Origin of the sequence: Pseudomonas entomophila, from assembly GCF_029193575.1 — a bacterium.
GTDB classification, from domain to species: domain Bacteria; phylum Pseudomonadota; class Gammaproteobacteria; order Pseudomonadales; family Pseudomonadaceae; genus Aquipseudomonas; species Aquipseudomonas entomophila_G.
Genome location: NZ_JARGCS010000026.1, coordinates 1 through 48,044, shown reverse-complemented (window position 1 = coordinate 48,044; position 48,044 = coordinate 1). Strand labels below are relative to the sequence as shown.

Annotated in this window: 35 protein-coding genes, 2 tRNA genes and 3 rRNA genes; 24 read left to right on the top strand and 16 right to left on the bottom strand. The window is 65.5% G+C overall.

Annotation, left to right across the window (positions count from 1 at the left end; all coding sequences use genetic code 11):
* Window positions 1-87 precede the first annotated feature (87 nt).
* From P0Y43_RS12795 to P0Y43_RS12745, 11 genes are all read left to right on the top strand, one after another.
* Window positions 88-1,624, top strand: a 16S ribosomal RNA gene (locus P0Y43_RS12795).
* A gap of 77 nt (window positions 1,625-1,701) precedes the next feature.
* Window positions 1,702-1,778, top strand: a tRNA-Ile gene (locus tag P0Y43_RS12790).
* Window positions 1,779-1,784: 6 nt separating this feature from the next.
* Window positions 1,785-1,860 (top strand) — tRNA-Ala (locus P0Y43_RS12785).
* 237 nt (window positions 1,861-2,097) lie between these two features.
* Window positions 2,098-4,989 (top strand): 23S ribosomal RNA (locus P0Y43_RS12780).
* Between the two features lie 136 nt (window positions 4,990-5,125).
* Window positions 5,126-5,241, top strand: a 5S ribosomal RNA gene (gene rrf, locus P0Y43_RS12775).
* The 16S, 23S and 5S rRNA genes sit together here with 2 tRNA genes alongside, the layout of an rRNA operon.
* A gap of 157 nt (window positions 5,242-5,398) precedes the next feature.
* Window positions 5,399-8,881, top strand: a complete 3,483-nt coding sequence (gene recC, locus P0Y43_RS12770; protein ID WP_275637631.1) for an exodeoxyribonuclease V subunit gamma — start codon at window positions 5,399-5,401, stop codon at window positions 8,879-8,881.
* Window positions 8,878-12,555 (top strand): exodeoxyribonuclease V subunit beta, encoded by a 3,678-nt coding sequence (gene recB / locus P0Y43_RS12765; protein ID WP_275637630.1) that lies wholly within the window; start codon window positions 8,878-8,880, stop codon window positions 12,553-12,555. The genes recC and recB overlap by 4 nt, the downstream gene beginning before the upstream one ends.
* A complete protein-coding gene (recD, locus tag P0Y43_RS12760; RefSeq protein ID WP_275637629.1) occupies window positions 12,552-14,627 on the top strand; it encodes an exodeoxyribonuclease V subunit alpha in 2,076 nt (691 codons plus the stop codon). The genes recB and recD overlap by 4 nt, the downstream gene beginning before the upstream one ends.
* Before the next feature lie 107 nt (window positions 14,628-14,734).
* Window positions 14,735-15,280 carry a YfiR family protein gene (locus tag P0Y43_RS12755; protein ID WP_430540246.1) on the top strand — a complete coding sequence of 182 codons (546 nt, stop codon included), beginning with the start codon at window positions 14,735-14,737 and terminating at the stop codon, window positions 15,278-15,280.
* Window positions 15,277-16,548 (top strand): diguanylate cyclase domain-containing protein, encoded by a 1,272-nt coding sequence (locus P0Y43_RS12750; protein ID WP_275637627.1) that lies wholly within the window; start codon window positions 15,277-15,279, stop codon window positions 16,546-16,548. The genes P0Y43_RS12755 and P0Y43_RS12750 overlap by 4 nt, the downstream gene beginning before the upstream one ends.
* A gap of 3 nt (window positions 16,549-16,551) precedes the next feature.
* The gene (locus P0Y43_RS12745; RefSeq protein ID WP_275637626.1) at window positions 16,552-17,046 is read left to right on the top strand and encodes an OmpA family protein; all 495 of its coding nucleotides are present in this window, start codon (window positions 16,552-16,554) and stop codon (window positions 17,044-17,046) included.
* 37 nt (window positions 17,047-17,083) lie between these two features.
* On the opposite strand, the gene P0Y43_RS12740 is transcribed toward P0Y43_RS12745, so the two are convergent.
* Window positions 17,084-18,034 carry a LysR family transcriptional regulator gene (locus tag P0Y43_RS12740; RefSeq protein ID WP_275637625.1) on the bottom strand — a complete coding sequence of 317 codons (951 nt, stop codon included), beginning with the start codon at window positions 18,032-18,034 and terminating at the stop codon, window positions 17,084-17,086.
* Window positions 18,035-18,158: 124 nt separating this feature from the next.
* Between P0Y43_RS12740 and P0Y43_RS12735 the strand changes: the two genes are divergently transcribed.
* The gene (locus P0Y43_RS12735) at window positions 18,159-19,685 is read left to right on the top strand and encodes a CoA-acylating methylmalonate-semialdehyde dehydrogenase (RefSeq protein ID WP_275637624.1); all 1,527 of its coding nucleotides are present in this window, start codon (window positions 18,159-18,161) and stop codon (window positions 19,683-19,685) included.
* Between the two features lie 10 nt (window positions 19,686-19,695).
* Window positions 19,696-20,586, top strand: coding sequence for a 3-hydroxyisobutyrate dehydrogenase (gene mmsB, locus P0Y43_RS12730; RefSeq protein WP_275637623.1), 891 nt, complete (start codon window positions 19,696-19,698; stop codon window positions 20,584-20,586).
* Between the two features lie 159 nt (window positions 20,587-20,745).
* Here mmsB and P0Y43_RS12725 read toward each other — a convergent pair whose 3' ends face one another.
* The 8 genes from P0Y43_RS12725 to P0Y43_RS12690 all read right to left on the bottom strand — a co-directional run bounded on the left by P0Y43_RS12725 (window position 20,746) and on the right by P0Y43_RS12690 (window position 28,104).
* The gene (locus P0Y43_RS12725; protein WP_063542660.1) at window positions 20,746-21,090 is read right to left on the bottom strand and encodes a cupin domain-containing protein; all 345 of its coding nucleotides are present in this window, start codon (window positions 21,088-21,090) and stop codon (window positions 20,746-20,748) included.
* 118 nt (window positions 21,091-21,208) lie between these two features.
* The gene (locus tag P0Y43_RS12720; protein WP_275637622.1) at window positions 21,209-22,141 is read right to left on the bottom strand and encodes a phosphatidate cytidylyltransferase; all 933 of its coding nucleotides are present in this window, start codon (window positions 22,139-22,141) and stop codon (window positions 21,209-21,211) included.
* A gap of 1 nt (window position 22,142) precedes the next feature.
* On the bottom strand, window positions 22,143-22,766 hold the full coding sequence (locus tag P0Y43_RS12715; RefSeq protein WP_275637621.1) for a lysophospholipid acyltransferase family protein: 624 nt from the start codon (window positions 22,764-22,766) through the stop codon (window positions 22,143-22,145).
* Window positions 22,767-22,775: 9 nt separating this feature from the next.
* The gene (locus P0Y43_RS12710; protein WP_275637620.1) at window positions 22,776-23,198 is read right to left on the bottom strand and encodes a hypothetical protein; all 423 of its coding nucleotides are present in this window, start codon (window positions 23,196-23,198) and stop codon (window positions 22,776-22,778) included.
* Window positions 23,195-24,532, bottom strand: a complete 1,338-nt coding sequence (locus P0Y43_RS12705) for a phosphatase PAP2/dual specificity phosphatase family protein (RefSeq protein ID WP_275637619.1) — start codon at window positions 24,530-24,532, stop codon at window positions 23,195-23,197. Before P0Y43_RS12705 ends, P0Y43_RS12710 begins: the two co-directional genes overlap by 4 nt.
* On the bottom strand, window positions 24,532-26,286 hold the full coding sequence (locus P0Y43_RS12700) for a bifunctional alpha/beta hydrolase/class I SAM-dependent methyltransferase (RefSeq protein ID WP_275637618.1): 1,755 nt from the start codon (window positions 26,284-26,286) through the stop codon (window positions 24,532-24,534). The genes P0Y43_RS12705 and P0Y43_RS12700 overlap by 1 nt, the downstream gene beginning before the upstream one ends.
* A 30-nt stretch (window positions 26,287-26,316) precedes the next feature.
* Window positions 26,317-26,922, bottom strand: a complete 606-nt coding sequence (locus tag P0Y43_RS12695) for a CDP-alcohol phosphatidyltransferase family protein (RefSeq protein ID WP_275637617.1) — start codon at window positions 26,920-26,922, stop codon at window positions 26,317-26,319.
* 210 nt (window positions 26,923-27,132) lie between these two features.
* Window positions 27,133-28,104, bottom strand: a complete 972-nt coding sequence (locus tag P0Y43_RS12690; RefSeq protein WP_275637616.1) for an XdhC family protein — start codon at window positions 28,102-28,104, stop codon at window positions 27,133-27,135.
* A 75-nt stretch (window positions 28,105-28,179) separates the two neighbouring features.
* Between P0Y43_RS12690 and P0Y43_RS12685 the strand changes: the two genes are divergently transcribed.
* Window positions 28,180-28,818: a TetR/AcrR family transcriptional regulator gene (locus P0Y43_RS12685; protein ID WP_275637615.1), complete on the top strand. Its 639-nt coding sequence runs from the start codon at window positions 28,180-28,182 to the stop codon at window positions 28,816-28,818.
* A gap of 3 nt (window positions 28,819-28,821) precedes the next feature.
* Here P0Y43_RS12685 and P0Y43_RS12680 read toward each other — a convergent pair whose 3' ends face one another.
* The 4 genes from P0Y43_RS12680 to P0Y43_RS12665 form a co-directional block, all read right to left on the bottom strand.
* Window positions 28,822-32,379 (bottom strand): molybdopterin cofactor-binding domain-containing protein, encoded by a 3,558-nt coding sequence (locus P0Y43_RS12680; protein ID WP_275637614.1) that lies wholly within the window; start codon window positions 32,377-32,379, stop codon window positions 28,822-28,824.
* Between the two features lie 15 nt (window positions 32,380-32,394).
* Window positions 32,395-32,862, bottom strand: coding sequence for a (2Fe-2S)-binding protein (locus tag P0Y43_RS12675; protein WP_275637613.1), 468 nt, complete (start codon window positions 32,860-32,862; stop codon window positions 32,395-32,397).
* 259 nt (window positions 32,863-33,121) lie between these two features.
* Complete coding sequence (locus P0Y43_RS12670) at window positions 33,122-33,592, bottom strand: MarR family winged helix-turn-helix transcriptional regulator (protein ID WP_275637612.1); 471 nt, start codon at window positions 33,590-33,592, stop codon at window positions 33,122-33,124.
* Between the two features lie 84 nt (window positions 33,593-33,676).
* Window positions 33,677-34,729, bottom strand: a complete 1,053-nt coding sequence (locus P0Y43_RS12665; RefSeq protein ID WP_275637611.1) for a 2,5-dihydroxypyridine 5,6-dioxygenase — start codon at window positions 34,727-34,729, stop codon at window positions 33,677-33,679.
* 308 nt (window positions 34,730-35,037) lie between these two features.
* Between P0Y43_RS12665 and P0Y43_RS12660 the strand changes: the two genes are divergently transcribed.
* The 6 genes from P0Y43_RS12660 to P0Y43_RS12635 all read left to right on the top strand — a co-directional run bounded on the left by P0Y43_RS12660 (window position 35,038) and on the right by P0Y43_RS12635 (window position 41,375).
* Window positions 35,038-36,186, top strand: coding sequence for an FAD-dependent monooxygenase (locus tag P0Y43_RS12660; protein WP_275637610.1), 1,149 nt, complete (start codon window positions 35,038-35,040; stop codon window positions 36,184-36,186).
* Complete coding sequence (gene nicD / locus P0Y43_RS12655) at window positions 36,183-36,989, top strand: N-formylmaleamate deformylase (RefSeq protein WP_275637609.1); 807 nt, start codon at window positions 36,183-36,185, stop codon at window positions 36,987-36,989. Before P0Y43_RS12660 ends, nicD begins: the two co-directional genes overlap by 4 nt.
* Window positions 36,990-37,002: 13 nt before the next feature.
* On the top strand, window positions 37,003-37,755 hold the full coding sequence (locus P0Y43_RS12650; protein ID WP_275637608.1) for a maleate cis-trans isomerase family protein: 753 nt from the start codon (window positions 37,003-37,005) through the stop codon (window positions 37,753-37,755).
* 14 nt (window positions 37,756-37,769) lie between these two features.
* Complete coding sequence (locus tag P0Y43_RS12645) at window positions 37,770-38,411, top strand: N-carbamoylsarcosine amidohydrolase (protein ID WP_275637607.1); 642 nt, start codon at window positions 37,770-37,772, stop codon at window positions 38,409-38,411.
* 216 nt (window positions 38,412-38,627) lie between these two features.
* On the top strand, window positions 38,628-39,941 hold the full coding sequence (locus tag P0Y43_RS12640) for an MFS transporter (RefSeq protein WP_275637606.1): 1,314 nt from the start codon (window positions 38,628-38,630) through the stop codon (window positions 39,939-39,941).
* Window positions 39,942-40,082: 141 nt separating this feature from the next.
* Window positions 40,083-41,375 carry an OprD family porin gene (locus P0Y43_RS12635; RefSeq protein WP_275637605.1) on the top strand — a complete coding sequence of 431 codons (1,293 nt, stop codon included), beginning with the start codon at window positions 40,083-40,085 and terminating at the stop codon, window positions 41,373-41,375.
* A 76-nt stretch (window positions 41,376-41,451) separates the two neighbouring features.
* Here P0Y43_RS12635 and P0Y43_RS12630 read toward each other — a convergent pair whose 3' ends face one another.
* Window positions 41,452-42,342 carry a LysR family transcriptional regulator gene (locus P0Y43_RS12630; protein ID WP_275637604.1) on the bottom strand — a complete coding sequence of 297 codons (891 nt, stop codon included), beginning with the start codon at window positions 42,340-42,342 and terminating at the stop codon, window positions 41,452-41,454.
* 77 nt (window positions 42,343-42,419) lie between these two features.
* On the opposite strand from P0Y43_RS12630, the gene P0Y43_RS12625 reads away from it, so the two are divergent.
* Window positions 42,420-43,184: a sulfite exporter TauE/SafE family protein gene (locus tag P0Y43_RS12625; protein WP_275637603.1), complete on the top strand. Its 765-nt coding sequence runs from the start codon at window positions 42,420-42,422 to the stop codon at window positions 43,182-43,184.
* On the opposite strand, the gene P0Y43_RS12620 is transcribed toward P0Y43_RS12625, so the two are convergent.
* Complete coding sequence (locus tag P0Y43_RS12620) at window positions 43,174-43,488, bottom strand: putative quinol monooxygenase (protein ID WP_275637602.1); 315 nt, start codon at window positions 43,486-43,488, stop codon at window positions 43,174-43,176. The genes P0Y43_RS12625 and P0Y43_RS12620 overlap by 11 nt on opposite strands.
* A 198-nt stretch (window positions 43,489-43,686) precedes the next feature.
* Between P0Y43_RS12620 and P0Y43_RS12615 the strand changes: the two genes are divergently transcribed.
* The 3 genes from P0Y43_RS12615 to ggt all read left to right on the top strand — a co-directional run bounded on the left by P0Y43_RS12615 (window position 43,687) and on the right by ggt (window position 47,016).
* Window positions 43,687-44,277: an NAD(P)H-dependent oxidoreductase gene (locus tag P0Y43_RS12615; RefSeq protein WP_275637601.1), complete on the top strand. Its 591-nt coding sequence runs from the start codon at window positions 43,687-43,689 to the stop codon at window positions 44,275-44,277.
* A 67-nt stretch (window positions 44,278-44,344) separates the two neighbouring features.
* Window positions 44,345-45,241, top strand: coding sequence for a LysR family transcriptional regulator (locus tag P0Y43_RS12610; RefSeq protein ID WP_275637600.1), 897 nt, complete (start codon window positions 44,345-44,347; stop codon window positions 45,239-45,241).
* Window positions 45,242-45,348: 107 nt separating this feature from the next.
* On the top strand, window positions 45,349-47,016 hold the full coding sequence (gene ggt, locus P0Y43_RS12605) for a gamma-glutamyltransferase (RefSeq protein WP_275637599.1): 1,668 nt from the start codon (window positions 45,349-45,351) through the stop codon (window positions 47,014-47,016).
* Between the two features lie 71 nt (window positions 47,017-47,087).
* Here the strand turns inward: ggt and P0Y43_RS12600 are convergent.
* Window positions 47,088-48,044: methyl-accepting chemotaxis protein (locus tag P0Y43_RS12600; protein WP_275637598.1), on the bottom strand; the 957-nt coding region annotated here is incomplete at its 5' end.

Sequence of the window (48,044 nt, the reverse complement as noted above, 5' to 3'; positions counted from 1 at the left end):
GCATCACAAGTGGCCATGCGAGAAATCACATAGTCATTTGAGATTGCTGAGCCAAGTTTAGGGTTTCTTAAAAACCCAAGCAGTATTGAACTGAAGAGTTTGATCATGGCTCAGATTGAACGCTGGCGGCAGGCCTAACACATGCAAGTCGAGCGGATGACGGGAGCTTGCTCCTGGATTCAGCGGCGGACGGGTGAGTAATGCCTAGGAATCTGCCTGGTAGTGGGGGACAACGTTTCGAAAGGAACGCTAATACCGCATACGTCCTACGGGAGAAAGCAGGGGACCTTCGGGCCTTGCGCTATCAGATGAGCCTAGGTCGGATTAGCTAGTTGGTGAGGTAATGGCTCACCAAGGCGACGATCCGTAACTGGTCTGAGAGGATGATCAGTCACACTGGAACTGAGACACGGTCCAGACTCCTACGGGAGGCAGCAGTGGGGAATATTGGACAATGGGCGAAAGCCTGATCCAGCCATGCCGCGTGTGTGAAGAAGGTCTTCGGATTGTAAAGCACTTTAAGTTGGGAGGAAGGGTTGTACGTTAATACCGTGCAATTTTGACGTTACCGACAGAATAAGCACCGGCTAACTCTGTGCCAGCAGCCGCGGTAATACAGAGGGTGCAAGCGTTAATCGGAATTACTGGGCGTAAAGCGCGCGTAGGTGGTTCGTTAAGTTGGATGTGAAAGCCCCGGGCTCAACCTGGGAACTGCATCCAAAACTGGCGAGCTAGAGTATGGTAGAGGGTGGTGGAATTTCCTGTGTAGCGGTGAAATGCGTAGATATAGGAAGGAACACCAGTGGCGAAGGCGACCACCTGGACTGATACTGACACTGAGGTGCGAAAGCGTGGGGAGCAAACAGGATTAGATACCCTGGTAGTCCACGCCGTAAACGATGTCAACTAGCCGTTGGAATCCTTGAGATTTTAGTGGCGCAGCTAACGCATTAAGTTGACCGCCTGGGGAGTACGGCCGCAAGGTTAAAACTCAAATGAATTGACGGGGGCCCGCACAAGCGGTGGAGCATGTGGTTTAATTCGAAGCAACGCGAAGAACCTTACCAGGCCTTGACATGCAGAGAACTTTCCAGAGATGGATTGGTGCCTTCGGGAACTCTGACACAGGTGCTGCATGGCTGTCGTCAGCTCGTGTCGTGAGATGTTGGGTTAAGTCCCGTAACGAGCGCAACCCTTGTCCTTAGTTACCAGCACGTAATGGTGGGCACTCTAAGGAGACTGCCGGTGACAAACCGGAGGAAGGTGGGGATGACGTCAAGTCATCATGGCCCTTACGGCCTGGGCTACACACGTGCTACAATGGTCGGTACAGAGGGTTGCCAAGCCGCGAGGTGGAGCTAATCTCACAAAACCGATCGTAGTCCGGATCGCAGTCTGCAACTCGACTGCGTGAAGTCGGAATCGCTAGTAATCGCGAATCAGAATGTCGCGGTGAATACGTTCCCGGGCCTTGTACACACCGCCCGTCACACCATGGGAGTGGGTTGCACCAGAAGTAGCTAGTCTAACCTTCGGGGGGACGGTTACCACGGTGTGATTCATGACTGGGGTGAAGTCGTAACAAGGTAGCCGTAGGGGAACCTGCGGCTGGATCACCTCCTTAATCGAAGACATCAGCCTGCTGATGAGCTCCCACACGAATTGCTTGATTCATTGTCGAAGACGATCAAGACCCTATATAGGTCTGTAGCTCAGTTGGTTAGAGCGCACCCCTGATAAGGGTGAGGTCGGCAGTTCAAATCTGCCCAGACCTACCAATATGCGGGGCCATAGCTCAGCTGGGAGAGCGCCTGCCTTGCACGCAGGAGGTCAGCGGTTCGATCCCGCTTGGCTCCACCACTTTCTGCGGTACCTTGATCAGAACCTAGAAATGAGCATTCGCTGTTGAATGTTGATTTCTGGCTTTTGTCAGATCGTTCTTTAAAAATTCGGATATGTGATAGATAGACTGATGGCCAGTTTCACTGCTGGTTAATCAGGCTAAGGTAAAATTTGTGAGTTCTGCGCGAGAGCGCAACATGCGAATTTTCGGCGAATGTCGTCTTCACAGTATAACCAGATTGCTTGGGGTTATATGGTCAAGTGAAGAAGCGCATACGGTGGATGCCTTGGCAGTCAGAGGCGATGAAAGACGTGGTAGCCTGCGATAAGCTTTGGGGAGTCGGCAAACAGACTGTGATCCAGAGATCTCTGAATGGGGGAACCCACCTAGGATAACCTAGGTATCTTGTACTGAATACATAGGTGCAAGAGGCGAACCAGGGGAACTGAAACATCTAAGTACCCTGAGGAAAAGAAATCAACCGAGATTCCCTTAGTAGTGGCGAGCGAACGGGGACCAGCCCTTAAGCTGGTTTGAGATTAGTGGAACGCTCTGGAAAGTGCGGCCATAGTGGGTGATAGCCCCGTACACGAAAATCTCTTGCCAGTGAAATCGAGTAGGACGGAGCACGAGAAACTTTGTCTGAACATGGGGGGACCATCCTCCAAGGCTAAATACTACTGACTGACCGATAGTGAACCAGTACCGTGAGGGAAAGGCGAAAAGAACCCCGGAGAGGGGAGTGAAATAGAACCTGAAACCGTATGCGTACAAGCAGTGGGAGCCTACTTTGTTAGGTGACTGCGTACCTTTTGTATAATGGGTCAGCGACTTATATTCAGTGGCGAGCTTAACCGAATAGGGGAGGCGTAGCGAAAGCGAGTCTTAATAGGGCGTTTAGTCGCTGGGTATAGACCCGAAACCGGGCGATCTATCCATGGGCAGGTTGAAGGTTAGGTAACACTGACTGGAGGACCGAACCGACTACCGTTGAAAAGTTAGCGGATGACCTGTGGATCGGAGTGAAAGGCTAATCAAGCTCGGAGATAGCTGGTTCTCCTCGAAAGCTATTTAGGTAGCGCCTCATGTATCACTGCTGGGGGTAGAGCACTGTTTCGGCTAGGGGGTCATCCCGACTTACCAAACCGATGCAAACTCCGAATACCAGCAAGTGCCGAGCATGGGAGACACACGGCGGGTGCTAACGTCCGTCGTGAAAAGGGAAACAACCCAGACCGTCAGCTAAGGTCCCAAAGTCATGGTTAAGTGGGAAACGATGTGGGAAGGCTTAGACAGCTAGGAGGTTGGCTTAGAAGCAGCCACCCTTTAAAGAAAGCGTAATAGCTCACTAGTCGAGTCGGCCTGCGCGGAAGATGTAACGGGGCTCAAACCATGCACCGAAGCTACGGGTATCACCTTTGGTGATGCGGTAGAGGAGCGTTCTGTAAGCCTGTGAAGGTGAGTTGAGAAGCTTGCTGGAGGTATCAGAAGTGCGAATGCTGACATGAGTAACGACAATGCGAGTGAAAAACTCGCACGCCGAAAGACCAAGGTTTCCTGCGCAACGTTAATCGACGCAGGGTTAGTCGGTCCCTAAGGCGAGGCTGAAAAGCGTAGTCGATGGAAAACAGGTTAATATTCCTGTACTTCCGGTTATTGCGATGGAGGGACGGAGAAGGCTAGGCCAGCTTGGCGTTGGTTGTCCAAGTTTAAGGTGGTAGGCTGAAATCTTAGGCAAATCCGGGATTTCAAGGCCGAGAGCTGATGACGAGTTGCCTTTAGGCGACGAAGTGGTTGATGCCATGCTTCCAAGAAAAGCTCCTAAGCTTCAGATAACCGGGAACCGTACCCCAAACCGACACAGGTGGTCGGGTAGAGAATACCAAGGCGCTTGAGAGAACTCGGGTGAAGGAACTAGGCAAAATGGCACCGTAACTTCGGGAGAAGGTGCGCCGGCGAGGGTGAAGGACTTGCTCCGTAAGCTCATGCCGGTCGAAGATACCAGGCCGCTGCGACTGTTTATTAAAAACACAGCACTCTGCAAACACGAAAGTGGACGTATAGGGTGTGACGCCTGCCCGGTGCCGGAAGGTTAATTGATGGGGTTAGCGCAAGCGAAGCTCTTGATCGAAGCCCCGGTAAACGGCGGCCGTAACTATAACGGTCCTAAGGTAGCGAAATTCCTTGTCGGGTAAGTTCCGACCTGCACGAATGGCGTAACGATGGCGGCGCTGTCTCCACCCGAGACTCAGTGAAATTGAAATCGCTGTGAAGATGCAGTGTATCCGCGGCTAGACGGAAAGACCCCGTGAACCTTTACTATAGCTTTGCACTGGACTTTGAGCTTGCTTGTGTAGGATAGGTGGGAGGCTTTGAAGTGGGGACGCCAGTTCTCATGGAGCCATCCTTGAAATACCACCCTGGCAACCTTGAGGTTCTAACTCAGGTCCGTGATCCGGATCGAGGACAGTGTATGGTGGGTAGTTTGACTGGGGCGGTCTCCTCCCAAAGAGTAACGGAGGAGTACGAAGGTGCGCTCAGACCGGTCGGAAATCGGTCGTAGAGTATAAAGGCAAAAGCGCGCTTGACTGCGAGACAGACACGTCGAGCAGGTACGAAAGTAGGTCTTAGTGATCCGGTGGTTCTGTATGGAAGGGCCATCGCTCAACGGATAAAAGGTACTCCGGGGATAACAGGCTGATACCGCCCAAGAGTTCATATCGACGGCGGTGTTTGGCACCTCGATGTCGGCTCATCACATCCTGGGGCTGAAGCCGGTCCCAAGGGTATGGCTGTTCGCCATTTAAAGTGGTACGCGAGCTGGGTTTAGAACGTCGTGAGACAGTTCGGTCCCTATCTGCCGTGGACGTTTGAGATTTGAGAGGGGCTGCTCCTAGTACGAGAGGACCGGAGTGGACGAACCTCTGGTGTTCCGGTTGTCACGCCAGTGGCATTGCCGGGTAGCTATGTTCGGAAGAGATAACCGCTGAAAGCATCTAAGCGGGAAACTTGCCTCAAGATGAGATCTCACTGGGATCTTGAATCCCCTGAAGGGCCGTCGAAGACTACGACGTTGATAGGTTGGGTGTGTAAGCGCTGTGAGGCGTTGAGCTAACCAATACTAATTGCCCGTGAGGCTTGACCATATAACACCCAAGCAATTTGAGCGTCAGACGCCGAATTGTGGTGGTGAAGACGAAAGAGCCGAAGATTCGCAAGACCACAAATTCACATATCCGAATTCGCTGGGCTGTCCAACAGGACATTCTGGCAACAGAATTTCTTGACGACCATAGAGCATTGGAACCACCTGATCCCATCCCGAACTCAGCAGTGAAACGATGCATCGCCGATGGTAGTGTGGGGTTTCCCCATGTGAGAGTAGGTCATCGTCAAGATTCATTTCGCAAAACCCCTATCTGCGCGAGCAGGTAGGGGTTTTGTCTTTGCGCGTGGGAAAAGAATTGCCGCCATGCCGTTCAACGCTGGCAGCCAATACCCGTGATATGGTTCCCCATCAGAACCCCTCGCCTTTCAGACTTCCAGAGCGCGTCCATGGCCTATACCACCTCACTGCATCCCGGCTTCATGATCGTTCATGGCAACCGCCTGGATGACTTGCGTAGCCTGGTGGTGAGCTGGATGCGGCGTTACCCCCTGGCACCGCTCGAAAACGAAATTGCCCTGGTCCAAAGCAACGGCATCGCCCAGTGGCTCAAACTGGCCCTCGCCGAAGACCCGGCGGACGACGACCAGGGGGGCTGCGGCATTGCCGCCGCCATCGAGGTACAGCTGCCCGGCAGCTTCATGTGGCAGCTCTACCGTCGCGTATTGGGCCGCGACGAGATTCCCGAAGTCTCGCTGCTGGACAAAGCGCCCCTGACTTGGCGCCTGATGCGCCTGCTCCCCGAGCTGATCGAACGCCCGCACTTCGACCCCCTCAAACGCTTCCTCACCGATGACAGTGACCTGCGCAAGCGTTACCAGCTCGCTGAGCGCCTGGCTGACCTGTTCGACCAATACCAGGTCTACCGCGCTGATTGGCTCAAGGCCTGGGCTGCCGGTGAGCACGTGCTCAACAGCGCGCGCGGCGAGCGTAAGCCACTGGCTGCCGGCAATCGCTGGCAGGCCGAACTGTGGAGAGCGTTGCTCGACGATGTCGGCGAGGCGGGGATGGCGCAAAGTCGTGCCGGTGTGCACCAGCGGTTCGTCGAGCGCATCAATGCCTTGGAGCAGTCGCCACCCGGGTTGCCTTCGCGGGTCATCGTGTTCGGTATTTCGTCCCTGCCGGCCCAAGCCTTGGAGGCTTTGGCCGGTCTCGCCCGCTTCAGCCAGGTGCTGCTGTGCGTGCACAACCCCTGCCGTCACCACTGGGCCGACATCGTTGCCGACAAAGACTTGCTTCGCCACCAATACAAGCGCCAGCAGCGCAAACAAGGCATGCCCCTGCAATTGGACGACGCGTCGCTGCACCAGCATGCACATCCATTGCTGGCTGCCTGGGGCAAGCAAGGCCGCGACTACATCAACCTGCTCGACAGCTACGATGATCCCAATAGCTACAGCGGTGTCTTCAGCGATGGTCGCATCGACTATTTCAATGCCGAAGCCCCCACCTGTCTGCTCAACCAGTTGCAAGACGACATCCTCGAACTGCGCCCCTTGGCCGAAACCCGCGAGCAATGGCCGCTCGTCGACCCCGCCAAGGACCGTTCGGTACGCTTCCACGTCGCCCACAGCCCGCAGCGCGAAGTGGAAATCCTCCACGACCAACTGCTTGCCCGCTTCAGCGCCGACCCGACCTTGCGCCCGCGCGACGTCATCGTCATGCTCCCAGCCATCGACGACTACGCCCCGCACATCCGCGCCGTGTTCGGCCAACTGGACCGCCACGACCCGCGCTACATTCCCTTCACCCTGACCGACCAAGGCCAGCGTGGCCGCGACCCGCTGCTGATCGCCCTGGAACACCTGCTCAAGCTCCCCGACAGCCGTTTTGCCGTGAGCGAAGTGCTCGACCTGCTCGATGTTCCCGCCGTGCGGGCCCGCTTCGGCATCCAGGAAAGCGACCTACCGACCCTGCATCGCTGGATCGAGGGCGCCGGCATCCGCTGGGGGCTGAGCGGCGAGCAACGGGCCAGCCTCGGCTTGCCCGAAGGCCTTGAGCAGAACAGTTGGCGCTTTGGCCTGCGGCGCATGCTGTTGGGCTACGCCGTCGGCGTGGGAGAGGGCTATGACGACATCGAGCCCTACGACGAGATCGGTGGCCTCGATGCCGCGCTGATCGGCCCGCTGGTGGCCCTGCTCGACGCCCTCGACGTCGCCTGCCAGACCCTCTCGCAAGCGGCCAGCGCCAGCCAATGGGGCGAGCGCCTGCACGCGCTGCTGCAGGTGTTCTTCCTCGCCGAGGACGAGCATGACGAACTGCTCCTGGTGCAATTGCAGGACCTGCGCGACACCTGGCTGGAGACCTGCGAGGCCGTCGGCCTGCACGACCTGCTGCCGCTCACCGTGGTTCGCGAGGCGTGGTTGTCGGGCCTCGATCAAGGCAAGCTGTCGCAACGTTTCCTGGCGGGTTCGGTGAATTTCTGCACGCTGATGCCGATGCGCGCCATTCCGTTCCGCGTCGTGTGCCTGCTGGGCATGAACGACGGCGACTACCCGCGCGCCCAACCACCACTGGACTTCGACCTGATGGCCAGTGACTATCGCCCGGGCGACCGCTCACGCCGCGAGGACGACCGCTACCTGCTGCTCGAAGCGCTACTCTCGGCGCGTGACCAGCTGTACATCAGCTGGGTTGGACGCAGCATTCGCGACAATAGCGAACGCCCCGCGTCAGTGCTGATTGGTCAGTTGCGCGACCACCTGGCGGCCGGCTGGAAGCTCCACGGCGCCTGTGACGGCCAGCGTGACGATGCCGGCCAACAATTGCTGCATGCCCTGACCCAGGAGCACCCGCTGCAACCGTTCAGCCAGCGCTATTTCCAGAAGGGCAGCCCACTGTTCAGCTATGCCCATGAATGGCAGGTGCTGCACCAGCCCACCGAAGCGCCGTCGGCGACCCACGATAGGTTGCCGCCCTACGACAGCGACGAGCCCTTGAGCCTGACGCAATTGCAGGACTTCCTCCGTCACCCGGTCAGGCACTTCTTCAGCCAGCGTCTGAAAGTGTTCTTCGAGGCACTGGAGGCTCCTACGCCGGACGAAGAACCCTTCGTCCTCGACGCCCTTCAACGCTATAGCCTGAGCGAAAGCCTGCTCACCGCGGCACTGGCCGACCCGGACAACGCCGAACAGGCCCTGCGCACCCAGGCCCGCCGCCTCCAGGCATGCGGTTTGCTGCCGCTGGCCGGGTTCGGCGAAAGCCTGCAGGTCGAGTTGATCCAGCCGCTGCCCGACTTGCTGCAGCGTCATTGCCAACTGTTGCAGCGCTGGCCTCACGTGGTCGAAGGCGCCTTGCCGATCCACTTCGAACGTGGCCCGCTGCGCCTGGAGGGCTGGCTCGGGCGTGTCTATCAAGGCACCGAAGAGGGCCTGCTGAGTATCACCACCGTGCCCAACAGCCTTGGCGCCGGGCGTAACAGCCTCAAGTGGCACCGGCTGATCCCTGCCTGGGTGATGCACCTGGCGGCTTGCGCTGCCGGTTACCCCCTGCACACCGCGCTGGTGGCCAGCGACCTGAGCCTGTTGCTCGACCCTTTGCCCCAGGCGCAGGCCGGCGACTTGCTCGGCGACTTGCTGGTGGCACGCCAGGCGGCGATGAACGCTCCCTTGCCCGTTGCCACCAAGACGGCTTTTGCGTGGTTGGCCCAGACCGATCCCGACAAAGCCCAGGTTGCCGCCCTGCGCGCCTACGAAGGCGATGGCCAGAACAGCTTCGGCGAGCGCAGCGAGAGCCTGGCCCTGGCCCGGCAGTTCCCCGACTACGCCGCCCTTACCGCTGACGAAACCTTCGAAGGCTGGTGTGAAACCCTGTACCGTCCCCTGTTCGCAGCCGCCTGGCAGACCCAGGGCAACCCGGAGAGTGCCGCATGACCCAGGCCCGCCCCTTGGCGCTGAGCTTTCCCCTGCACGGCAGCCAACTGATCGAAGCCAGCGCCGGCACCGGCAAGACCTTCACCATCTCGGCCCTGTACCTGCGCCTGATCCTCGGCCACGGCGGCGAGCAAGCCTTCGCCCGTGAGCTGCTGCCGCCGCAGATCCTCGTGGTGACCTTCACCGATGCCGCCACCAAGGAGCTGCGCGAGCGCATACGCGCACGCCTGGCCGAGGCCGCGCGCTTCTTCCGTGGCGAGCTGGACGCCGCCGACCCGCTGCTGCACCAGTTGCGCGACGACTACCCGCAGGAATACTGGCCACGCTGCGCCAGCCGCTTGGAAATCGCCGTGCAGTGGATGGACGAAGCCGCCGTGTCGACCATCCACGGTTGGTGCCAGCGCATGCTGCGCGAGCACGCTTTCGACAGTGGCAGCCTGTTCACCCAGAGCCTGGAAACCGACCACAGTGAGCTGCTCGGCCAGGTCATGCGCGATTACTGGCGACGCTTCTGCTACGGCATGCACGGCGAGGCCCTGGCCTGGGTGCGCGGCCACTGGGTCAGCCCGGCGGCCTTGCTGCCGCGGATCCGGCCATTGTTCGGCCGCGTCAGCGTCGAGCAGGAGCGGCCGGAGCCACAGGTGCTGATCGAGGCCGCCCTGCACGCGCGCGGCGAGCAGTTGCGCGAGCTCAAGGCGCCCTGGGCGCGATGGGCCGATGAACTGCAAGACATCTGCCGCGCCGCGGTGGCCGGCAAGCAGGCCGACGGGCGCAAGCTCCAGGCGCGCTTCTTCGACCCCTGGTTCGACAAGCTGCGGGCCTGGGCCGGCGACGATCAATTGGTCGAGCTCGACTTGGGCACCGGCTTCACCCGTCTGACCCCCGACGGCATGGCCGAAGCGTGGAAGACCGGCGAGCCGCCTGAACACCCGGCCTTGCAGGCGATGGAGCGCCTGCGCGAGCAGTTGCAAACCCTCGCTGGCCCCGACGCGCAGGTGCTGGAGCATGCCGCCGCCTGGGTGTCGGCGCGCTTCGAGGTGGAAAAGCGCCGACGCGCCGAGATGGGCTTCGACGACATGCTCCTGCGCCTGGAGCACGCCCTGTCGAGCGAGGCCGGCGAACGCCTGGCCGGGTTGATCCGCGAGCAGTTCCCGGTGGCGCTGATCGACGAATTCCAGGACACCGACCCGGTGCAGTACGGCATCTTCGAGCGCATCTACCGGATCACCGAGAACAACCCGGACACCGGCCTGTTCATGATCGGCGACCCGAAGCAAGCGATCTACGCCTTCCGCGGCGCCGACATCTTCACCTACCTCGCCGCCCGCCGCGCCACCGCCGGGCGCCTGCACAGCCTGGACACCAACTACCGCTCCAGCCAGGCCATGGTCGCGGCGGTCAACCGGGTGTTCCTGCAAGCCGAGGCGCGCAGCGAGGGCCGTGGCGCCTTCCTGTTCCGTGAAAGTGGCGACAACCCCTTGCCATTCGTCGAGGTTCGCGCCAAGGGCCGTGGCGAACAGTTGCTGATCGACGGCCAGCCGGGCGCGGCCTTGCACTGCTGGCAGTTGCAGAGTGAGGAGCCGGTATCCGGTGCGGTGTACCGCCAGCAATTGGCTGCCAGCTGTGCCAGCCATATCGTCGCCGTGCTCAACGGCGGCCAGCAGGGCGTCACCGGCTTCAGTGCCAGCGACGGCAGCCTGCGGCCCTGCCTGCCCTCGGACATCGCCATCCTCGTGCGCGACGGCCGCGAGGCGCAGTTGGTGCGTGCCGAACTGGCTGCTCGCGACGTGCGCAGCGTCTACCTGTCGGACAAGGACTCGGTGTTCGCCGCCCAGGAAGCCCATGACCTGCTGGCTTGGCTCAAGGCCTGTGCCGAGCCGGATTCCGAACGCCTGCTCAAGGCCGCCCTGGCCAGCCTGACCCTCGACTTGCCGCTGCTCGAACTGGAGCGTTTGAACCAGGACGAGCGGGTCTGGGAGGCCTGGGTCATGCGTTTTCGCCTGTACCGCGACACCTGGCAGCGTCAAGGCGTGCTGCCGATGCTGCGGCGCCTGCTGCACGACTTCCAGTTGCCGCGGACCTTGATCGGCCGCAGCGACGGCGAGCGTGTGCTGACCAACCTGCTGCACCTGGCCGAGTTGCTGCAACAGGCCGCTGGCGAGCTGGATGGCGAGCAGGCGCTGATCCGCCACCTGGCCGAGCACCTGGCCAATTCCGGGCAGGCCGGCGAGGAGCAGATCCTGCGCCTGGAAAGCGACGAGCAGTTGGTCAAGGTGGTGACCATCCACAAGTCCAAGGGCCTGGAATACCCGCTGGTGTACCTGCCGTTCATCTGCACCAGCAAGCCGGTCGACGGCCAGCGCCTACCGCTGGCCTGGCACGATGCCGACGGCCATGCCCACCTGACGCTCACACCCACCGACGAACAGATCGCCCGCGCCGACGACGAGCGCCTGGCCGAAGACCTGCGCCTGCTCTACGTCGCCCTGACCCGCGCCCAGTACGCTTGCTGGCTCGGCATCGCCGACCTCAAGCGCGGCAACCAGAAGACCTCGCAGTTGCACCGCTCGGCGTTGGGTTACCTGCTGGGCGGCGGTATGCCACTGGCGGCTTCAGGGCAACTGGCGGATTGGTTGCAGGCACTGCGCGACGGGCGCACGGACATCGCCTGGCTGCCGGTCCCTGAAGCTGACGAGCAGCACTATCGCGCGCCCCGCGACGGTGCCGAGCTGCTGCCCGCGCGCAAGCCCCGGCGTGCCGCGGCGGAGCAGTGGTGGATCGCCTCCTACAGCGCCCTGCGCGTCGGCGACCAGGGCTTTGGCGCCGACAGCTCACAGGCCCAGCAACTGCTCGACGACGAAAGTATCGATGCCCAGTCGTTGCGCGAAGTGCCGGCCGAAGGCGGGGATATCCATCGCTTCCCCCGTGGCCCCAACCCCGGCACCTTCCTTCACGGGTTGCTCGAATGGGCCGGCCGTGAAGGCTTCGCCGAGGTTGGCGCCAACCCCGCGCTGATCGAGCGCACCGTTGGCCAGCGTTGCAACCGCCGCGGCTGGACCGGCTGGATCCCGGCTCTCAGCCAATGGCTGCAACGACTGCTGAGCCAGCCGATGGCCTGGGCCACCGAAGGGCCGGTCCTGAGCCTGGGGCAATTGCAGCAGTACCAGATCGAAATGGAGTTCTGGTTCGCCAGCCACCAGGTCGACGTGCTGCGCCTCGATCAGTTGGTCAGCCGCCATACCCACGGCGGCGCGGCGCGCCCGGCGGCGCTGGCGACCCAGCTCAACGGCATGTTCAAGGGCTTCATCGACCTGGCGTTCGAACTGGATGGGCGTTACTACGTGGCCGACTACAAATCCAACTGGCTCGGCCCCGACGCGCAGGCCTACAGCGCCCTGGCCATGGAGCAGGCGATCCTCGAACACCGCTACGACCTGCAGTACGTGCTCTACCTGCTGGCCCTGCACCGTCAACTGCGCGCGCGCTTGCCGGACTACGATTACGACCGCCATATCGGCGGTGCCCTGTTCATCTTCCTGCGTGGTGTCGGCGGCGCTGGCCACGGGCTGCACTTCGCCCGGCCGCCGCGCGCGCTGATCGAGCAGCTCGACGCGCTGTTCAGCGGCGCCGTGGCGCCCGAGCAGCAGGACCTGTTTGCCGGAGCCGCGCCATGAGCCGACGCCTCGACGACCTCTTGCCCATCCCTTTGCAGGCCGAGCACCTGGCTGCCTTGGCGCCGCTGCGCGACAGCCACGACCTGCTGGTGCTGCTCGACCGCTGGGTCGAGCGCGGCTGGTTGCGCGCCCTGGACCGCGCCTTCGTGGGCTTTCTCGAAGAGCGCGCGCCGGGCAGCGCCCCGCTGCTGCTACTGGCGGCGGCGTTGGCCAGCCACCAGCTCGGCCACGGCCACGTCTGCCTGGACCTGGCGCAGACCCTGGCCGAGCCGGACTTCGCCCTGTCGCTGCCGCCGGAGGGCGATGCCCTGGCCGGCCCGTTGCTGCTGCCCTCGCAGTTGCTCGCCAGCCTGGACCTGGACACCTGGCGCGAACGCATCGCCGCCAGCGCCCTGGTGGCGCTTGGCAACACCGCCGGGCACGCCGACCGACCGTTGGTGCTCAGCGGCCTGCGCCTGTATTTGCGGCGCTACTGGAGCTACGAGCGGCGTATCGACGCCACCCTGCACCAGCGCCTGAGCGTTGCCGAGGCGATGCCCGTCGACTTGCCCGCTCGCCTGGCGCAGCTGTTCGCCAGTGGCGCGCCGCAAGGGCAGGTGGACTGGCAGAAGCTTGCCTGCGCGCTGGCCACCCGCGCCGCGTTCAGCATCATCACCGGCGGCCCCGGCACCGGCAAGACCACCACGGTGGTGCGCCTGCTGGCCCTGTTGCAGGCGCCCGCGGTGGAGCAGGGCCGTCCCCTGCGCATTCGCCTGGCGGCGCCGACCGGCAAGGCCGCGGCGCGGCTGACCGAATCCATCGGCCAGCAGGTCGAGCAGTTGCACGTCAGCCACGAGGTGCGCGGGCAGATCCCCACCGAGGTCAGCACCGTGCACCGCCTGTTGGGCAGCCGCCCCGGCTCGCGGCACTTCCGCCACCATGCGGGCAACCCGTTGCCGCTGGACGTGCTGGTGGTCGACGAAGCCTCGATGATCGACCTGGCAATGATGGCCAACCTGCTCGATGCCCTGCCGCCCCGCGCCCGTCTGGTGCTGCTCGGTGATAAGGACCAACTGGCCTCGGTGGAGGCCGGTGCGGTGCTCGGCGACCTGTGTCGCGATGCCGAGGAGGGCCGCTATGCCCCCGCCACCCAAGCCTGGCTGGAGCAGGTCGGCGGGCAGTCGCTAGACGGCCGTGGCCTCACCCCGGGCGACGAAAGCCAGCACCCGTTGGCGCAGCAGGTGGTGATGTTGCGTCACTCCCGGCGCTTCGGCGAAGGCAGTGGCATCGGCCAGTTGGCCCGGCTGGTCAACCGCCAGCAGGCCGAGCAGGCCCGCGCGCTGTTGAGCCTGCCGCCCGAGGATGTGTTCGGCCTCGCCTTGCGTGGCGAGCACGACCGCGCTTTCGACCGCCTGCTGCTGGATGGCCTGAACCGTGGCGAGCAAGGCCCGCAAGGCTACCGCAGCTATCTGCGCTGTATCGGACGGCAACGCCCAGCCCCCGGCACACTGGCCGACGACCCGCGCTGGGAACAGTGGGCCGCCGAGGTGCTGCGCAGCTTCGAGGACTTCCAGCTGCTGTGCGCGGTGCGCAAGGGGCCTTGGGGCGTCGAGGGCCTGAACGAGCGGGTGGCGCGGGTGTTGAGCAGCGCCGGGCTGATCGACAGCCAGCAACCCTGGTACGAAGGCCGCCCTGTGCTGGTGACGCGCAACGACTACGGCCTTGGCCTGATGAACGGTGATATCGGCATCGCCCTGCGTTTGCCCGACGAACACGGCGAGCCCCTGCTGCGAGTGGCTTTCCCCCGCAACGACGGGGCGGGCGGGGTACGTTTCGTCCTGCCTAGCCGTCTAAACGAAGTGGAAACAGTGTTCGCCATGACCGTGCACAAGTCTCAGGGGTCGGAGTTCAGCCACACCGCCCTGGTGTTGCCCGACACCCTCAACCCGGTGCTGACCAAGGAGTTGGTGTACACCGGCATCACCCGCGCCAAGCATTGTTTCAGCTTGGTCGAGCCGCGCGCTGGGGTGTTCGAGGAAGCGGTCGGGCGCAGGGTGCGACGGATTTCTGGCCTTATGCTGGAACATCACTGATGAACGTCAATGCCTTGGCTATGCGGCCTTATGCTATCGTTGCGGAATATCTGAACGTAAGTTGAGAGATTTCCCACATGATGGTGGCTGTCTCGCCTACGCGGCGAATGACAGGCCGCGTGCCTTCCCTGTGGCTCGCCGCCCTGTTGCTATTCGCCGCACATGCTTGGGCGGACGTCCCCCCGCGTGCGCCCCAGGCCCAGCAGCGGGCCAAGGCCGTGACCCAGGTCGTGCTCGGCATCTTCAGTTACGCACGCTGGCCGGCGGCCCCGGCACCCCTGCGTTTGTGCGTGGTGGGCCCCACCGAATACGCCGATGACCTGATCAAGGGCGAAGTGCAGAACACGGGCCAGCCGATGCAGGTGCGCCGCCTGCTGGCCGGTGACACCCAGGTGGTTGGCAGCTGTGATGCGGTGTATATCGGCAAACTCGAACCTGGCGAGCGCGACCGCTTGTTCCAGGCACTCAACGGCCACCCGGTGCTGAGCATCAGCGAGGCCGATGACCCGTGCACGGTCGGTAGCCTGTTCTGCCTGCGCGTGGGCGACGAACAGGTGACCTTCGATGTCAACCTCGACTCGGTCGCGCGCAGTGGCGTGCGCATCCACCCCAGTGTGCTGCAGCTATCGCGGCGCAGGGCAGGGCAGCCATGAAACTCAGTGGCAAGCGTGTGGTGCGCCCGACGCTGCGCAGTGTGCTCGGCAGCGGGCACCTGAGCGTGGCGTTGCTGGCGGTGGGGTTGGTGGGCATCTCGTTGACCCTGCTCGGTGTGCTGGCCTTGCGTGTTTACGCCAACCAGAACCTGCACCTGATCGCCCGCTCCATCACCTATACCGTCGAAGCCGCGGTGGTGTTCGACGACAGCCAGGCGGCCAACGAAGCCCTGGCGTTGATCGCCGCCACCGAAGAGGTGGCCGACGCCAAGGTGCTCGACAACGACGGTGACTTGCTGGCGCACTGGCAGCGCAGCGACAGCGGCATGCTGGCGCCGCTGGAGGCGCGGCTGGCCAGCCTGTTGCTGGATGAGCCGGTGAACCTGCCGATCCTCCATCAGCAGCGCAAGGTCGGGCACATCGAGCTGGTCGGCCAAGGTGACAGCCTGCTGCGCTTCCTGCTCAGCGGCCTGGCCGGCATCCTGTTCTGCAGCCTGCTCAGCGCGGTAATGGCGATCTACCTGTCACGGCAGCTGTTCGGCGATATCGTTCGCCCACTGCGCAGCCTCGCCAGTGTTGCCCACGCTGCCCGTCGCGAGCGCAGTTTCGACCGGCGCGTGCCCGAGGCGCGGATCGCCGAGCTGAACGAGCTGGGCAATGACTTCAACGCCTTGCTCGATGAGCTGGAGGTCTGGCAAAGCCATCTGCAGAGCGAGAACGAGACCCTGGCCCACCAGGCCAGCCACGACAGCCTCACCGGCCTGCCCAACCGGGCGTTCTTCGAGGGCCGGCTCAACCGCAGCCTGCGCAATGCCGCGCGCCAGCAGGACCATCTGGCGCTGCTGTTCCTCGACAGCGACCACTTCAAGCAGATCAACGACAACCTTGGGCACGCCGTCGGCGACGAGGTGTTGATCAGCGTCGCCAGCCGCGTGCGCGCCCAGTTGCGCGAGCACGACCTGGTCGCCCGCCTGGGCGGCGACGAGTTCGCCGTGCTGCTCACCCCGCTGCATTCGCGCGAGGACGCCCAGCGCATCGCCGAGAAAATCGTCGCCAGCATGAAGCTGCCGGTCACCTTGGACGATGGCAACAGCATCAGCACCTCGCTGAGCGTGGGCATCGCCTATTACCCCGACGATGGCCAGGATTCGGCCACGTTGCTCAATGCCGCCGACGCGGCGATGTACCAGGCCAAGCGCAAGCGCCGTGGCCATTGGCAAACGGCGCAGACGGAACGCTGCGCCACGGATATGAAAAACAGGAGCTGAACCGTGACCCACCTATTCCCCCGCTGGCCCGTGCTGGCGTTATTGCTGGCCCTGCTTGGCCTGGGCGGCTGCCAGAGTGTGCCGCCCCAAGGCCTGAGCGCCGAACAGATCGCCGTGCTCAAGCGCGAAGGCTTCGCGCCGAGCGAGGAGGGCTGGGCGTTCGATTTGTCTGGCAAGGTGCTGTTTGGCAGCGACGTCGATAGCCTGAATGGCGAGAGCCAGGCGATCGTCGAGCGCATTGGCAAGGCGTTGCTTTCGGTGAGTATCGAGCATGTGCGGGTAGACGGGCATACCGATGCGTCGGGCAAGAATGCCTACAACCAGCAGCTGTCGGAACGCCGGGCGCAGAGTGTGGCGAAGGTGCTGATCGGCATCGGTATGTTGCCCGGGAATATCCACACCCGGGGGCTGGGCAGCAGCCAGCCGGTGGCGGACAACAAGTCCATCGCGGGGCGCACCGAGAACCGCCGGGTGTCGATCGTGGTGGCGTCGAGCTGATCCGAGGGCCCCGCGATAGGGCCGCACAGCGGCCCCCTCAGTCCCCTGAAAAACGCATGTTCCGGGTATCCCCCATCAACAAGGGCGCATTCGCCTCGGTCACCTCGCGGATGTAATCCCACAACAGGGTAATCCGCTTCAACTTGCGCAGATCCTCCCGGCAGTACATCCAGAACTGTCGCGTCACCTCCACCTCCCCCGGCAGCACCTGCACCAGCCGCTCATCCTGCGCCGCCAGGAAGCACGGCAGGATCGCCAGCCCACGCCCCTGCAACGCCGCCGTGTACTGGGCGATCACGCTGGTGCTGCGCAGGTGCGCGCTGGCGTTGGGGATCAGGTTGGCCAGGTACAGCAGCTCGGAACTGAACGCCAGGTCGTCCACATAGCTAATGAACGGGTGGCGCACCAAATCAGCGACCGCGCGGATCGGCTCGTGGTTGTCGAGGTACGCCTGGGTCGCATATAGCCGCAAGCGGTAGTCGCACAGCTTGCAGCACACGTAGGGCCCATGCTCCGGGCGCTCCAGGGCGATGACGATGTCCGCCTCGCGCTTGGACAGGCTGATGAAGTGTGGCAGCGGCAGGATGTCCACCGAGATCGCCGGGTAGGCGTCGACGAAATGGCTCAGTTGCGGGGTCACGAAGAAGCTGCCGAAGCCCTCGGTGCAGCCCATGCGCACATGCCCCGACAATGCCACGCCCGAGCCCGAGACTTGCTCGCAGGCCATGTGCAGGGTGCTTTCGATCGACTCGGCATAACCCAGCAAGCGCTGGCCCTCGGCGGTGAGGACGAAGCCGTTGGTCCGGGACTTTTCGAACAACAAGGTGCCCAGCGCGCCCTCCAGCGAGGTGATGCGCCGCGACACCGTGGTGTAGTCCACCGCCAGGCGCTTGGCGGCGCTACTGGCCTTGCGGGTGCGGGCGACTTCGAGGAAGAACTTCAGGTCATCCCAGTTCAGCGCGCCCAGGGAAGGCAGGTCTTTTTGCATGTTGATCCGGTTTTTTTGTGCGTTCTTGTTGGATGTTTGCATATCTATACTCGAAGAAAGCCCCCTGGCGCCACTTCCCGGCGCCGCGAATCGCGTCCCGACAATAATTCCAAGGAGAGCGCAGATGAACGCACCCCACACCCCCGACCAGGCCAAGGTCGAGCAGGTCAAGCTGCTGATCGACGGCCAGTGGGTCGAGTCCAAGAGCACCGAGTGGCGCGACATCGTCAACCCGGCCACCCAGCAGGTGCTGGCGCGGGTGCCGTTCGCCACCGCCGAGGAAGTGAACGCCGCCGTGGCCGCCGCCGAGCGCGCCTTCAAGACCTGGCGCGACACCCCGATCGGCGCACGCATGCGCATCATGCTCAAGTTGCAGGCGCTGATCCGCGAGCACTCCAAGCGCATCGCCCAGACCCTCAGCGCTGAGCAGGGCAAGACCCTCGCCGACGCCGAGGGCGACATCTTCCGCGGCCTGGAAGTGGTCGAGCACGCCGCCTCCATCGGCACCCTGCAGATGGGCGAGTTTGCCGAGAACGTCGCCGGTGGCGTCGACACCTACACCCTGCGCCAGCCGATCGGCGTGTGCGCTGGCATCACCCCGTTCAACTTCCCGGCGATGATCCCGTTGTGGATGTTCCCGATGGCCATCGTCTGCGGCAACACCTTCGTCTTGAAGCCGTCCGAGCAAGACCCGCTGTCGACCATGATGCTGGTCGAGCTGGCGCTGGAGGCCGGGGTGCCGGCGGGTGTGCTGAACGTGGTGCACGGCGGCAAGCAGGTGGTCGATGGCATCTGCACCCACCCGGACATCAAGGCGATTTCCTTCGTCGGCTCCACCGAGGTCGGCACCCACGTCTACAACCTGGGCAGCCAGCACGGCAAGCGCGTGCAGTCGATGATGGGCGCGAAGAACCACGCCGTGGTGCTGCCCGACGCCAACCGCACGCAGACCGTCAACGCCCTGGTCGGCGCTGCCTTCGGCGCGGCCGGCCAACGCTGCATGGCCACCTCGGTGGCGGTGCTGGTGGGCAAGGCCCGCGAGTGGCTGCCAGACATCAAGGAAGCGGCCAGCAAGCTCAAGGTCAACGCCGGCAGCGAGCCGGGCACCGACGTCGGCCCGGTGGTGTCCAAGCGCGCCAAGGAACGCGTACTGGGGCTGATCGAAAGCGGCATCCGCGAAGGCGCCAAGCTGGAGCTGGACGGGCGTGACGTCAAGGTGCCGGGCTACGAGCAAGGCAACTTCGTCGGCCCGACCCTGTTCTCTGGCGTGACCACCGACATGCAGGTGTACACCCAGGAAATCTTCGGCCCGGTGCTGGTGACCCTGGAAGTCGACACCCTCGACGAGGCCATCGCCCTGGTCAACGCCAACCCGTTCGGCAACGGCACCGGCCTGTTCACCCAGAGCGGCGCGGCGGCGCGCAAGTTCCAGAGCGAGATCGACATCGGCCAGGTCGGCATCAACATCCCGATCCCGGTGCCGGTGCCGTTCTTCAGCTTCACCGGGTCGCGCGGCTCCAAGCTTGGCGACCTCGGCCCGTACGGCAAGCAAGTGGTGCAGTTCTACACTCAGACCAAGACCGTCACCGCCCGCTGGTTCGACGACGACAGCGTCAACGACGGTGTGAACACCACCATCAGCCTGCGCTAAGGAGACCGCCATGCGCATCGCATTCATCGGCCTGGGCAACATGGGCGCGCCCATGGCCCGCAACCTGATCAAGGCCGGTCACCCGCTGAACCTGTTCGACCTGAACCAGACCGTGCTGGCCGAGCTCGCCGAACTGGGCGGGCAGGTCAGCCGCTCGCCCCGCGACGCGGCGGCCAACAGCGAGCTGGTGATCACCATGCTGCCGGCTGCGGCCCACGTTCGCAGCGTCTATTTGAACGAGGAAGACGGCGTGCTGGCGGGCATCCGCCCCGGCACCCCGACCGTGGATTGCAGCACCATCGACCCGCAGACCGCCCGTGAGGTGTCCAAGGCCGCTGCGGCCAAGGGCGTCGACATGGGCGATGCGCCGGTGTCCGGTGGCACCGGCGGCGCGGCGGCGGGCACCCTGACCTTCATGGTCGGTGCCAGCACTGAACTGTTCGCGACCTTGAAGCCGGTGCTCGAACAGATGGGCCGCAACATCGTGCACTGCGGTGAAGTGGGCACGGGGCAGATCGCCAAGATCTGCAACAACCTGCTGCTGGGCATCTCGATGATCGGCGTGTCCGAGGCCATGGCGTTGGGCAACGCGCTGGGCATCGACACCAAGGTGCTGGCAGGCATCATCAACAGTTCCACCGGCCGTTGCTGGAGCTCGGATACGTACAACCCGTGGCCGGGCATCATCGAGACCGCCCCGGCCTCGCGTGGCTACACCGGCGGCTTCGGCGCCGAACTGATGCTCAAGGACCTGGGCCTGGCCACCGAGGCGGCGCGCCAGGCGCACCAGCCGGTGATCCTCGGCGCGGTGGCGCAGCAGCTGTACCAGGCGATGAGCCTGCGCGGTGAGGGGGGCAAGGATTTCTCGGCGATCGTCGAGGGGTACCGCAAGAAGGATTGAAGCGCGATGGGCTTGATCGCGGGCCGGGAGGCCCTCCCCCTGTAACTGCGCACCTGGGGGAGGGTGACCCGGACCCGCGATTTTTTTTGCACGCGGATTGGCCGCCCTCTGTGTGAGCGGGCCAGCCCGCTCAGGTTCAGCGTCGGCTTCAAGAGTCGGTCAGGCGAAGACGAAATACTTGCGAACGGTCTCGACCACTTCCCAGGTCCCCTTCATCCCCGGTTCGATCACGAATACATCACCGCCCTTCAGGTGCTTGGGCTCCTCGCCTTCCGGGGTGATGATGCAGTAGCCCTCGAGGAAGTGGCAGAACTCCCACTTTTCGTAATTGACCTCGAACTTGCCCGGCGTGCAGATCCAGGTGCCCATGATCTTGCTGCCGTCGGCCGACAGGTAGGCGTTGAGGTTGACCGTGTGCGGGTCGCCGCCGATGCGCTTCCACTTGGTCGCGTCGACCACCGGGGTGGGGCAGGTCTCGCGCAGGACGGTGATGAAATCTGACATGGCAGGGCTCCAGGTGATTGGCTGTTTGACCTGCCACCTTAGGGGTTGCGCCGGCGAGGGAGTTGCCTGGGCTCGACGTTCATCTGCCTGGACGCGCTATGGGGGGCTGTCGCGGGGCTCAGGCCCACCAGTACCGCACGAAATGGAAAAACACCGGTGCGGCGAAGCACACCGAATCCATGCGGTCGAGCATGCCACCATGCCCTTCGATCATATGCCCCCAATCCTTCACCCCCCGGTCGCGCTTGATCGCCGACATCACCAGCCCGCCGAAGAAGCCCATGGCGTTGACCGTCAGGGCCATCAGCGCGGCCTGCCAGAAGGTGAACGGCGTGATCCAGCACAGCAGCGCGCCGACCAGCGTCGCCAACGCCACGCCGCCGGCCAGGCCCTCGACGGTCTTCGACGGCGACAGGTTGGGCGCCACCTTGCGCTTGCCGAACAGCTTGCCGCACACGTACTGCAACACGTCGCTGATCTGCACCACCAGGATCAACCAGGCGATCAACAGCAGGTTGCGGCCCTCGTAGCCGGGAATGTCCAAGGTCATCAGCGCCGGCACCGACGACAGGCAGTACACCGCGATCATCAGCCCCCACTGCACCTTCGAGGCACGTTCGAGGAAGCGCGTGGTGTCGCCGCCGAAGCTGGCGAGAATGGGCAGGAACAGGAACAGGTACACCGGGATGAAGATGCTGAACAGCCCGTACCAATCCATGGCGATCAGCAGGTACTGCACCGGCAACGCCACATAGAACGCCGCCACCAGCGCCGGGTAGTCGCTGCGCCGGGTCGGGGTCAGGGTCATGAACTCGCGCAGGGCGTAGAACGACACGCCGTAGAACAGCACGATCACCCCGTACTTGCCGAACACGAAGGCGATGCCGATCACCAGCACCATCACCCACCAGGCGTTGATGCGCGCGTTGAGGTTGTCGATGACCGCGTGCGGCGCGGGGCCGGCACGCCATTTCAGCAGGCGGCCGACGATGCTGGCGAACAGCAGCAGGGCGCCGATGCCGGCGAACAGGGAAAAGGTGTTGTCGTCCATCTCAGGCATCCTTCGGGGCCAGGTTGAGCAAGGCCTGGCGGGCCCGCTCGAGAAACGCTTGCTTGCTTTCGTCGATGTCCAGGTGCAGTGGCTCGCCGAAGCTCAGGGTGCACAGCAGCGGCAGTGGCAGGGCGCGGCCCTTGGGCATGACCCGGTTGAGGTTGGCGATCCACACCGGCACCAGCTCGATGCCGGGCTGCGCGGTGGCCAGGTGAAACAGGCCGCTCTTGAACGGCAGCAGCGGCTCGTCGCCGAGGTTGCGCGTGCCTTCCGGGAAGAAGATCAGCGAGTCGCCACCGGCCAGGGCCTCGAACACCGGTTGCAGCGGGTTGTCGCCCGGTTCGCTGCGCTGACGGTCGATGAGGATGCCGTTGAACACTTGGCGGATGACGAAGCTGCGCAGGCCGGGCTTGTCCCAGTAGTCGGCGCCGGCCACCGGGCGCGTGCAGCGGCGCAGCGGCTCGGGCAGCGCGGCCCAGAGCAGCACGAAGTCGCCGTGGCTGCTGTGGTTGGCGAAGTACAGGCGCTGCACCGGCTGCGGCGTGCAGCCGAGCCAGAGGGCGCGGGCGCCGGTGATCAGGCGCGCGGCGGAGGTGATGGCGAAGGCGGTCAGGGCGGCGAGCATGGCATGCGGTTATCCGGTGAAGGGCAGTGTGATCAGGGTAGCCAGCGCCAGGGCCATTTGCAGGGCCAGGCACACGGCTTGGCGGCGCAGCAGGGCGAGCGCGGCGCGGCCACGGCTGGGCCAGTCGCGTGGGTCGCTGGGCTGGGGCTTGAGGCGCAGCTCGAACAGGGCGCGGTCCAGGGTTTGGGCATCGGCGCCGCTGGCGGCGAGGTGGGCGAACAGCTCGGCGTCCAGGGCCACGCGGATGGCCCAGTATTTGTGCGCCAGGCCCAGGGTCACCAGCAGCAGGCACAGGGCGCTGGCCAGCGGGTGCAGCGGCAGGCCGAGCAGGGGGGCCAGGCCGTAGGCCAGGGCCAGCAGGGCGATGCCGTCGGACAGGCGCTCCAGCTGGCGCCCACGGGCGAGCAGGCTGGCGATCAGGTGCAGGGTCATGGGGCGGGTCTCAGTCGTGCCAGGGCCAGGCGGTGGGCGGGCTGCAGGACCACGCCAGGGCGCGCCTGGCGGATGCGGGCCTCGGCTTCGTCGATGTTGGCGCAGCGGCCGCTCAGGACCAGCCAGGCGGCCACGGCGCTGGCGCTGCGCGAGTAGCCGAGGGCACAGCAGACCAGCACGGGGCCTTGGGGGTGCAACTGTTCGATGGTTTTGGCGGCCTGGTGCAGCAGGTCGGGGGCGGGTGGGATCAGGTCCAGGGTGGGGAGGTTATGGTAAGTGGTGGGGTTGAGGGCCCTATCGCGGGCTTGCCCCGCGATAGGGCAGGCACAGGGAAGCTCCGCGCTCAGGTCCACCACAGAGGCAAATGCCACCGCCTCCCCTGGGCCGGGAATACGCCCCAGGTACACCCCGTCGCACACCTCGTCCGCCTGCGGGTGCCGTCGCGTCCACCAGCGCGAATTGAGCCACGCCCCCACCAGGTAAGGTGCCAACAGCCAGGTCGCGGCAGTGGACAATCGCCCCTCGGCCCGCTTCTGGAAGCCGCCCGCGCCAAACAACGCGTAGTTCAACGCCACCATCAGCAGCGACACGCCCGGCCACAGCAACCACAGCCAGCCACCCCGCAGGTTGAACGCCAGCAGCGCGCACAGCGTCGCCCCCAGGCCATAGCGCAACGCCAACCGCCAGCGCTTGGCCTCCTGCGGCAACCGCGCCCGCCGCCACGGCAGCTCACCCTCGCCGGGCCACAGCCACACGCACAGCAACCCGGCCAGCGCCCCGGTCGGCAGGTCGATGAAATGGTGCTGCCAGGTGGTCAGCACCGAAAGCCCGATCAACGCCATCCAGCCATGCATCGCCCAGCGCCACGGCCCTGGCCGGGTATGCCGGGCGAACATCGTCCAGATCACCACCAGCAGCGCGATATGCAGAGACGGCGCCTGGTTGAACGGCTTGTCGAAGCCCATCAGCACATCGAACAGCCAGCCGAACAGCCCGTCCAGCTCCGGCCGCTCGAAGGTGAAGCGCAAGGGCCAGAGCAGGAAGCAGGCCACGCTGATGACCTGCGCGGTCAGCAGCGCCAGGGCGTGGCGGTCCATCTCGCGACGGGTTCGCGGTAGCAGGAACGACAGGCCGTAGAGCAGGTCGATCGACCAGTACGGAATGATCGTCCACGGCCACAGCGGCACGTGGCGTTCCCAGGCGAACACCAGGCTGCCGACGTCCGTGCGGGTGGCGGTGTAGCCATTGGCCAGGCCGTAGCTGAGGAAGAACAACGGGCCCAGCAGCAACAGCCACAGCACGCCACGGCGGATCAGCCCCGCTTCGCGCGTCATCAACGCACCCGCTGCGCCAGGCTGACGCTGAAGATGCCCCATTCGTCGATGCGCTGGGCGACCTTGCGAAAGCCCGCCGCCTCCACCAACTGGTCCATCTCGGCCTGGCTGCGGCGGCGCATCACCCAGGCCTGGCCAGCGCGGTGGCTGGTCAGCGCGCGGGCGATCATCTCCAGCTGCGGGTGCCAGGGCTGGCCGGTGTAGACCAGGTAGCCGCCGTCCTCCACCGCGTCGGCAAGGCCCGCCAGGGAGTTGCCCACCAAGGTGTTGCTGGCGAACAGCTCATACAGGCCGGACACCACCGCCAGGGTCGGGCGCGGGTCGAGGCTGGCCAGGCTCTGGCGGTCGAAGGCATCGCCCTGGACGAAGCGGGCGATTTCGCCCAGGCCCTTCTTGGCGATCAGCGCGCTGCCCTGCTGAACGTTCAACTCGCTGTAGTCGCGCAGCAGGATCGAGTCCGGCAGGTTGTCCTGCTCTTGCAGGGCTTCGAGGATGTAGCGGCCATGGCCGGCGGCGATGTCGACGATGTGCACCGGCTTGTGCTGCTCGCGCAGGCGGGTGATGGCCAGGCGCAGCAGTTCCTCGACGTGCAGCTTGCGTTGGCGAATGCCGCGCCAGCCGATGGCGTCGAGGTAGTTGCGGTCGATCAGCGCGCCCAGCTTGCCTTTGCCGGTGGCCTGGTTGCGGTAGACGTAGTCCAGGGTGCTGCCGGAGTCGAAGCCGGTGTCGAAGCCCAGCTTCACGCCTTCCGAAAGGCCCTGGCCCAGGCGCAGGCTGGCGCGGGTGGCGCGCCAATACAGGTCGCGTGGCGAATGGCGTGGCAACGGCGCGGCCAGGCTCTCGGCCTCGGCGCAGCTGGCGCCGGTGAGGTCGGCGTCGAGCAGCGAGGGCCGTGCGGCGGGCATGTCGAAGCAGTGCTCGACGAAGCGCCGGATGCGCGCCAGGGCATGGGCGCGGTCGCGCTCGCCGAGGGTGTCGTGGAAGAAACCGGGGAGCACGTGCATTTCCTTGCGCGTGCTGCCCAGGCGCTCGAAGAAGCGTTCCTGTGGCGCGCGTTCGACCACGAAATCCGACCCCGAGACCAGCAATTGGGTCGGCACCTGGATCGCCTGGGCGTCGGCCACCACGCGCTCGGCGGCGTCGTACAGGCCCAGCAGCATGGTCACCGAGATCGGCCGGCTGATCAGCGGGTCGGCGGTGTACGACATCACCCGTTCCGGGTCGTGGGTGAGCAGGCGCGGCTTGACGTAGCTGTTGACGAAGAAGTTGCCGCGCAGGGCCTTGAGCAGCTTCAGGCCGGGGCGGGCGAAGGGCACGTAGAGCTTGACCTTGAAGGCTGGCGAGGCGAGCACCAGGCAGCGCACTTTCGGCGCGTAGTCGTGGGCCCAGGTGGCCACCAGCACGGCGCCGACGCTTTGCGCCAGCACCACCATGTCGGGCTCGTCGATGCCGTGCCGGGCCTGGATATGCTCGATGAAGGTCTGGATGTCGCGCACGCTGGTGGCGAAACCCGGGCTGTCGCCGCGCGCGCCCGGCGACTGGCCGTGGCCGCGGGCGTCCCAGGCGAAGAAGTCGTAGCCGGGCAGGTCCAGCTCGTCGGCCAGGTGGGCCATGCGCCCGCCGTGCTCATGGCCACGGTGGAACATCACCACGGCCCGGCGCGGTTGGTGCTCGTTGCGCGTGGCGGGCCAGTGGCGGTAGTGCAGCTCGACACCGTCGTGGGTCGAGAAGTGCAGCGATTGCGCTTGGCGCATGGGATAAGTCCTTGTCCTGCGGCGATAGGGTCAGCGGGTTTCGGCCAGCCCCTGGCGTACCCGGTTGTAGAGGGTATAGAGCGAGAGCAGCAGGATGACCAGCAACAGGCCGTCGATCCATGTCGAATTCAGCAGCCCGAACGCCACGCCGGTGCCCAGCACGCCGAAGGCGAAGGCCCGGTCGCTCTTGCCCATGGGGCCGTCGTAGCGCCGCGAGGCGCCGGCCAGCGGCCCCATCACGCCGGCGTACTCGCTGACGATCGAGGCCAGCACCACCAGCACCACCAGCGTCGGGGAAACCCCCGGCAGCAGGGCGAAGGGCAGGTACAGGGCGGCATCGGCGATCACGTCGCTCAGTTCGTTGAGGTAGGCGCCGAGTGTCGATTGCTGGCCGAATTCCCGGGCGAGCATGCCGTCGACGGCGTTGAGCGCCATGCGCAGGAGCATCCACAGCGGCACCAGGATGAACAGCCAGGCCACGTGGCTGAGCCCGGCCAGCAGCAGGCCCAGCAGTACCGAGACCAGCGCGGCGGCGACGGTGACCTGGTTGGCGGTGACGCCACGCTCGTACAGGCGCTGGACGGCGGGGCGCAGCAGGGCCTGGAAGCGGGGTTTGAGCTGGTAGATCGATGGCACGTGGAACAACTCCCTGTTGTGGTGCGGCGTGGTTGGGATTGTGGGGAAAGAGCGCCCTGGGCGGCAAGCGGGGTGGCGTGTGGTGGTTCACATCTGTGGGTGGTTGGGGCTGCTGTGCAGCTCATCGCGGGGCAGGCCCGCTTCCACAAGGATCGCGCAGTGCCCTGTGTGGGCTTGCCCCGCGAAAGGCCGGGAGGGCCGACACACCACTCACAGCGCATGCCGCGCCTTCCCCCGATACACCCGCAGCACGTCCGCCATCACCGCCAGGGCAATCTCCGCCGGCGACTTGCTGCCCAGGTCCAGCCCGATGGGCATGTGCAGCCGTTCGATCTGTTCCTCCGATAGCCCACCAATGCGCCGCAGTCGCTCGGCGCGGCGGGCGGAGGTGGTGCTCGAGCCCATCGCGCCGATGTAGAAGGCCGGTGTATTGACCGCCTCCAGCAACGCCAGGTCGTCGATCTTCGGGTCGTGGGTCAGCGCCACCACTGCCGTCGCGGCGTGGCAGCCTCCGGCGGCGATGAACATCGACGGCAGCACGCGGTGCATCTGCACGCCGGCCAGCCTGACGTGCGCCATCTCCTCGCGCGGGTCGCAGGCGATCACTTCGCAGCCCAGCGTGCGGGCGATGTCGGCGCAGGCCTCGGCCACCGGTGACAACCCGGCCAGCACCAGGCGCAGGGCCGGGCCGATGTCGATGTGCACCGCGTCTTGTTGCTGGCACACGCGGGCGCTGCCCTGTGGGCTGGCGGCGTCCAGGCGCAAGGCGCCGTCCGCCAGGGCGACCCGCCGGGTTACCCGCTGCTGGCCATGCAAGGCGCCCCGCAATGCCTCGAGGTGCGCCAGCCAGGCATCGCTCGGCGCGCGATGCTCAACCAACACCACCAGCACACCGCCACAGGGCAGGCGCAGGCGGCGGCTGTGTTCCTGCCCATCCCCGTAGCGCACCACCTGCGCCGCCGCGCTGAACTCGCCACGCCCGAGGCTTTCCAGGAATTCTTCTTCGACACAGCCCCCGGAGAGCGAGCCGACATAGCCCTCGCCACCCCGGCTGACCAGCATCGCCCCCGGCGAGCGCGGCGCCGAGCCATAGGTGGACAGCACCGTGCACAGCCAGAGGGCGTGCCCGGCCCGGGCCCACTCCAGCGCCTTGTCGATGACTTGCAGATCCAGGTGCCGCATCTTCGCTACCTCGCTCCAATCACGTCGCAAACGCGCCTGCGCTGTGGCAGTGTTGCGCTATCAGGGGGAACCACCATGCAGACTCGCAAAACCGGCGTTCGCGCCCAGCAGGCCGACCGCACCCGGGACAGCATCCTCAAGGCCGCGGTGAAGATCTTCAGCAAGCACGGCTTCAGCGGCGGGCGCGTCGAGCAGATCTCCAAGCTGGCCAAGTCCAACGACCGGATGATCTATTACTACTTCGGCAGCAAGGAAAAGCTGTTCATCAGCGTGCTGGAGCACATCTACGCTAGCTTCAACCAGGCCGAGGGCAAGCTGCGCCTGGACCTTGCCGACCCCGAGGCGGCACTGCGCCAGTTGGTCGCCTTCATCTGGGACTACTACGTGCGCCACCCCGAGTTCGTCACCATCCTCGCCACCGAGAACCTGCACCAGGGCCTGCACGCGCGAAAGTCGCTGAACCTGCAAGCGCTGTCGGGCGAGGCGGTCGGCGTGCTGCGGCCGATCATCGAGGCGGGCCAGGCCCAGGGCCTGTTCCGCGAAGACATCGACATCAAGCACGCGTACCTGATGATCGCCTCGCTCTGCTACTTCTATAACTCCAACCGCTACACCTTGAGTTCGTTCCTCGCCGAAGACCTGGGCGACCCGCGCGCCAAGGACGAGTGGCTGCGTTTCATCAGCGACCTCGCCCTGCGCGGCCTGCGCCGCTGAGGGTCAATGGCTGCCGGGGTTGGCGCGCACCTGCGCGCTCTTGGCCTGCAGCCCCTGCCAGGCCGGCTTGTCGGCGGCGAAGCGCTGGCGCAGGTAGGCGGCCAGGTCCGCCACCTGGCGGTCCGAGAGGCTGTCCTTGAAGCCGGGCATGTAGCCAAGATCACGGGTCGCCGGCGTCGGGATGCCGTGCAACACCACGCGCAGCAGGTTGTCTGGCAGGTCGCTGTGGACGTTGCTGTTGACCGCCATCGACGGGCTCACGCCGAACAGCTTCGGCCCCAGGCCATCGGCGTGGCAGGCCTGGCACGCGCCCTTGAACACCCGCTCGCCATTGCTGATCGACAATTGCGTATCCACCGGGGCGGATGCCTTGGCCGCCACCGCCTGCGGCTCGCCATCGAGCGACGTCAGGTAGTGGGCGATGGCGCGCACGTCGCTTTCCGGCAGGGTGGCCAGCTCGCTGACCACCGGCCCCATGGGGCCGGCAGCGACGCCGTGCTTGTCGGAGAAACCGGTGCGCAGGTAGGTGAACAGCTCGCTTTCGCTCCAGGGTGTCGACGACTTGCCCAGGGCGTTGAGCGCGGGTGCTTCCCAACCGTCGACCATGCCACCGGCCAGGTAGCTTTTGCCGGCCTTCTCGGCGCCCATCAGGTTGCGCGGCGAGTGGCAGGCGGTGCAGTGGCCGAGGCCATCGACCAGGTAGGCGCCACGGTTCCACTGCGCGCTGCGCTGCGGGTCGGGTTGGTATTCGCCGCGCTTGAGAAACAGCGCGTTCCAGCCGGCCATCAACGGGCGCTGGTTGAACGGGAGGCTCATCTGGTTGGCGGGCGCTGCCTGGCGCACCGGGGTTTGCGACATCAGGTAGGCGTACAGCGCCTGCATGTCGCCGTCGTTGATGTTGCGAAACGAGGTGTAGGGAAACGCCGGGTACAGATGTCGGCCGTCGCGGCTGATGCCTTCGCGCATGGCACGCTCGAAGGCGGCGAACGACCAGCGGCCGATGCCGGTTTCCGGGTCGGGGGTGATGTTGGTGCTGTACAGCGTGCCGAACGGGGTTTCCATCGCCAGCCCTCCGGCGTTGACCTTGCCGCCAGCCACTGTGTGGCACACCGCGCAGTCGCCCGCGGCAGCCACCTGGCGCCCGCGTTCGAGCATCGCCGCCGACCAGCTGCCAGCGCCAGGCGGTGTCACCGGGGCGATCTCGGCGCGCCAGGGCAAGGCCGTGGCGAGCATGCCCAGCGCGGCGCCGAACAGGCCGGCGAGCGAGCCGAACCACCATTTCGAACGCTTGGCCTTGGCCGCCTCGGGGGGCGGCGCGTCGCTGCCTGAAGCGTTGCCGCCCAAGGCTTCGCGCACCCGCTCGGCGGTGATCGGCAACTCGCGGAAGCGGATGCCGGTGGCATCGAAGATCGCATTGGCGATGGCCGCCGCGCTCGGCACCGAGGCCGACTCGCCGCTGCCCATGGGCGGTTCGTGCTGGCGCGGGAGCATCAGCACGTCGATGTCCGGCACCTCGGGGAAGGTGAGGATCGGGTAGCCGCCCCATTCCTTGCTGGCGACCGCCGACTCCTCGAAGCTCACCTGCTCCTTGAGCACGCGGCTGGTGGACTGGATCACGTTGCCGTGGATCTGGTGGCGCACGCCCTCGGGGTTGATCATCATCCCCGCGTCATGGCCGATCACCACGCGGGTCACCGCCACCTCGCCGGTGCGCCGATCCACCGCCACGTCGGCGACCCAGGCCGCCCAGGCGGCACCGAAACCGGGGAACTTGCTGTGGATGTAGCGCGCATAGGCAAAGCCCCGGCCGCGCAGCACGTCGCCTTCGACGGGCGTTTGCATCGGCACGCTGTGCGCTTGCCAGCCAGCGCGCTCGGCGGTGGCCTTCACCAGGTCGATGGCGCGAGGGTCGGAGAGGTGCTTGAGGCGGTACTCCACCGGGTCGACCCCGGCGGCGAAGGCCAGCTCGTCGATGTACGACTCGTGCGCGAAGCTGTTGGGCAGGGCCGATACACCGCGCATCCACGAGGCCCGCACCAGTGGGGTCATGTCGTTGATGGTGACGCGCATGTGCGCGTAGTCGTATGGCGGGATCGAGGTGCGGTCGCCCATCTCGAACAGCGCCGGCACCGGCTCCACCGCGCCGGTCAGCAGCAGCGCCAGGGTCGGCGCACCGTTGGACGGGTAGCTGGTCTGGAAGTCGTAGGCGGCGACGGTGCCGTCGGCGTTGAGGCCGCCGTCGATCTCCATCAGTTGCGCGGTGCCCTTGGGCTCCCACACGTGCTCCTGCTCGCGGGTCAATTGCACCCGCACTGGGCGGCGGACCGCGCGCGACAGCAGCAGCGCATCGGCGCACACGTCGTCGGCGCAGTTGCGGCCATAGCAGCCGGCGGCTTCCATGCGGATGATCTCGATGCGCTCTTCCGGGCATTCGATCAGCCAGGCGAGGTCTGCGCGCAGCAAGTGTGGGTTCTGCGTGCCGGACCAGATGCGGATCTGCCCGTCGGTGTAGTCGGCCAGCGCGCACGACGGGCCGATCGAGCCGTGCAACTGGTATGGCCACAGGTAGCTGCGGCTCAGGCGCTGGCTGGCGTTGGCGATACCGCCGTCGACGTCGCCCTGGTCCAGCACGGTGCGCTGGATGCGCGGGTTGTCGCGGATCGCCTGGGCCACGTCGGTGAGGTCGGGGAGCTTGCCGGTCCAGGGCTTCCAGCTGACCTTCAGCTCATGGGCGGCGCGGATCGCCTGCTCCTCGCGCTGGGCGACCACGCCGACGAAGTCGCGGATCACCACCACCGCGACCACCCCGGGCAGGTGGGCGATGGAGGTCTCGTCGACCGCCAGCAGGCTGTTGCCGACGAACTCGCCGCTGTCGTGGCCGGCGTAGGGCGGGCGGATCACCCGGCCGTGGAGCATGTCAGGCAGGCGCATGTCGTGGACGTAGGTGAGTTCGCCGGTGGCCTTGCCGGGGATGTCCACCCGCGCGGCGCTGCGGCCCACCAGGCGGTAGTCGTCGATGGCCTTGAGCGGGGCATCGCCGGAGATGCGCAATTGATGGCGTTGGCCGCGCAGCAGCTCGGCGAAGGGCAGGGCGCGGCCGTCGCGGGCGAGCACCACGCCTTCTTCCATGCGCAGGTCATCGCTGCCCAGGCGCTGCGCGGCCTGTTGCAGGAGAAAGCGGCGCGCCTCGGCGGCAGCGTTGCGCAGCGGCACGGCGGAGATCTGCAAGGTGGCGCTGGCGATGGTGGCGCCCTGGTTCGGGGCGCGCTCGGTGTCGCCCAGCACCATGTGCACCTGGTCCATGCGCAGGTCCAGTTCCTCGGCGACGATCTGCGCCAGCGAGGTGCGGATGCCGGTGCCCAGGTCGACGTGGCCGTTGAAGGCGTAGACTTGGCCGTCGTCGCTGATGGCCAGGAACAGGGCCAGTTCCTTGTCCTTCACCACCGGGGTGACGCCCTTGGCCACTGGGCCGGAGGGTGGGGTGATGTCGTCGACGACGAGCAGCACGCCGGTCTTGGCCAGCAACTGGTCGCGGGTGGGAAGCTGCTGAGAGTGATTCATGCGTGTCTCCGTGACTCAGGCCGGGCGGCCGGCGGCGCGGCGCACCGCGCGCAGGATTTCGACGTGGGTGCCGCAGCGGCAGAGGTTGCCGGACAGTTCGTTGCGGATCTGTTCGTCGGTGGGGTTGGGGATGCGCTCGAGCAAGGCCGTGGCGGTCATGATCATGCCGTTCATGCAGTAGCCGCACTGCGCCGCCTGTTCGTCGATGAAGGCTTGTTGCACCGGGTGCGGCGCGGCCTTGCTGCCGAGGCCTTCGAGGGTGGTGACCTCACGACCTACGGCGCCCGCCAGCGGGATCACGCACGAGCGTGCGGCGACACCGTCGATGAGTACCGTGCAGGCGCCGCATTCACCCAGGCCGCAGCCGTATTTCGGGCCGTTCAGGCACAGGTCGTTGCGCAGCACCAGTAACAGGGGGGTATCGGGTTCGGCGTCGACCGTGACGGTCTGACCGTTTATCCGCAGGGCGATGTCTTCTTGCATGGCTCGCTCATCTCTGGGGCGCTACCAAAGGACTCAAACGGTGCGCTTTTTCGGTAAGTGCTCACTACATGAAATGAGTAGGCAAGAAGCAGGCCAGGCAGGTTTCAGAGGGTGTGGAGGGTGGGGCTGACCTCATCACGGGGCAAGCCCGCCCCCACAGGTGCCCCGCTGTTCTCGAACGCAGCGATTAACCTGTGGGAGCGGGCTCGCCCCGCGATAGGGCCGTCAGCGACGGTGAGGGTTCTGCAGAACGGCGCGATCAGCCCGCCGCCTCTTCGCTGTCGATCATCTTGCGCAGCAGGAACAGGATCGCCACCCGTTCCCCGGCATTCAGGCTGCCCATGCTCAACTCACTGATCTGCCGCGCGCAGGGAATCATCGTATCCAGCAACGCGCTGCCCTCGGCGGTGAGCTCGACGATCACCTTGCGCCGGTCGTCCGGGTCCGGTGACAACTGGATCAATCCCCGCGCCTTCAAGCGCTCGACGATGCCGCGAATGGTCGCCTGGTCCACCGCCGTGGCCTTGATCAACTCCGCTTGCGAGCTGGGCCCGTGGTCGCGCAAGGCGCACAGGGTGACGAACTGGATCGAGGTGAGCTGCGGGTCGCAGGCCTGCTGTTGGAAGATCGCCGTGTGCCGCTGGTACGCCTTGCGCAGCAGGTGGCCGATCTGTTCTGTGACCTCGTAGGGCGTGGTGTCGAGCGGGGCGGCGGTGGGTTTTCTAGGCATGGAATGGCTTGGGCTGTGTGGGTTGGGCTGGCCGGCCCCCGGTAACGGAGCGCCGGGCCAGTATAACCAAGCCATCGCAAGGGGCTAGCGGGCTTTCGAGGCCTCGGGGGCGACCACGTCGCCGGCCAGCACCACGGCCTGGTCGTCGAGGTAGATGTCGCAGTTGCGCAGGGGGATGTCCAGGTGGCACGGGGTCTTGCGCTTGCCGCCGACCTCGGTGTTGGGGCCGGTGGAGAACAGGAAGTTGCCGTAGAACGCGCGGGCATCCATGCACATGCCGTCGTTGCGGTCATGCAGGCCCATGGCCGTCCACTGCGCTCGCGGCTGCAGGCCCCAGCCGATGTGGGAGATGCCGTACACCTCGGGGTCGTTGAAGTACTTCAGGTAGTCGCGCAGGTACTCGGCCTCGAAGCCCCCGTGGATGCCGGTGATGAAGCCTTTCTCGATCTCCAGGGTGATGCGCTCGCGGCAGTAGCTCTTGAACGGCAGCAGGATATCGCCCACGTCCAGCACCAGCGTGCCTTCGGCGCTGTCCTCGTTCGGCCAGGTGAACAGGAAGCCGCTGGGCCAGTGGTCCCAGCGCCCCGGCTCGTCGGCGTAACCGTACTCGGTGACCGCCGGGTACTGGCCGAGCGGGGCGTGGAAGTCGCTGCCGGCCTTGGAGCGCACGTGCAGGCTGCGGGCCTGTTTGAGCAGCACTTCGGCGGCCTGCACGCGGCGCTTGTCTTCCTCGGTCGGCAGCATGCGCGCCAGCACTTCCGGGGGCTCCACGGCCAGCAGGATGCGCGTGCCGGTCTTGAGGATCTGCTCCTGCTCGGGGGAGTGCAGCAGCATCATGGTGTCGACGATCAGGTCGGCGGCTTCCAAGGCGCGCTGTGCGGCGAGGTTGCCGGTCAGTGCGGTGTCGCCGCAGTAGGCGGTCATGTCGTTGCCCATGGCGCGGGGGTGGTTGAACGACGGCAGCTCCACGGCATAGACCTTGGCCTTCAGGCGCTGCGCGGCCTCCATCGCGGCGTTGACCGTGCGCGGGTCGGAATAGTGGCTCTTGAGCACGGCCACGCTCTGGGTCTCGTCCACGCGCGACAGCGTGAGCACGTGTTCGAACATCTGGGTCAGTTCTGCGTTGCTAACCGGCATCGGTCTCTCCTGGGCGCTGCACCAGGGTGGTGCCTTGCGCGTCATATCGGTGCGAAATAATAGTGTGTACACCCTATTTGCAAAATAAAAGCGCATCCCGTCGATAAGCGCAAGCGGCATGTAAAAGCGTTACCTATTCACACAATATCCAATGAATACGGTAACAATATGCCGTTCATCGACTTCAATCGGTCGTTTGAAAATATCTTGCCCAGGGCTCTTCACTTTAAAAAAATACAGCGTATACACTCTAAATCGTCGAGCGGGACCACCGCTTGCGATCCGTCAGAACAAGAGGAGACATACCCATGCGGGGTAGGCAGAAAATCGCGATCGTCGGTGCAGGGTTGGGTGGCGCGGCCGCCGCGACGTTGTTGCAACAGGCAGGCTTCGACGTCGAAGTCTTCGAGCAGGCTCCGGCGTTCGACCGACTGGGCGCGGGCATCCACATCGGCCCGAACGTGATGAAGATCTTCCGGCGCATGGGCCTTGAGCAGAAGCTGGAGCTGATGAGCTCGCACCCGGACTTCTGGTTCAGCCGCGATGGCAAGACCGGCGACTACCTGTCGCGCATCCCGCTGGGTGAGTTCGCCCGCCGCGAGTACGGCGCCTCGTACATCACCATCCACCGTGGCGACCTGCACGCCCTGCAGATCGAGGCGATCAAGCCGGGCACCGTGCACTTCGGCAAGCGCCTGGCGAAGATCGTCGACGAGGGCGACCAGGTGCGCCTGGACTTCGCCGACGGCACCCACACCGTGGCCGACATCGTCATCGGCGCCGATGGCATTCATTCGAAGATCCGCGAAGAACTGCTGGGCGTCGAAGCGCCGATCTACAGCGGCTGGGTCGCTCACCGCGCACTGATCCGCGGCGACAAGCTCAAGCAGCACGCCGATGTGTTCGAGGACTGCGTGAAGTGGTGGACCGACGACCGCCACATGATGGTCTACTACACCACCGGCAAGCGCGACGAGTACTACTTCGTCACCGGCGTGCCGCATGAGGCCTGGGACTTCCAGGGCCCGTTCGTCGACAGCAACCAGGAAGAGATGCTGGCGGCCTTCGAGGGCTACCACCCCACCGTGCAGAAGCTCATCCACGCCACCGAATCGATCACCAAGTGGCCGCTGCGCAACCGCAACCCGCTGCCGTTGTGGAGCCGTGGCCGCCTGGTGCTGCTGGGCGATGCCTGCCACCCGATGAAGCCGCACATGGCCCAGGGCGCGTGCATGGCCATCGAGGACGCGGCGATGCTGACCCGCTGCCTGCAAGAGACCGGGCTGTCCGACCACCGCACCGCCTTCGCCCTGTACGAAGCCAACCGCAAGGAACGCGCCTCGCGCGTGCAGGCGGTGTCCAACGCCAACACCTTCCTCTACACCCAGGAAGACCCGGCGTGGGTCTACGGCTACGACCTCTACGGCCAGGAACTGCAAAGCGGGGAGGCGGCATGAGCACCTTCGTCGAGGGTGGCAATGTCAGCGCCAACGGCATCCGCCAGCACTACCTGCGCTACGGCGGTCAGGGCCCGGCGCTGATCCTGGTGCCCGGCATCACCAGCCCGGCGATCACCTGGGGCTTCGTCGCCGAGCGCCTGGGCCGCCACTTCGACACCTACGTGCTGGACGTGCGCGGCCGCGGCCTGTCGTCCAGCGGCCCCGCGCTGGATTACGGCACCGACGCCTGCGCCGCGGACATCCCGGCGTTCGCTCAGGCCCTGGGCCTGGCCAGCTACCACCTGGTCGGCCACTCGATGGGCGCGCGCTTCGCCATCCGCGCCGCCGCCCAGGGCGCGCCCGGCCTGCAACGCCTGGTGCTGGTCGACCCGCCGGTGTCCGGGCCGGGCCGGCGCGAGTACCCGAGCAAGCTGCCGTGGTACGTCGACTCGATCCGCCAGGCCACGCTCGGCATGACCGGCGAGCAGATGCGCGCCTTCTGCGCCACCTGGACCGATGAGCAACTGCAGCTGCGCGCCGAGTGGCTGCACACCTGCTACGAGCCGGCCATCGTGCGCGCGTTCGACGATTTCCACAGCGTGGACATCCACCAGTACCTCCCCGCCGTGCGCCAGCCGGCGTTGCTGATGGTGGCCGGGCGCGGTGGCGTGATCCAGGCACAGGACGTGGCCGAGATCCGCGAGCTCAAGCCGGACATCCAGGTCGTTCACGTCGACGCCGCCGGCCACATGATTCCCTGGGATGACCTCGAAGGTTTCTTCGCCGCGTTCGGCGATTTCCTCGGCCACCCCCTCGTCTGAAGGAGCACCTCACATGACCAAGCTGTACCGCATCGGCCAGATCGTGCCGAGCTCGAACACCACCATGGAAACCGAGATCCCGGCGATGCTCACCGCGCGCCAGGCCATCCGCCCCGAGCGCTTCACTTTCCACTCCGCGCGCATGCGCATGAAGCAGGTGAAGAAGGAAGAACTGGCGGCGATGGATGCCGAGTCCGACCGCTGCGCGGTCGAGCTGTCCGACGCCAAGGTCGACGTGCTCGGCTACGCCTGCCTGGTGGCGATCATGGCCATGGGGCTGGGCTACCACCGCCAATCGGAAAAGCGCCTCAAGCAGGCCACCGCCGACAACGATGCCCTGGCCCCGGTGATCACCAGTGCCGGTGCGCTGGTCGAGGCCCTGCACGTGATGAAGGCCAAGCGCATCGCCATCGTCGCCCCGTACATGAAGCCGCTCACGGAGCTGGTGGTGAACTACATCCGCGAGGAAGGTTTCGAGGTGCAGGACTGGCGCGCGCTGGAAATCCCCGACAACCTCGCCGTGGCCCGCCATGACCCGGCCAACCTGCCTGGCATCGTCGCCGGCATGGACCTCGAAGGTGTCGACGTGGTGGTGCTTTCGGCCTGCGTGCAGATGCAGTCGCTGCCGGCGGTCGCCAAGGTCGAGGCGCAAACCGGCAAGCCGGTGGTCACCGCGGCCATCGCCACCACCTACGCCATGCTCAAGGCGCTGGACCTGGAACCGGTGGTCCCCGGCGCCGGCGCCCTGCTGTCGGGCGCCTACTGAAAGCGGAGGCGAACATGAGCGACGCACAGAGCGCCAGCGACAACTACCAGGGCGTGTGGGGCCAGCGCATCGGCTTCGGCCGCAAGCCGGCCCTGCTGATGATCGACTTCATGCAGGGCTACACCACCCCCGGCGCGCCGCTCTACGCCGAAGGTGTGGTGTCGGCGGTCGAGCAGGCCAGCGGCCTGCTGGCGCAGGCCCGCGAAAGCGGTACCCTAGTGGTGCACACCAACATCCGCTACCAGCCCGGGCACTTCGCCGACGGCGGTATCTGGGTGCGCAAGGCGCCGGTGATGAAGGACATGGTCGAAGGCAACCCGCTGGCGGCGTTCTGTGCCGCTGTGGCGCCGCGCGCCGACGAGACGGTGATCAGCAAGCAGTACGCCAGCGCCTTCTTCGGCACCAGCCTGGCCTCGCTGCTGCATGCCCAAGGTGTCGACACCGTGGTATTGGCCGGCTGCTCGACCAGCGGCTGCATTCGCGCCAGCGCGGTGGACGCCGTGCAGCACGGATTCCGCACCATCGTGGTGCGTGAATGCGTGGGCGATCGCCACCCGGCCCCCCACGAAGCCAACCTGTTCGACATCGACAGCAAGTACGGCGATGTCGTCAGCCGGCAGGAAGCCATGCAGCACCTGGTGCGCCTGGCCGACTGAGCCCGGCGCACCGAACAGGACGTTCACCCCATAACTATCGAGGAACGGCGCGGGAAGCCCGTTCCACGCCGCCCGCGGTTCGGGCGGTTACCCCGCAGGAGCGCTCGGGGTCTTGTGACGCTGCCTAGAAAGCCGCCCTTAGTGAGCGGCGCTTCTTGAGCGTCGAACACTGCTGGCCTAAAAAACAACCACAAAGTCGCCGCCAGGAGACAACCAATGCCAATTGCGAACGCAACCACGGTCCAAAGCGCCGCCGACCAAGGCACACAAGAGCTCTACCGCAAGATCACATGGAGGCTCATCCCGTTCCTGTGCTTCTGCTACCTCGCCGCGTACCTCGACCGCATCAACGTCGGTTTCGCCAAGTTGCAGATGCTCGAAGACCTGCAGTTCAGCACCGCGGCCTACGGCCTGGGCGCCGGGCTGTTCTTCGTCGGCTACATCATCTTCGAGGTGCCGAGCAACCTGATCCTCGAGCGGGTCGGGGCGAAGATCTGGATCGCCCGCATCATGATCACCTGGGGCCTGCTGTCGGCCTGCACCATGTTCGTCACCAGCACCACCCAGTTCTACGTCCTGCGCTTTCTGCTCGGCGCCGCCGAGGCGGGCTTCCTGCCGGGCGTGCTGTACTACCTGACCATGTGGTACCCGACCTACCGGCGCGGGCGGATCATCGCCCTGTTCATGATCGGCTTGCCACTGTCGAGCGTGATCGGCGGGCCGATCTCCGGCTGGATCATGAGCCACTTCGACCAGGTCCATGGCCTGCACGGCTGGCAGTGGCTGTTCCTGCTGGAGGCCATCCCCAGCGTGCTGCTCGGCATCCTGACCTTCTGGGTACTGCCCAACCGCTTCGAGCAGGCCAAGTGGCTGAACGACGACGACAAGGCGCAACTGGCCAGCGACCTGGCCGCCGATGACGCCGAGGGCAAGGGCAGCAAGCACAGCTTCCGCGACGGCTTCTTCAACCTGAAGGTGTGGATGCTCGGCGGCATCGACTTCTCGATCCTGCTCAGCGCCTACGCCATGGGCTTCTGGATGCCGACCTTCATCCGCGACGCGGGCGTCACCGACACCTTCCACATCGGCCTGCTCACCGCCATCCCGAGCCTGGCCGCGCTGCTCGGCATGCTGATGATCGGCGCCAGCTCCGACCGTCATCGTGAGCGCCGCTGGCACATCATCGTGCCGTTCATCATCGGCGCCATCGCCATGGCCACCAGCACCCTGTTCAGCCAGAACCTGGTGATGACCGTGACCCTGTTCGCCATCGCCTCGGCGGCGATCATCGGCGCGGTGCCGGTGTTCTTCAGCCTGCCGGCGACCTTCCTCAAGGGCACCGCCGCAGCCACTGGTTTCGCCCTGGCCTGCTCGCTGGCCAACATCGCGGGCCTGGTGAGCAACTCGCTGATGGGCCTGGTGACCGACCTCACCGGCACTTCCCACGCGGCACTGTGGGCGTTTGCCGGCTGTTTGATTCTTAGCTGCTTCCTGGTGATCGCCCTGCCGGCCAAGTTGGTCAACCGCTAAGCGCTCGACCCGGCGTTCGCAACGGCAGCGCAGGCGGGCCTGGTGCCCGCTTGCCGATCCCTTTTCAACCGCAATCCGCCCCGTGGATGGCCCAAGGCCCCCGCGACGGATCGCTGTTGCCCTCATTCCAGGAACAGTGACATGAACGTGCTCATCCATCAGCGTTTCAACTCGGTCGCTTATCTCGCCGGCGGCTGCTTCGCCGCGGCCCTGTGCGGCGAGGCACAGGCCGAGGAGGCCGGTTTCATCGAAGGCGCCCGCGCCACCTTGCAGGCGCGCAACTACTACTTCAGCCGCGACTATTCAGACATTCGCGGGGCGAACCTGCAGTCCAAGACCGAGGAGTGGGCCCAGGGCTTCATCCTCAATGCCAGTTCCGGCTATACCCAGGGCACCGTGGGTGTCGGGGTCGACGTGATCGGCCTGCTCGGCATCAAGCTCGACAGCAGCCGCGACCGGGCCAGGTCCGGCCTGTTGCCGACCCACGCCGACGGCGAGTCGGCGGACGAATACAGCCGCCTGGGCGGGGCGATCAAGTTCAAGGTGTCGAAGACCGAGCTGAAGATCGGCGAGCTGATGCCCAACCTGCCGGTGCTGACTTTCAGCGACCTGCGCTTGTTGCCGCCGACCTACCAGGGGGCGATGCTCGAGTCCCGCGAGTTGCCGGGGCTGACCCTGAACGCCGGCCAGTTCCGCTCCACGCGGCTGCGTGACTCGTCCAACGGCCAGGAGATGTACGCGCTGGTCAACGACCCGATCAACCCGCAACGCCTGGCGCGCTTCACCAGCGACCGTTTCAACTACGCCGGCGCCGAGTATGCGTTCAACGACAACCGCACCAGTGTGGCGGTGTGGCAGGCGCAGTTGGAGGACATCTACCAGCAGCGCTTCTACAACCTCAAGCATGCCGAGCCGGTGGGGGACTGGACGCTGGGGGTCAACACCGGTTACTTCGAGGCGCGCGAGGATGGCCGCAAGATCGCCGGGGACTACGACAACAGCGCGTTCTACAGCCTGTTTTCGGCCAAGCACGGTGGGCACACGTTCTACGTGGGCTACCAGCAGATCGGTGGCGAGGATGGCTTCATCCAGGTCGGCGCCAACACCAACCCGCTGGGCAACACCCTGCCGACCTACGAGTTCGCCGCGCCTGGAGAGCGGTCGTGGCAGGTGCGGCATGACTACAACTTCGTCGCGCTGGGGATCCCTGGGCTGACCTCGACCGTGCGTTACGTGAAAGGGCGGGACGTGGATACCGGGCTGGGCTTCGAGGGGCGCGATTGGGAGCGTGACCTGGACCTGGCCTACGTGGTGCAGAGCGGGCCGCTGGCGGGGGTTGGGGTGCGTATCCGCAACGTCATCGCGCGGTCCAATTACCGTACCGATATCGATGAGAACCGGTTGATCCTGAGTTATACGATCAAGCTGTTCTGAGTCTGTGCGGCCTCATCGCGGGGCAAGCCCGCTCCTGCAAGGGGCGGGCTTGCCCCGCGACAGGGCCGGCAGCGCCTTAGCGGGAACCCGCCCCCAACCACGCCACCAACGCCCCCGCATACCCCGGCAACCCCGCGAAATCACGGGCGCACACCAGCAACCTGCGCCGCGCCCACTGCTCTTCCAGCGCCACCCAGCGCAATGCCAGTGTGCCTTCCCAGCGCCTGACCGACGCCAGCGGCACCACCCCCACCCCCGCGCCTCCCGCGACCATGCGAATCACTCCATCGAACCCCTCGGCCCGCACCCGCACCTGCATCCGCCGCCCCGAGCGCAGCGCCTGTTCCTCCAGGTGCAACGCCAGCGCGCTGCTCGCCCCCAACCCCACATACCCATGCGCCAGGCTGTCGACGAAGCGCGGCGCCGCCTGCCCGGCCAAGGCGTGGTCGACCGGCATCACCAGCACCAGCGGGTCGTCGCGAAACGGCCTGACCTGCAGATGCTCACTGGGCGCGGCGCTGGAGATGATGCCGATATCCGCCATGCCCTGGCCGATCGACTGCACGATGCGCAGGCTCGGCAGCTCCTGCACATCGACGCTCACCGCCGGGTGCGCGGCCAGGTAGCCTGCCAGCAACTCGGGCAGGTACTCGGTCAGCGCCGCCGTGTTGCACAGCAAGCGCACCTGGCCCTGTTGGCCCTGGGCGTATTGGGCCAGGTCGAATTGCAGGCGTTCGACCTGCTGGCCGATCAGCCGCGCGTGCTGCAACAGCGCCTGGCCCGCAGGCGTCGGCTGCACACCACGGCGGTTGCGTTCCAGCAGCGCGATGCCCAGCGACGCCTCCATCGCCCGGATGCGTGCGCTGGCCGCCGGCAGCGACAGGTGGCTGCGGCGGGCGCCGGCGGTGATGTTGCCGCACTCCAGGGTGTGGCGGAACAGGGTGAGGTCGGTCAGGTCGAAATGCATCAGCCTCTATCCTGGCAAGAGTCTGGCTGAGTATATGGCAGATTTTCGGCCCAGCGGCGGGGCGGCAAGATGGCGCGATGGAGACCTTTATCGCGTTGTACCAGAACATGGGCCCGGCATTGTCGTTGCTGGTGGTGATCACTTTTTTGCTGGCCGGCACGGTCAAGGGCGTCATTGGCCTCGGCCTGCCGACCATCGCCATGGGCCTGCTCGGCCTGGCTATGCCACCGGCGCAGGCTGCGGCGCTGCTGATCGTGCCATCGACCCTGACCAATCTCTGGCAACTGGCGTCGGGCGGGCACCTGCTGGCGTTGCTGCGGCGCCTGGGCGGCATGTTGGCGATGATCTTCCTCGGCACCTTGCTCGGCAGCGCCTGGCTGGGCATCGACAGCGGGCGGTGGGCCGCCCATGCATTGGGCGCGGCGCTGCTGGCCTATGCGCTGTATGGGCTGGTGGGGCGGGGGCTGCGAGTGCCCGCGCAACGAGAAGCGTGGCTCGGCCCGCTGTGCGGCCTGCTCACCGGCGTGGTGACCGCTGCCACCGGGGTCTTCGTGATGCCGGCGGTGCCCTACCTGCAAGGGCTGGGGCTGAGTCGGGACGAGATGGTCCAGGCGCTGGGCCTGTCATTCACCGTCTCCACCCTGGCCCTGGCCGTAGGTCTGGCCGGGCAGGGCGCGCTCGGCGGCCAGGCCCTGGGGGCCTCGTTGCTGATGCTGGCGCCCGCGCTGCTGGGCATGTTCGCTGGCCAATGGTTGCGCCAGCGCATCAGCGCGGTGCTGTTCAAGCGCTGCTTCTTCGTCGGGCTGGCGCTGCTAGGCGCTCACCTGTCGCTCAACGGTTAGCGGAGGAGGCGCTGAGCATCTCGATGGCCTGGATGTCGAAGTCGCGCTCCAGATAGTCCATGCGCTTCTCGAAGAATTCGCGCATGTGCGGCAGCGACGAATGCACGTCCAGCGCGGCCTGGTCGGCCCACACCTCGTAGAACACGAACAGGGTCGGGTCCTGCTTGTCGCGCAGCATGTGGTACTCGATGCAGCCGGGCTCGCGGCGGCTCGGCTCGACATAGGCGCGGAACAGTTGCTCGAAGGCTTCGGCCTTCTCCGGGCGGGTCTTGGCTTTGAGGATGAAGGCGTGTTGCTCGCTCATGGACGGGGCCTCTGCTGGGTCAAAAGTAGGACGATTCTAGGGCAACAATCTCGCAAGTATTCATGATTTGCAGGCAAAGGTATTTTGCCTGCGAGGCGCTTTTTCCACTGCCCGCGAGTGCCTAACCTGCCGCCATCACTTTTGACTCGATCGGCAGGCGGGCTCGCCTCGGATCGACCCAGACTCACGAGGCTCCCCATGAAGAAGATTCTCCTGCTCAACGGTGGCAAGCAGTTCGCCCATTCCGAAGGCCGCCTGAACCAGACCCTGCACGACGCCGCCCTGGCGCACCTGGACCGCGCTGGCTTCGACGTGAAGCAAACCTTCATCGACGGCGGTTACGACGCCCAGGAAGAGGTGCAGAAGTTCCTCTGGGCCGACGTGGTCATCTACCAGATGCCCGGTTGGTGGATGGGCGCGCCGTGGACCGTCAAGCAGTACCTGGACGAAGTGTTCACCGCCGGCCACGGCAGCCTGTACGCCAACGACGGCCGCACCCGCTCGGATGCCTCGCAGAAGTACGGCAGCGGCGGCCTGATCCAGGGCAAGCAGTACATGATCTCGGCCACCTGGAACGCGCCGCAGCAAGCCTTCGACGACCCGAGCGACTTCTTCGAAGGCAAGGGCGTGGATGCGGTGTACTTCCCGTTCCACAAGGCCAACCAGTTCCTCGGCATGACCGGCCTGCCGACCTTCCTGGCGACCGATGTGATGAAGCGCCCGGACGTGCAGGCGGCGGTGGCGGCGTATGAAGCGCACCTGGACCAGGTGTTCGGCAAGGCTGCGTAAGCTGTGGTCCCGCGATGGCAGGCAAAGAGCTACGCTTGCTCCTTCATCCCCGCATAGGCCGCCCCGCGTGAAAACCCGCTCCGAAGAACTCCAGGTATTCGTCGCCGTGATCGACTGTGGCTCGATCTCCGCCGCCGCCGAGCAGATGGGCCAGACCCCATCGGCCGTCAGCCGCACGCTGTCGCGCCTGGAGGCCAAGCTCGGCACCACGCTGGTCAACCGCACGACGCGGCGCATGGACCTGACCGAGGAAGGGCGCTTCTTCCTCGAACGCGCGCGGGTCATCCTCGAACAGATGGACGACATGGAAGAGCGCCTGTCGATGAACCGCCAGACCCCGTCCGGGCGCCTGCGCATCAACGCCGCCGCACCCTTCATGTTGCACGCCATCCTGCCGTGGATCGGCGAGTTCCGCGCGCAGTACCCGCAGATCGAGCTGGAACTCAACACCGACGACCTGATCATCGACCTGCTCGAGCAAAGCACCGACGTGGCCATTCGCATCGGCGAGCTGGCCGACTCCAGCCTGCACGCCCGCCACCTGGGCTGCAGCCCGGTGCAGATTCTCGCCAGCCCCGCCTACCTGGCGCGTCACGGCGTACCGCAGCAGGTCGAGGACCTCAACGCCCATGTCTTGCTCGGCTTCAGCGCCCCCGAGGTGCTCAACCAGTGGCCGCTGCGCCACGCCCACGGCGACCGCTGGCCGATCCGCCCAGCGTTGATCGCCTCCAGCGGCGAAACCCTGCGCCAGCTGGCGCTGGCCGGCGAGGGTATCGTCAGCCTGTCGCACTTCATGACCCACGAAGACATCCGCGCCGGGCGCCTGCAGGTACTGCTGGGTGACGCCAACAACGGCTACCGCCAGCCGATCCACGCGGTGTACTACCGCAACACCCAGCTGGCGTTGCGCATCCAGTGCTTCCTCGACTTCATCCAGCGCAAGCTGTCGATGTACGCCGTCTGAGTTGTCTGTCTGCGACACAGCCAACAGATTGCGTCGGGGTGTTTGCTTAGTCCAAGCCCTTCGTCCTTTAATGGGTGCTCGACAAAAACAACACCAAGGAAGTGTCCATGCGTATCGTCCTGTTCCAGTCGGCGGCCCTGGCGGCCGCGATCCTGAGCGCTTCGTCGGCATTCGCCGCCACCCTCGAGGGGGGCGCGGTGGCCGCCCCTGATCAGTATGGCGCACAGGTGGCCGCCGATATCCTGAAGAAGGGCGGCAACGCGGTGGATGCCGCGGTCGCCACCGCCTTCACCCTGGCCGTCACCTACCCTGAGGCCGGCAACATCGGCGGCGGTGGTTTCATGACCCTGTTCGTCGACGGCAAGCCGTATTTCCTCGACTACCGCGAAGTGGCCCCCAAGGCTGCGACCAAGACCATGTACCTGGACGACAAGGGCGAGGTGATCGAGAACCTCAGCCTGGTCGGCGCCCGCGCCGCCGGTGTGCCGGGTACGGTGATGGGGCTGTGGGAGGCGCATCAGAAGTTCGGCAAGCTCAAGTGGAGCGAGCTGTTGACCCCGGCCATCGGCTACGCGCAGAACGGCTTCAAGATCGCCCAGAAGCAGTACCAGTACCGCGACGACGCCCAGGGCCTGTTCAAGACCGCCACCAACTTCAATGACTACTTCGGCAGCATGAAGGTCGGCGAGCTGTTCAAGCAGCCGGAACTGGCGCAGACCCTCGAGCGCATCGCCGACAAGGGCGTGAGCGAGTTCTACCAGGGCAAGACCGCCGACCTGCTGGTGGCGCAGATGCAGGCCGACAAGGGCCTGATCACCAAGGACGACCTCAAGGACTACAAGGCTGTGTGGCGCGACCCGATCGCCATCGACTGGCGCGGCAACGTGGTCTACACCGCGCCGCCGCCAAGCTCTGGCGGCGTGGCCCTGACCCAACTGCTGGGCATCAAGGAAAACCGCGCGGCCGATTTCAAGGGGGTGGCGCACAACTCGGCCAAGTACATCCACCTGCTGGCCGAAATCGAGAAGCGCGTGTTCGCCGACCGTGCCGACTACCTGGGCGACCCGGCCTTCACCCAGGTGCCGGTCGACAAGCTGGTGGCCAAGGACTACCTGGCCAAGCGCGCCGAGCAGGTCAACCCGAACGCTATCTCCGAGACCGACAAGGTCAAGCCGGGGCTGGAGCCGCACCAGACCACGCACTTCTCGATCATCGACAAGCAAGGCAACGCGGTGAGCAACACCTACACCCTCAACCTCGACTACGGCAGTGGCGTGGTGGTCAAGGGCGCGGGCTTCCTGCTCAACGACGAGATGGACGACTTCAGCGCCAAGCCCGGCGCGGCCAATGCCTTCGGCGTGGTCGGCGGTGACGCCAACGCCATCGCCCCCGGCAAGCGCATGCTGTCGTCGATGAGCCCGAGCCTGATCACCCGTGACGGCCAGGTGGTGCTGGTGGTCGGTACGCCGGGTGGTTCGCGGATCTTCACCTCGATCTTCCAGGTCATCAACAACCTGTACGACTTCGGCATGCCGCTGGAGAAGGCCGTGGCGGCGCAGCGCGTGCATCACCAACTGCTGCCCAAGGACACCATCTACTTCGACAGCTACGCGCCGCTCAAGGGGCAGGTGGCCGATGACCTGAAGAAGATGGGCTACGTGCTGGAGGACCAGGGTTGGGAAATGGGTGACATCCAGGCCATCCGCGTGACCGGTGAAAAGGTCGAGACGGCGTCCGACCCGCGTGGGCGCGGGGTGGGAATGATCGTCAAGTAACCGAACGACACGGCCCCTGTAGGCGCGGGGCAAGCCCGCGCCTACAGGGGCCGTGTCGTTTTCAGCGGCGTCTAAACGCGGAAGCGGCTGACCAACGCCTGCAATTGCCCGCCCAAGCGCGCCAGCTCACCGCTGGAGGCCGCCGTCTGGTTGCTCGCCGAGGCGGTCTGCTCAGAAATGTCGCGCACGCTGACGATCCCCCGGCTGATTTCCTCGGCGACCGCGCTCTGTTGCTCTGCCGCCGCCGCGATCTGCTGGTTCATCGCCTGGATGTTAGACACCGTGCGGGTGATATTGCCCAGCGAAACCCCGGCCTTGCGCGCCAGTTCCACGCTGCTGTCGGTCAGGCTCTGGCTACCGAGCATGGTGCTGGCCACTTGCTGGGTACCGCTTTGCAAGCGCGCGACCAGCCCTTCGATTTCTTCGGTGGACTTCTGCGTGCGCTGGGCCAGGCCACGCACTTCGTCGGCGACCACGGCGAAACCGCGCCCGGCTTCACCCGCGCGGGCCGCCTCGATGGCGGCGTTGAGCGCCAGCAGGTTGGTCTGCTCGGCGACCGACTTGATCACGTCCATCACGCTGCCGATCTTCTGGCTTTCCTGCTGCAACAGGTTCATCGCCTCGGTAGAGCGATGCACCTCGGCGGCCAGGCGCTCGATCTGGCTGATCGCCTCACCGACCACGCGGTCGCCGGCGCGGGCTTCGCCGTCGGCGTTGGTGGCGGCATGCGAAGCCTGTTCGGCGTTGCGCGCCACTTCCTGGACGGTGGCGGCCATCTCGTGCATGGCGGTGGCCACCTGGTCGGTCTCGACCTTCTGGCTGTTGGCGCCGGCGCTGGTCTGCTCGGTGACCGCCGAGAGCTCCTCGGCGGCGCTGGCGATCTGGGTGACACCGTCGCGGATGCCGGTGATCAGGTCGCGCAGGGTGGTGCCCATGCGTGCGATGCCTTGCTGCAGCACGCCCAGCTCGTCGCGGCGGGTGACGCGCAGGTCCTGGGTGAGGTCGCCGCTGGCGATCTTCTCCACCAC

Bases quoted from the DNA above. Each gene is read 5' to 3' on its own strand.
- recC (WP_275637631.1), top strand. From the start codon at position 5,399: ATGGCCTATACCACCTCACTGCATCCCGGCTTCATGATCGTTCATGGC.
- recB (WP_275637630.1), top strand. From the start codon at position 8,878: ATGACCCAGGCCCGCCCCTTGGCGCTGAGCTTTCCCCTGCACGGCAGC.
- recD (WP_275637629.1), top strand. From the start codon at position 12,552: ATGAGCCGACGCCTCGACGACCTCTTGCCCATCCCTTTGCAGGCCGAG.
- P0Y43_RS12755 (WP_430540246.1), top strand. From the start codon at position 14,735: ATGACAGGCCGCGTGCCTTCCCTGTGGCTCGCCGCCCTGTTGCTATTC.
- P0Y43_RS12750 (WP_275637627.1), top strand. From the start codon at position 15,277: ATGAAACTCAGTGGCAAGCGTGTGGTGCGCCCGACGCTGCGCAGTGTG.
- P0Y43_RS12740 (WP_275637625.1), bottom strand. From the start codon at position 18,034: ATGCAAAAAGACCTGCCTTCCCTGGGCGCGCTGAACTGGGATGACCTG.
- P0Y43_RS12735 (WP_275637624.1), top strand. From the start codon at position 18,159: ATGAACGCACCCCACACCCCCGACCAGGCCAAGGTCGAGCAGGTCAAG.
- mmsB (WP_275637623.1), top strand. From the start codon at position 19,696: ATGCGCATCGCATTCATCGGCCTGGGCAACATGGGCGCGCCCATGGCC.
- P0Y43_RS12725 (WP_063542660.1), bottom strand. From the start codon at position 21,090: ATGTCAGATTTCATCACCGTCCTGCGCGAGACCTGCCCCACCCCGGTG.
- P0Y43_RS12720 (WP_275637622.1), bottom strand. From the start codon at position 22,141: ATGGACGACAACACCTTTTCCCTGTTCGCCGGCATCGGCGCCCTGCTG.
- P0Y43_RS12715 (WP_275637621.1), bottom strand. From the start codon at position 22,766: ATGCTCGCCGCCCTGACCGCCTTCGCCATCACCTCCGCCGCGCGCCTG.
- P0Y43_RS12710 (WP_275637620.1), bottom strand. From the start codon at position 23,198: ATGACCCTGCACCTGATCGCCAGCCTGCTCGCCCGTGGGCGCCAGCTG.
- P0Y43_RS12705 (WP_275637619.1), bottom strand. From the start codon at position 24,532: ATGACGCGCGAAGCGGGGCTGATCCGCCGTGGCGTGCTGTGGCTGTTG.
- P0Y43_RS12700 (WP_275637618.1), bottom strand. From the start codon at position 26,286: ATGCGCCAAGCGCAATCGCTGCACTTCTCGACCCACGACGGTGTCGAG.
- P0Y43_RS12690 (WP_275637616.1), bottom strand. From the start codon at position 28,104: ATGCGGCACCTGGATCTGCAAGTCATCGACAAGGCGCTGGAGTGGGCC.
- P0Y43_RS12685 (WP_275637615.1), top strand. From the start codon at position 28,180: ATGCAGACTCGCAAAACCGGCGTTCGCGCCCAGCAGGCCGACCGCACC.
- P0Y43_RS12680 (WP_275637614.1), bottom strand. From the start codon at position 32,379: ATGAATCACTCTCAGCAGCTTCCCACCCGCGACCAGTTGCTGGCCAAG.
- P0Y43_RS12675 (WP_275637613.1), bottom strand. From the start codon at position 32,862: ATGCAAGAAGACATCGCCCTGCGGATAAACGGTCAGACCGTCACGGTC.
- P0Y43_RS12670 (WP_275637612.1), bottom strand. From the start codon at position 33,592: ATGCCTAGAAAACCCACCGCCGCCCCGCTCGACACCACGCCCTACGAG.
- P0Y43_RS12665 (WP_275637611.1), bottom strand. From the start codon at position 34,729: ATGCCGGTTAGCAACGCAGAACTGACCCAGATGTTCGAACACGTGCTC.
- P0Y43_RS12660 (WP_275637610.1), top strand. From the start codon at position 35,038: ATGCGGGGTAGGCAGAAAATCGCGATCGTCGGTGCAGGGTTGGGTGGC.
- nicD (WP_275637609.1), top strand. From the start codon at position 36,183: ATGAGCACCTTCGTCGAGGGTGGCAATGTCAGCGCCAACGGCATCCGC.
- P0Y43_RS12650 (WP_275637608.1), top strand. From the start codon at position 37,003: ATGACCAAGCTGTACCGCATCGGCCAGATCGTGCCGAGCTCGAACACC.
- P0Y43_RS12645 (WP_275637607.1), top strand. From the start codon at position 37,770: ATGAGCGACGCACAGAGCGCCAGCGACAACTACCAGGGCGTGTGGGGC.
- P0Y43_RS12640 (WP_275637606.1), top strand. From the start codon at position 38,628: ATGCCAATTGCGAACGCAACCACGGTCCAAAGCGCCGCCGACCAAGGC.
- P0Y43_RS12635 (WP_275637605.1), top strand. From the start codon at position 40,083: ATGAACGTGCTCATCCATCAGCGTTTCAACTCGGTCGCTTATCTCGCC.
- P0Y43_RS12630 (WP_275637604.1), bottom strand. From the start codon at position 42,342: ATGCATTTCGACCTGACCGACCTCACCCTGTTCCGCCACACCCTGGAG.
- P0Y43_RS12625 (WP_275637603.1), top strand. From the start codon at position 42,420: ATGGAGACCTTTATCGCGTTGTACCAGAACATGGGCCCGGCATTGTCG.
- P0Y43_RS12620 (WP_275637602.1), bottom strand. From the start codon at position 43,488: ATGAGCGAGCAACACGCCTTCATCCTCAAAGCCAAGACCCGCCCGGAG.
- P0Y43_RS12615 (WP_275637601.1), top strand. From the start codon at position 43,687: ATGAAGAAGATTCTCCTGCTCAACGGTGGCAAGCAGTTCGCCCATTCC.
- ggt (WP_275637599.1), top strand. From the start codon at position 45,349: ATGCGTATCGTCCTGTTCCAGTCGGCGGCCCTGGCGGCCGCGATCCTG.